The 57,671-nt window shown below is 45.3% G+C and carries 50 protein-coding genes, 1 tRNA gene and 3 rRNA genes (1 of these 54 only partly in view); 34 read left to right on the top strand and 20 right to left on the bottom strand.

All coding sequences use genetic code 11. From position 1 onward, the window contains the following. Window positions 1-214 precede the first annotated feature (214 nt). Window positions 215-1,309: an ATP-binding protein gene (locus JEZ96_RS19430; protein ID WP_061783391.1), complete on the bottom strand. Its 1,095-nt coding sequence runs from the start codon at window positions 1,307-1,309 to the stop codon at window positions 215-217. After that, the gene (locus tag JEZ96_RS19425) at window positions 1,306-2,034 is read right to left on the bottom strand and encodes a response regulator (protein WP_025008546.1); all 729 of its coding nucleotides are present in this window, start codon (window positions 2,032-2,034) and stop codon (window positions 1,306-1,308) included. Before JEZ96_RS19425 ends, JEZ96_RS19430 begins: the two co-directional genes overlap by 4 nt. A gap of 165 nt (window positions 2,035-2,199) precedes the next feature. On the opposite strand from JEZ96_RS19425, the gene JEZ96_RS19420 reads away from it, so the two are divergent. Continuing rightward, window positions 2,200-3,357 carry an efflux RND transporter periplasmic adaptor subunit gene (locus JEZ96_RS19420; RefSeq protein ID WP_128090210.1) on the top strand — a complete coding sequence of 386 codons (1,158 nt, stop codon included), beginning with the start codon at window positions 2,200-2,202 and terminating at the stop codon, window positions 3,355-3,357. A 16-nt stretch (window positions 3,358-3,373) separates the two neighbouring features. Next, window positions 3,374-6,505, top strand: a complete 3,132-nt coding sequence (locus JEZ96_RS19415; RefSeq protein WP_061783393.1) for a multidrug efflux RND transporter permease subunit — start codon at window positions 3,374-3,376, stop codon at window positions 6,503-6,505. A 154-nt stretch (window positions 6,506-6,659) separates the two neighbouring features. On the opposite strand, the gene JEZ96_RS19410 is transcribed toward JEZ96_RS19415, so the two are convergent. Next, window positions 6,660-8,213: a POT family MFS transporter gene (locus JEZ96_RS19410; protein WP_011791289.1), complete on the bottom strand. Its 1,554-nt coding sequence runs from the start codon at window positions 8,211-8,213 to the stop codon at window positions 6,660-6,662. Window positions 8,214-8,394: 181 nt separating this feature from the next. Between JEZ96_RS19410 and mioC the strand changes: the two genes are divergently transcribed. From mioC to glmS, 18 genes are all read left to right on the top strand, one after another. Further along, on the top strand, window positions 8,395-8,835 hold the full coding sequence (mioC, locus tag JEZ96_RS19405) for an FMN-binding protein MioC (RefSeq protein ID WP_041408279.1): 441 nt from the start codon (window positions 8,395-8,397) through the stop codon (window positions 8,833-8,835). A gap of 439 nt (window positions 8,836-9,274) precedes the next feature. Further along, window positions 9,275-11,164: a tRNA uridine-5-carboxymethylaminomethyl(34) synthesis enzyme MnmG gene (mnmG, locus tag JEZ96_RS19400; RefSeq protein WP_014611876.1), complete on the top strand. Its 1,890-nt coding sequence runs from the start codon at window positions 9,275-9,277 to the stop codon at window positions 11,162-11,164. A 117-nt stretch (window positions 11,165-11,281) separates the two neighbouring features. Then, complete coding sequence (gene rsmG / locus JEZ96_RS19395; RefSeq protein WP_011791286.1) at window positions 11,282-11,902, top strand: 16S rRNA (guanine(527)-N(7))-methyltransferase RsmG; 621 nt, start codon at window positions 11,282-11,284, stop codon at window positions 11,900-11,902. A 74-nt stretch (window positions 11,903-11,976) separates the two neighbouring features. Beyond that, a complete protein-coding gene (locus tag JEZ96_RS19390) occupies window positions 11,977-12,765 on the top strand; it encodes a ParA family protein (RefSeq protein ID WP_011791285.1) in 789 nt (262 codons plus the stop codon). A 9-nt stretch (window positions 12,766-12,774) separates the two neighbouring features. Then, on the top strand, window positions 12,775-13,653 hold the full coding sequence (locus JEZ96_RS19385; RefSeq protein ID WP_025008544.1) for a ParB/RepB/Spo0J family partition protein: 879 nt from the start codon (window positions 12,775-12,777) through the stop codon (window positions 13,651-13,653). A 225-nt stretch (window positions 13,654-13,878) separates the two neighbouring features. After that, a complete protein-coding gene (locus JEZ96_RS19380) occupies window positions 13,879-14,262 on the top strand; it encodes an ATP synthase subunit I (RefSeq protein WP_014611875.1) in 384 nt (127 codons plus the stop codon). A 12-nt stretch (window positions 14,263-14,274) separates the two neighbouring features. Beyond that, window positions 14,275-15,096 (top strand): F0F1 ATP synthase subunit A, encoded by an 822-nt coding sequence (atpB, locus tag JEZ96_RS19375; protein ID WP_011791282.1) that lies wholly within the window; start codon window positions 14,275-14,277, stop codon window positions 15,094-15,096. Between the two features lie 35 nt (window positions 15,097-15,131). Then, window positions 15,132-15,386, top strand: a complete 255-nt coding sequence (gene atpE / locus JEZ96_RS19370) for a F0F1 ATP synthase subunit C (RefSeq protein WP_011791281.1) — start codon at window positions 15,132-15,134, stop codon at window positions 15,384-15,386. A gap of 27 nt (window positions 15,387-15,413) precedes the next feature. Further along, complete coding sequence (gene atpF, locus JEZ96_RS19365; protein WP_011791280.1) at window positions 15,414-15,884, top strand: F0F1 ATP synthase subunit B; 471 nt, start codon at window positions 15,414-15,416, stop codon at window positions 15,882-15,884. A 15-nt stretch (window positions 15,885-15,899) separates the two neighbouring features. Beyond that, on the top strand, window positions 15,900-16,433 hold the full coding sequence (atpH, locus tag JEZ96_RS19360; RefSeq protein WP_011791279.1) for a F0F1 ATP synthase subunit delta: 534 nt from the start codon (window positions 15,900-15,902) through the stop codon (window positions 16,431-16,433). A gap of 14 nt (window positions 16,434-16,447) precedes the next feature. Then, window positions 16,448-17,989: a F0F1 ATP synthase subunit alpha gene (gene atpA / locus JEZ96_RS19355; RefSeq protein ID WP_011791278.1), complete on the top strand. Its 1,542-nt coding sequence runs from the start codon at window positions 16,448-16,450 to the stop codon at window positions 17,987-17,989. 50 nt (window positions 17,990-18,039) lie between these two features. Beyond that, window positions 18,040-18,900 carry a F0F1 ATP synthase subunit gamma gene (atpG, locus tag JEZ96_RS19350; RefSeq protein ID WP_011791277.1) on the top strand — a complete coding sequence of 287 codons (861 nt, stop codon included), beginning with the start codon at window positions 18,040-18,042 and terminating at the stop codon, window positions 18,898-18,900. Window positions 18,901-18,935: 35 nt separating this feature from the next. After that, window positions 18,936-20,327, top strand: coding sequence for a F0F1 ATP synthase subunit beta (atpD, locus tag JEZ96_RS19345; RefSeq protein WP_025008543.1), 1,392 nt, complete (start codon window positions 18,936-18,938; stop codon window positions 20,325-20,327). Window positions 20,328-20,362: 35 nt separating this feature from the next. Further along, entirely contained in the window at window positions 20,363-20,791 is a 429-nt protein-coding gene (locus tag JEZ96_RS19340) for a F0F1 ATP synthase subunit epsilon (protein ID WP_198779831.1), read from the top strand. Window positions 20,792-20,988: 197 nt separating this feature from the next. Beyond that, window positions 20,989-22,353, top strand: a complete 1,365-nt coding sequence (glmU, locus tag JEZ96_RS19335) for a bifunctional UDP-N-acetylglucosamine diphosphorylase/glucosamine-1-phosphate N-acetyltransferase GlmU (protein ID WP_025008542.1) — start codon at window positions 20,989-20,991, stop codon at window positions 22,351-22,353. 276 nt (window positions 22,354-22,629) lie between these two features. Beyond that, on the top strand, window positions 22,630-24,735 hold the full coding sequence (locus JEZ96_RS19330) for a TonB-dependent receptor (RefSeq protein ID WP_011791273.1): 2,106 nt from the start codon (window positions 22,630-22,632) through the stop codon (window positions 24,733-24,735). A 202-nt stretch (window positions 24,736-24,937) separates the two neighbouring features. Next, a complete protein-coding gene (locus JEZ96_RS19325) occupies window positions 24,938-25,708 on the top strand; it encodes a DeoR/GlpR family DNA-binding transcription regulator (RefSeq protein WP_011791272.1) in 771 nt (256 codons plus the stop codon). A 44-nt stretch (window positions 25,709-25,752) separates the two neighbouring features. Then, on the top strand, window positions 25,753-27,582 hold the full coding sequence (gene glmS, locus JEZ96_RS19320; RefSeq protein WP_025008541.1) for a glutamine--fructose-6-phosphate transaminase (isomerizing): 1,830 nt from the start codon (window positions 25,753-25,755) through the stop codon (window positions 27,580-27,582). Between the two features lie 108 nt (window positions 27,583-27,690). On the opposite strand, the gene JEZ96_RS19315 is transcribed toward glmS, so the two are convergent. The 3 genes from JEZ96_RS19315 to JEZ96_RS19305 all read right to left on the bottom strand — a co-directional run bounded on the left by JEZ96_RS19315 (window position 27,691) and on the right by JEZ96_RS19305 (window position 29,449). Then, window positions 27,691-27,894: a DUF2061 domain-containing protein gene (locus tag JEZ96_RS19315; RefSeq protein ID WP_011791270.1), complete on the bottom strand. Its 204-nt coding sequence runs from the start codon at window positions 27,892-27,894 to the stop codon at window positions 27,691-27,693. A gap of 183 nt (window positions 27,895-28,077) precedes the next feature. Beyond that, window positions 28,078-28,980 carry a 1,4-dihydroxy-2-naphthoyl-CoA synthase gene (locus tag JEZ96_RS19310; protein WP_011791269.1) on the bottom strand — a complete coding sequence of 301 codons (903 nt, stop codon included), beginning with the start codon at window positions 28,978-28,980 and terminating at the stop codon, window positions 28,078-28,080. A 118-nt stretch (window positions 28,981-29,098) separates the two neighbouring features. Continuing rightward, window positions 29,099-29,449, bottom strand: a complete 351-nt coding sequence (locus JEZ96_RS19305) for a hypothetical protein (protein WP_011791268.1) — start codon at window positions 29,447-29,449, stop codon at window positions 29,099-29,101. A 91-nt stretch (window positions 29,450-29,540) separates the two neighbouring features. Here JEZ96_RS19305 and ccoG point away from each other — a divergent pair, with 91 nt between their 5' ends. The 7 genes from ccoG (at window position 29,541) to JEZ96_RS19270 (ending at window position 37,857) form a co-directional block, all read left to right on the top strand. Beyond that, entirely contained in the window at window positions 29,541-30,968 is a 1,428-nt protein-coding gene (gene ccoG, locus JEZ96_RS19300; RefSeq protein ID WP_061783396.1) for a cytochrome c oxidase accessory protein CcoG, read from the top strand. 608 nt (window positions 30,969-31,576) lie between these two features. After that, a 16S ribosomal RNA gene (locus JEZ96_RS19295) occupies window positions 31,577-33,119 on the top strand. A 477-nt stretch (window positions 33,120-33,596) separates the two neighbouring features. After that, window positions 33,597-36,489: ribosomal RNA gene (locus tag JEZ96_RS19290) — 23S ribosomal RNA — on the top strand. Window positions 36,490-36,666: 177 nt separating this feature from the next. Beyond that, window positions 36,667-36,782: ribosomal RNA gene (gene rrf, locus JEZ96_RS19285) — 5S ribosomal RNA — on the top strand. Together the 16S, 23S and 5S rRNA genes with 1 tRNA gene alongside form the textbook arrangement of a ribosomal RNA operon. Before the next feature lie 36 nt (window positions 36,783-36,818). Continuing rightward, window positions 36,819-36,895, top strand: a tRNA-Asp gene (locus JEZ96_RS19280). Between the two features lie 229 nt (window positions 36,896-37,124). Further along, complete coding sequence (locus JEZ96_RS19275) at window positions 37,125-37,379, top strand: YkgJ family cysteine cluster protein (RefSeq protein ID WP_011791266.1); 255 nt, start codon at window positions 37,125-37,127, stop codon at window positions 37,377-37,379. A gap of 22 nt (window positions 37,380-37,401) precedes the next feature. Beyond that, window positions 37,402-37,857 carry an Rrf2 family transcriptional regulator gene (locus JEZ96_RS19270; RefSeq protein ID WP_011791265.1) on the top strand — a complete coding sequence of 152 codons (456 nt, stop codon included), beginning with the start codon at window positions 37,402-37,404 and terminating at the stop codon, window positions 37,855-37,857. Here JEZ96_RS19270 and JEZ96_RS19265 read toward each other — a convergent pair. From JEZ96_RS19265 to gpmM, 4 genes are read right to left on the bottom strand one after another with little or no spacing between them, the layout of a single operon-like run. Further along, on the bottom strand, window positions 37,843-38,586 hold the full coding sequence (locus JEZ96_RS19265) for a divergent polysaccharide deacetylase family protein (RefSeq protein WP_061783419.1): 744 nt from the start codon (window positions 38,584-38,586) through the stop codon (window positions 37,843-37,845). The two genes, JEZ96_RS19270 and JEZ96_RS19265, sit on opposite strands and share 15 nt — an antisense overlap. A gap of 9 nt (window positions 38,587-38,595) precedes the next feature. Beyond that, window positions 38,596-39,804 (bottom strand): S41 family peptidase, encoded by a 1,209-nt coding sequence (locus tag JEZ96_RS19260; RefSeq protein WP_011791263.1) that lies wholly within the window; start codon window positions 39,802-39,804, stop codon window positions 38,596-38,598. A gap of 29 nt (window positions 39,805-39,833) precedes the next feature. Next, window positions 39,834-40,967 (bottom strand): murein hydrolase activator EnvC family protein, encoded by a 1,134-nt coding sequence (locus JEZ96_RS19255; protein ID WP_011791262.1) that lies wholly within the window; start codon window positions 40,965-40,967, stop codon window positions 39,834-39,836. A gap of 10 nt (window positions 40,968-40,977) precedes the next feature. Further along, window positions 40,978-42,522 carry a 2,3-bisphosphoglycerate-independent phosphoglycerate mutase gene (gene gpmM / locus JEZ96_RS19250; protein ID WP_061783420.1) on the bottom strand — a complete coding sequence of 515 codons (1,545 nt, stop codon included), beginning with the start codon at window positions 42,520-42,522 and terminating at the stop codon, window positions 40,978-40,980. Window positions 42,523-42,788: 266 nt separating this feature from the next. On the opposite strand from gpmM, the gene JEZ96_RS19245 reads away from it, so the two are divergent. The 4 genes from JEZ96_RS19245 (at window position 42,789) to JEZ96_RS19230 (ending at window position 46,447) form a co-directional block, all read left to right on the top strand. Continuing rightward, entirely contained in the window at window positions 42,789-43,223 is a 435-nt protein-coding gene (locus JEZ96_RS19245; RefSeq protein ID WP_011791260.1) for a rhodanese-like domain-containing protein, read from the top strand. 258 nt (window positions 43,224-43,481) lie between these two features. Continuing rightward, entirely contained in the window at window positions 43,482-43,967 is a 486-nt protein-coding gene (secB, locus tag JEZ96_RS19240; RefSeq protein WP_011791259.1) for a protein-export chaperone SecB, read from the top strand. A gap of 4 nt (window positions 43,968-43,971) precedes the next feature. Then, on the top strand, window positions 43,972-44,988 hold the full coding sequence (gene gpsA, locus JEZ96_RS19235) for an NAD(P)H-dependent glycerol-3-phosphate dehydrogenase (RefSeq protein ID WP_011791258.1): 1,017 nt from the start codon (window positions 43,972-43,974) through the stop codon (window positions 44,986-44,988). Between the two features lie 274 nt (window positions 44,989-45,262). After that, entirely contained in the window at window positions 45,263-46,447 is a 1,185-nt protein-coding gene (locus tag JEZ96_RS19230) for a BaiN/RdsA family NAD(P)/FAD-dependent oxidoreductase (protein WP_025007931.1), read from the top strand. Window positions 46,448-46,520: 73 nt separating this feature from the next. On the opposite strand, the gene JEZ96_RS19225 is transcribed toward JEZ96_RS19230, so the two are convergent. The 6 genes from JEZ96_RS19225 to JEZ96_RS19200 form a co-directional block, all read right to left on the bottom strand. After that, window positions 46,521-46,985 carry a hypothetical protein gene (locus JEZ96_RS19225; RefSeq protein WP_011791256.1) on the bottom strand — a complete coding sequence of 155 codons (465 nt, stop codon included), beginning with the start codon at window positions 46,983-46,985 and terminating at the stop codon, window positions 46,521-46,523. A gap of 300 nt (window positions 46,986-47,285) precedes the next feature. Beyond that, complete coding sequence (locus JEZ96_RS19220; RefSeq protein WP_025007932.1) at window positions 47,286-48,650, bottom strand: TrkH family potassium uptake protein; 1,365 nt, start codon at window positions 48,648-48,650, stop codon at window positions 47,286-47,288. A 1-nt stretch (window position 48,651) separates the two neighbouring features. Further along, window positions 48,652-49,350 carry a potassium channel family protein gene (locus JEZ96_RS19215; RefSeq protein WP_011791254.1) on the bottom strand — a complete coding sequence of 233 codons (699 nt, stop codon included), beginning with the start codon at window positions 49,348-49,350 and terminating at the stop codon, window positions 48,652-48,654. A 42-nt stretch (window positions 49,351-49,392) separates the two neighbouring features. Next, the gene (locus tag JEZ96_RS19210; protein ID WP_025007933.1) at window positions 49,393-50,082 is read right to left on the bottom strand and encodes a response regulator transcription factor; all 690 of its coding nucleotides are present in this window, start codon (window positions 50,080-50,082) and stop codon (window positions 49,393-49,395) included. Next, window positions 50,083-51,129, bottom strand: coding sequence for a sensor histidine kinase (locus JEZ96_RS19205; protein ID WP_025007934.1), 1,047 nt, complete (start codon window positions 51,127-51,129; stop codon window positions 50,083-50,085). A gap of 237 nt (window positions 51,130-51,366) precedes the next feature. Next, window positions 51,367-52,290, bottom strand: a complete 924-nt coding sequence (locus JEZ96_RS19200) for a pirin family protein (RefSeq protein WP_011791251.1) — start codon at window positions 52,288-52,290, stop codon at window positions 51,367-51,369. Window positions 52,291-52,577: 287 nt separating this feature from the next. Here JEZ96_RS19200 and JEZ96_RS19195 point away from each other — a divergent pair, with 287 nt between their 5' ends. From JEZ96_RS19195 to mog, 3 genes are all read left to right on the top strand, one after another. Continuing rightward, window positions 52,578-53,768: a conjugal transfer protein TraF gene (locus tag JEZ96_RS19195; RefSeq protein ID WP_011918277.1), complete on the top strand. Its 1,191-nt coding sequence runs from the start codon at window positions 52,578-52,580 to the stop codon at window positions 53,766-53,768. A gap of 186 nt (window positions 53,769-53,954) precedes the next feature. Further along, entirely contained in the window at window positions 53,955-54,419 is a 465-nt protein-coding gene (locus JEZ96_RS19190) for an NlpC/P60 family protein (RefSeq protein WP_011791249.1), read from the top strand. A 289-nt stretch (window positions 54,420-54,708) separates the two neighbouring features. Continuing rightward, window positions 54,709-55,242, top strand: coding sequence for a molybdopterin adenylyltransferase (gene mog, locus JEZ96_RS19185; protein ID WP_006083754.1), 534 nt, complete (start codon window positions 54,709-54,711; stop codon window positions 55,240-55,242). 72 nt (window positions 55,243-55,314) lie between these two features. Here the strand turns inward: mog and JEZ96_RS19180 are convergent, their stop codons facing one another. From JEZ96_RS19180 to JEZ96_RS19165, 4 genes are all read right to left on the bottom strand, one after another. Beyond that, on the bottom strand, window positions 55,315-55,563 hold the full coding sequence (locus JEZ96_RS19180) for a hypothetical protein (protein ID WP_011791248.1): 249 nt from the start codon (window positions 55,561-55,563) through the stop codon (window positions 55,315-55,317). A gap of 79 nt (window positions 55,564-55,642) precedes the next feature. Continuing rightward, window positions 55,643-56,782: an ABC transporter permease gene (locus JEZ96_RS19175; protein ID WP_011791247.1), complete on the bottom strand. Its 1,140-nt coding sequence runs from the start codon at window positions 56,780-56,782 to the stop codon at window positions 55,643-55,645. An 82-nt stretch (window positions 56,783-56,864) separates the two neighbouring features. After that, entirely contained in the window at window positions 56,865-57,599 is a 735-nt protein-coding gene (locus JEZ96_RS19170; RefSeq protein ID WP_011791246.1) for an ABC transporter ATP-binding protein, read from the bottom strand. 3 nt (window positions 57,600-57,602) lie between these two features. Then, window positions 57,603-57,671, bottom strand: the final stretch of a protein-coding gene (locus tag JEZ96_RS19165) for an alpha/beta hydrolase (protein WP_025007938.1). 1,572 nt of this gene lie beyond the right edge of the window; 69 of the gene's 1,641 nt are visible here — the last part of the coding sequence; the start codon falls outside the window, past its right edge — the gene reads right to left on this strand; the stop codon is at window positions 57,603-57,605.

The following is a 57,671-nucleotide window of genomic DNA, read 5'->3' as shown; positions in this document are numbered from 1 at the left end:
ACACAAACTTCAAAATAGTTAATGAACGGAAACAGAAACTATTTATCCCACTGACTTAATAGATAATGGCCTGTAATATCTGAATTTTCTAGATTAAACAGAGCACATTATCAACTTGAAGGACAGAGCTAGCCTTAAAGAAAGATTATTTAACACAGTTACACAATGTAGCCCTTGCTAACGTGAATCATACGTAGATAAATAACTAAGCACGCTACCTTATTGTAGATTTAATGGTTTTTAAACTTGCCTTAACAGGCCAAGACAGAACGAATATTGTTCCTCCATGGCCCGATGGATGGCAGACCACGTGGCCGCAGTGAGCTTCAGCAATTGTCTTAACCACTGCGAGACCGAGTCCACTGCCACCACTTTTTCGAGAGCGAGACGGATCAACTCGGCGAAATGCCTCGAATATGTAGCTTGCTGCTTCATCAGGGATACCGGGGCCTTCATCTTCTACGGTTAGATAACAACTTGCTCCCACGCTGTAAAGTCTTACAGTCAAAGTGCCAGGATCAGCATGCTGGCGTGCATTTTCCAGCAGCGCCATCAGCGCCTGACGTATTCGTATAGCATCACAGTAAACTTTAAGTCTTGTATCGAGTTCCTGCTTCAGTATAAGTCCCTTAGCGTCTAACACCGCAGCGAAAGTCTCAATCACCGCACTAAGTTCCTCGGCTAAACAGACCTCATCCCGCTGTAACTCTAGATGACCACTGTCATTAAGGCTCAGCACTCGTAAATCTTCGATCAGGTGATTAAGGCCTTCAACCTGGCGTAACAGTCCCTCGAAGAGCTCACTGCTAGGGCTAAAAACACCTTCCGCTAATCCCTGCAACCGACCACGCAGAATGGTGACAGGGGTACGAAGTTCGTGAGCGATTGCCGCGTTCCAAAACTCCCGTTCGCGGGTCATATACTCTAGGCGCTCGGCCATAGCATTAAAGTCACTCACCAGTTGCGCCGTCTCCCCCATCGCATGTTGGTCCATTCGCGCACGCGCGTTGAGCTTGCCTTGGGCGACTTCGCGTAGGCTATATGCCACAGAGTTCAGTGGTGTAAGAATGCGCCGTGACAGGCGAATGGCAACAAATAACGCTATCCCCAACGCGGCTATGATAGTGCAAACTATCCATAGCATCTCCATCTGAGAAGGCATCCAGGTTTCAGATATACTGCCTGGCAGGTAGGCCACCGCAATGGCATAGAATACATAGGAGCCAAACACTGACAGGAAAATGATGCCTAACGTCATTACCGCTAGGGACTGGATAATTTGCCTGCGCAAACCCGGTGTTTGCCTCATACTTCACCACCAAAGCGATAGCCAACCCCCCAGACACTGAGCGGCACTCCTTGAATATCGAGGGCTTCAAGCTTTTTACGCAGCTTACTGATATGGCTGTCTACAGTGCGTTCCTGAGTATCGCCCTCAGGCAAGCAATTAATTAACAGCTCCTCACGGCTAAAAGCACGTTTCGGTGTACGCATCAAGCAAGCGAGCAGTTTGAACTCGGTCAAGGTCAGATCCAGTGCCTGCTGCTGACCGTTACAGATTACGCTAGCCTCGTGGCTGTCTAAGTCGATTTGGAACTGGCCGACGCGCAACATTTGGGTATTTATAGGCGTGTTAGTGCGGGCGCGTCGCAGTACCGCCTGCACCCTAGCCACCACCTCGGCGGGATTGAATGGTTTAACCACGTAGTCGTCAGCACCGAGGCGTAACCCCATTAATTTATCGATATCCTGATCAAGCGCGGTGAGCATGATCACTGGCGTGTCACCACGGGAGCGAATTTCATTCAGTACATTCCAGCCATCGAGATTCGGCATCTGTACATCGAGCAATAATAGATCTGGCTTAAATGTTTGGTGCATAGCTAGCGCTTGGTGACCATCGATAGCATGTTGAGTTCGCAGCCCACTGCGCTGCAAATAAGCAATAAGGATATCGGCAATCTCTGCTTCATCCTCTGCAATTAATACCAGTGCCGAAGTCATAGAACTTACGGACGCATTGAGATTAGACATGGATTGCCCCAACGTTAAAATGGTTGAACTTTATCACCCCCTCCATACATTCTCCACAATGTCTCGAATAATTCGCAATAGTGACTCGTCATAATTCAGCATTAGTTCTCTAGCGTTTGATAAAACGCCATTAGTGAGATCGCTGTACATTGAGGAGAGTAGATTATGTACATCAAACAGCGGCACTTAAGCTTTGTGTTAGTAGTAGCAATTGCCGTGTTGGGATTGGTAGGTTGTGATTCAGCGGTACAGGATGAAGAGACAACTGCTCCGGTTCAAGTGTCAGTGATGACACTAAAGAACGAAGAACTATTGGTGACTAAAGATCTGCCCGGTCGTGTCGCTGCGGTTCGCAGCGCTGAGATCCGCGCGCAAATTAGCGGCATAGTGCAAGGTCGTCTCTTCGAACAGGGCGCCGAGATAACATCTGGCACTGTGCTGTTCCAAATAAATCCAGCACCATTTAAAGCGGATGTCGATATTGCTGCGGCAGCGTTACTGCGTGCCGAAGCGGTATGGGTTCGGGCTCGTCAAGAAGCCGATCGCTTGGCCTCTTTGATACAAACCGAGGCCGTCAGCCAACAAATGTATGACGATGCTATTTCCCAGCGCGATCAGGCTGCCGCGGATGTAGCCCAAACCAAAGCGACGCTGGCACGGCGTCAGTTAGATCTACAGTTTGCCAGCGTCGAGGCACCAATCTCCGGACGTATAGATGAAGCATTAGTGAGTGAAGGTGCATTGGTCTCACCGACCGATACCACACCCATGGCGAGGATCCAACAAATCGACCAAGTGTACGTTGATGTACGTTTGCCAGCATCAATGTTGAAGGCGATGCGTCAGCAGGCCAACTCTGGAGCCCCGGAGTTGGCTGTTGAGATCCTTAGCAGTAGTGGCGAGCCTCTTGGCATGCAAGGGCATATCTTATTTTCCGGCATTCAAGTAGATGCAGGTACTGGCGATGTACTGCTGCGCGTACTGGTAGATAACCCGCAGCATCGTCTGTTGCCCGGTCTCTTTGTAAAAGCTCGCATTCCACAAGCTTACTATCCTACGACGCTGAACGTGCCTCAGCAGGCAGCGACTCGCAAGGCTGGTCAATCACAAGTGTGGGTGCTTGATGGGCAAGCTAAAGTGCAACCAGTGGCCGTTAAGGTCGATGAATTGGTGGCAGGTCGCTATCACGTAATATCCGGCCTAACCGCTGGTCAGAAGATAGTTGTTGAAGGCATAGAACGCCTAAGCCCTGCGGCGCAGGTCGTCGCGCGCCCTTGGCAACCTACTACTGCTAATCAGCAACTTAGCGCCGTCGTGCGCTAAATTTGGAGAAGTCGCCATGCCGCAGTTTTTCATCAATCGCCCAGTATTTGCTTGGGTGATAGCCTTATTTATCGTACTGATTGGCGTCATCGCCATTCCACAATTACCCATATCCCGCTACCCATCAGTGGCACCTGTGTCGGTGAGCATTTATGCCGCTTATCCAGGAGCCACGCCACAGACACTTAATGACTCTGTAGTAAGCCTAGTCGAGCGCGAATTGTCGGGAGTGAAGAATTTACTGTACTTCGAATCATCAGTTGACAGCTCGGGCAGTGCACAAATAACCGCCACCTTTAAACCGGGCACGAATGCTGAAATGGCCCAAGTGGACGTGCAAAACCGCATTAAGGCTGTCGAACCACGCCTACCTCAAGTTGTACGGCAGAGCGGTCTGCAGGTTGAATCGGCCGCTTCAAGCTTTTTGATGATGATTGGTATGACCTCACCTAACGGCCAATTCGACGAAATCGCGCTAAACGACTATTTGGCGCGCAATATTGTCGAGGAGCTGCGTCGAATCGACGGTGTTGGTCGCGTGCAATTATTCGGTGCCGAGCAAGCCATGCGCGTCTGGGTCGACCCGAATAAACTCACCGCCTATGGCCTGACAATGAACGACCTTGCTACAGCTATCGAGCAGCAGAACGCACAAATAGCCCCAGGGCGACTCGGTGATGAACCTGTCTTACAGGGACAACGACTGACGGTCCCCCTAACAGTGCAAGGACAACTCAGCATACCCGAGGAGTTCGCTGCTATCGTCCTACGTGCCGGTGCCGATGGCGCAAAATTGGTTCTCGGTGATGTGGCTCGGGTCGAGCTTGGCGCTCAGTCCTATGGATTTTCTAACCGTGAAAATGGTGTGGCGGCGACCAGTGCTGCTATCCAACTCTCGCCAGGAGCCAACGCTGTACGCACAGCTTCTGCAGTACGTGAACGTCTAGCCGAACTGGCGCTGAGTATGCCTGCTGGCATGAACTACTCAGTGCCATTCGATACCGCCCCCTTCGTCAAAGTGTCTATCGAAAAAGTAATCTATACCCTGTTTGAAGCTATGGCGCTGGTATTTATGGTGATGTTCCTGTTCCTGCAGAACCTGCGCTACACACTTATACCAGCTATCGTCGCGCCCATAGCACTACTCGGTACCTTCGCGGTGATGTTACTGGCAGGCTTCTCAATCAACTCGCTGACCATGTTCGGCATGGTGCTGGCCATTGGCATTATTGTTGACGATGCTATTGTGGTGGTGGAAAACGTTGAGCGACTGATGGCTACCCAAGGACTGTCGCCGCGAGAGGCAACCTCACAGGCGATGAAGGAAATTACCGGCGCGGTGATCGGTATCACGCTAGTGCTGACCGCAGTATTCATCCCCATGGCCTTCGGTAGCGGCTCGGTGGGAGTGATCTACCAACAATTCACATTGTCGATGGCGGTGTCTATTCTGTTTTCGGCCTTCCTCGCCCTGACCCTAACGCCAGCACTATGCGCCACGCTACTGCGCCCAGTTAGTGCTAATCACCATCAAAAAGGCGGTTTCTTCGGTGCATTCAACCGGAGGTTCGAGCGCCTCACCGCAGGCTACAGTGAACGCGTAGCACGATTGGTTGGACGCAGTGGACGTATGATGGCGGCATTTGCCGTACTCTGCATGGTGCTGATCCTCGCTGCTGGGCAATTGCCGTCGTCCTTTCTACCAGAAGAGGATCAAGGCTATTTCATGACCTCCATCCAATTACCCACAGGCGCTACTAGCGAGCGCACGCTGGATGTGGTCAAAGCCTACGAGGCGCACGTCGCATCGCGCCCAACGCTGGATGCAAATATGGTAGTGCTGGGCTTTAGCTTTGCAGGCTCCGGCCCCAATGCAGCCATGGCCTTCACTATGCTCAAAGATTGGGATCAGCGTAATGGTGCTACGGCTGCCGAAGAAGCGGCACTGGCGCAGCAAGCTATGGCTGATAACGTTGAAGGCACAGTGATGAGCCTGATGCCACCAGCCATCGACGAGCTGGGCACATCCTCCGGTTTCACTCTGTTCCTGCAGGATAGAGCTAACCGGGGCGAGGCTGCATTGATAGCTGCACAGACACAATTGCTGGCACTGGCTGCGCAGAGCGAGGTGGTCAGCGATGTCTACCCAGATGGCCTACCGCCCGGTGAGAGCATTAGCCTGAATATCAATAGGTCAAAAGCCGAGGCTATGGGTCTGTCCTTCGCCGCGGTCAGCAGCACACTTTCGGCGGCCATGGGATCACTGTATGTCAATGATTTCCCAAATAATGGACGTATGCAGCAGGTCATACTGCAGGCCGACGCTACGGCACGAATGCAATTGGACGACGTGCTCAGCCTGCGCGTGCGTAATTCAAGTGGTGGCATGGTGCCTCTACGGGAAGTAGTGACGGCTGAATGGAAAGAGTCACCACAGCAAATGATGCGCTTTCAGGGCTTCCCTGCTATGCGTATTTCCGGCGGCGCGGCAGCAGGCGTTTCCAGCGGCGCAGCGATGGCAGAGATGGAACGCTTAGTGGCGCAGTTGCCACAAGGGTTCGCGATAGCTTGGACGGGGGCATCATTGCAAGAGCGCCAATCGACGGCGCAGGCACCGTTGCTAATGTTGCTGTCCGCTCTAGTAGTATTTCTGGTACTCGCTGCGTTGTACGAAAGCTGGTCGATCCCACTTTCGGTGATGTTGGTCGTGCCGCTGGGTCTGCTGGGCGCGGTAACGGCAGTAATATTGCGTGATATGCCTAACGATGTGTTCTTCAAGGTGGGAATGATCACCATCATCGGCCTATCGGCAAAAAACGCTATCCTCATCGTCGAATTCGCCCGCCAACTGCACGCCGAGGGCCATACGCTGATAGACGCTGCAGTGACCGCTGCACGCCTGCGTCTGCGTCCAATTTTGATGACGTCACTGGCATTTACTCTCGGAGTGGTGCCCTTAATGCTTGCGAGCGGCGCCAGCGCCGAAACTCAGCATGCTATAGGTACTGGCGTATTCGGTGGCATGCTCAGTGGCACCTTGCTGGCAATATTCTTCGTACCGGCATTTTTTGTCTTTGTCATCGGCAGACAAGAGCGTTTGAGTGCCTGGCTAGGAAGACGTAATCATTCCAAAACGGCCAAAGGATAAACACCTATACTGAGTGAAGACTCCTACGATCCCCACTGAACAGTAATAAGCTAGCCCTAACAACGGCTGGCTTACTACTATCATGTAGTGGCGCAACCAAACAATAATAAATATTTTTATATCTAGAACTGAATATTGCCACTTATTAGCTAAATTAAGATTCAACTTGGCGATAGTGATCTTGCATCTGGTAGGATCTGGCATAAAGCGCAAATATCAATGCCGCCAAGATGGCAAAACCTGCGAAGAAAAACATCTGAAAAGCAGTAATGCTGATCCCTGTTTGAGCTATTTGTTCAGTGACCGCCGGACTTTTTACACTAACATTAGCAAGTAATACCCATAAGTTACCGACAGTAACCGACAAAGTCCAAAAACTCATAATAGTACCTTTCATAGCCTTTGGGGCTTGGCTATAGGCAAATTCTAATCCAGTAGCAGAAACTAATACCTCGCCAAATGTTAGAAGAGCATAAGGTAAAATTTGCCAAAAAATAGAGAGCACCGATCCTCCATCCATGACTAATTGAATGCTCCCTACCACAATCCAACTTAAACCAGTGATCGCGATACCCGCCCCCATTTTACGCAGTGCAGTTAACTTTATCCCCATACGCTCAATAGCTGGATATAGCACAAAATTATTAAATGGGATCAGTAACATGACTAATAATGGATTCAATGCTTGCATCATCGCAGGTTCAAACCATTGCGGTTTAGACATATCATTGGCCTGCAAAATCCAAGTTGAAGCCTTTTGATCAAACAAAGACCAAAATGGCGTAACTAAAGCAAATAGCACTAAAATACGTAACACCGAGCGCACACCATCAACCGCAATATCAGGATGTATCCCTCTGGCACGCTCAAGTTGCAACGAAGCACCAACACCCGTGAATCCCATCAGTAGTACAAGCGCACTACATAAACCTGCAACAATCCCCAGTGTTGGAATATTCACTAAAGCATAGGCAGCAGAAATACACCCAATTAACGCTAAAACTAGCCCCACATTCGCTTGGCCAGCCACTTTAGTCAGTAATGCAGTGCGAATAACAGGTAAGAAACCATGGGGATTTTTAGGTTCGGGTGGCATATGCACATAACGCTTGCGACCTAACCAGAAGAATACTGTAGCGATGAACATCAATATTCCTGGGATCCCAAATGCAACAGCAGCCCCATAGTTTTTTAATAGAAGCGGCATAGATAATGAGGCAAAAAAGGATCCAAAATTAATCGTAAAATAAAACATATCAAACGCTTTTTGTGCTAATGATTTGTTCGTTTGATCAAACTGATCACCCATAAAGGAAGAAACTAAGGGTTTAATACCACCCGACCCTAATGCGATCAAAAATAATCCCGTATAAAACCCTTGAATACTGTGTTCAAAGATGGCCAAAAAAGCATGACCAACACAATAAAGTAAACTCAACCACAGAATCGTGTTGTACTTACCGAAAAAACGATCCGCAATCCAGCCTCCTAGTAGCGGAAAAAAATAGACCCCTATAACAAATGAATGGAATACATCCTTAGCGACTGCCCCACGAAGATCTTCAGGGATAGACAGCAACAGCGCAGTCATCAGGAATGGTGTTAGAATATTTCTCATACCGTAAAAGCTAAAACGCTCGCAAGCTTCACTGGCAATAATGTAAGGGATTTGACGTGGCCACTGTGGCGCATGAACAGGAGTTGTCATCGATTGTCCTATTATAATTGTTATAAAAACTGTCAGGTTATGAATTTAAAGCGAGAATATGCAGCAAAGAATACTAACAGACCAGATGTTAGCTGTGCCAAATTTATCCAAAAAACGGAAAAAATCCTAAGCAAGTACAGTATCAAATACTAGATATTTAATGATCAAGAGAGTTGTAATAATGACAAACATAGCAATATTAGTAGGAACAACATTAGGTGGCAGTGAATATATTGCCGATGAAATGATGTCTCAATTAGAAGCATTAGGGCATCAAGTTAGCCTTTATCTCTCCCCTAATTTGAGTGAATTAGATTCTAAACATCTTTGGATCATCGTTTGTTCGACCCATGGAGCAGGCGATCTACCTGACAATATTCAACCATTTTGCTCTGAAATAATGCTCCACACCCCTGATCTTAGCCATATACAATTTGCTTTATGTGCTATTGGTGACTCAAGTTATGACACCTTCTGCCAAGGCCCAGAAAAACTGATCTACGCTATAGAAAGCTGTGGTGGAAAAGCATTTGTGGATAAGATCCAGATCGATGTACAGCAAGATCCCGTTCCAGAAGACCCAGCCCTCGCATGGTTAAGCCAATGGCAAGATATAATTTAAGATCAAATTTTGATTATATTCAGAATAACACACAGTTTAGATCATATTTATCCACATATTAATCATTTAATGTATAAATATGTGGATAAGCTATTATTTAGATCTGATCAACCTCTGTGCTATTCACAAAGGGATCAGCTTAAAGATCCTCCTTGTGGATAAGTAGTCGATCTATCCCCATGTTATATGAGGTTAGATCGCTAGCAGATCACAGGATCGCGATCTCGTTATATTATGATTTATATAGCTAATTAGGCTTATGCACAGAAAACTGCGATCCTAATAGTAAACATAATAAGAAGATCTATATAAAGATCTTAAGATCTATTAGTCCGGATCAATTCGATCTTTCAACGTAAAATGATCATTCACCTAGCTCAAAGCAAATGCTAAAATACTCGGCTCGTGTTTAGTCTCTTAAGTTATTAAAGGTTGTGTCATGCATTTTCATGAACGGTTTGATGTTATTGTTGTTGGTGGTGGTCATGCCGGAACTGAAGCCGCATTAGCAGCTGCAAGAATGGGCTCAAAAACATTATTGCTAACGCATAATATTGATACGTTAGGACAAATGTCATGTAACCCAGCAATTGGTGGTATCGGTAAAGGTCATTTAGTAAAAGAAATAGATGCTTTAGGCGGTGCAATGGCGATCGCAACCGACTATGCTGGGATCCAATTTCGTACCTTAAACTCAAGCAAAGGCCCCGCCGTTAGAGCGACACGAGCTCAAGCTGACCGTGCTTTATATCGTCAAAAAATCCAAAATATACTGCAAAATCAAGCTAATTTACGGATATTTCAACAAGCTGTAGATGATTTGATTGTCGAAAACGATCGTGTTGTTGGTGTTGTTACTCAAATGGGTTTAGCCTTTGAATCACCAGCAATAGTGTTGACAACTGGTACCTTTTTAAGCGGAAAAATCCACATAGGTCTAGAAAACTACAGTGGAGGTCGTGCAGGCGATCCACCTGCGATAGCCTTAGCAAATCGTTTACGTGAATTACCTATTCGTGTTGGTCGTTTAAAAACCGGCACTCCACCACGTATTGATGCAAATACTATTGATTTTTCGCAAATGGCAGAACAAAAAGGTGATTCTCCATTACCCGTAATGTCATTTATGGGGGATGTAAGCCATCACCCTAAACAAATTTCTTGCTGGATCACTCATACCAATGAAAAAACCCATGAAATTATTCGTGGTGGTTTAGACAGAAGTCCTATGTATTCAGGTGTTATTGAAGGTATTGGTCCACGTTATTGCCCTTCAATTGAAGATAAAATTCATCGTTTTTCAGATAAATCTTCACATCAGATCTTTATCGAACCAGAAGGGCTAAATACGACAGAAATCTACCCTAACGGGATTTCGACCAGCCTCCCCTTTGATGTACAGTTGAATTTAGTTCGCTCAATCAAAGGGATGGAAAATGCAGAAATTGTCCGTCCAGGATATGCAATCGAATATGATTATTTTGATCCACGAGATCTTAAAAACTCATTAGAAACAAAAACGATCAATGGTTTATTTTTCGCTGGTCAAATTAATGGCACAACGGGATATGAAGAAGCCGCTGCTCAAGGCCTATTAGCAGGGATGAACGCTTCATTGCAGGTTCAGGGCAAAGATGCTTGGTGCCCACGCCGTGACGAAGCGTATCTTGGGGTGCTAGTTGATGATCTATCGACTCTAGGGACCAAAGAACCGTACCGCATGTTTACTAGCCGTGCGGAATACCGTTTGTTACTCCGTGAAGATAACGCTGATATTCGCTTAACGGCAAAAGGTCGTGAATTAGGTTTAGTGGATGACACTCGCTGGGCGGCATTTAGTGAAAAATTAGAGTCGATTGAACTTGAATTACAACGTTTACGTGCTCAATGGGTGCATCCAAATTCACCTTTGATCCATGCATTAAACCCACACTTGAATACGCCGATCTCTCGCGAAGCGTCATTTGAAGAATTACTGCGTCGTCCAGAAATGGATTACAGCAAGTTGATGCAGATCGAAGGTTTTGGTCCAGGACTTGAAGATCCACTGGCCGCTGAACAAGTACAAATCCAAGTAAAATACTCTGGTTATATTCAGCGTCAGCAAGAAGAGATCAATAAAGCCGTACGTAATGAAAACACAGGTTTACCATTACACCTTGATTATAAAGAAGTTCCTGGTTTATCAAATGAAGTTATCGCTAAATTGAATAGCCATAAACCTGAAACGATAGGTCAAGCATCAAGGATCTCTGGAGTCACTCCAGCAGCAATTTCAATTTTACTTGTGCATCTTAAAAAGCGTGGCTTATTACGTAAGAGCGCGTAAAAGCTAGCTTAATCGATAGTTTGGTCGCAGAAGGGAAGCATTCAGGCTTCCCTTCGACGTTTCAGGGCTTCATAATAGCCTTCGAATTTATAATCGTATTTTTGTTGAGGTTGCTTAGTGTTATCAGCCCAGTTAGAGGCTTATTTAGCCGAAATTAATCTGTCCGCTACAGCGGAGCAGAAAAAACAACTAATTGATTTTGTTGGCATGCTCAACAAGTGGAATAAAGCCTACAATCTGACATCTGTGAGAGATCCTGAGGCTATGCTTGTCCGTCATATTATGGATAGCTTAGTCGTATCAAAGCATTTACAGGGGGAACGCTTTATCGATGTTGGTACTGGCCCTGGTTTACCTGGTATTCCTTTAGCGATTATGAATCCAAATAAAACCTTTGTGTTGCTCGATAGCTTAGGAAAACGTATTCGTTTTCAAAAACAAGTGGCCTTTGAATTAGGGATCCGCAATATCAGTTCAGTTGAAAGCCGTGTCGAAGCCTATCAAGCTGAACAACAATTTGATGGTGTACTGAGCCGCGCTTTTGCATCCATTCAAGATATGCTGAGTTGGTGTCATCATTTACCTGCTGAGAATGGGCTGTTTTATGCGTTAAAAGGCCAATTGAACGACGAAGAATTGCAACAAATGCCCAGCGGATTTGTTATTAAAGAAATCATCGAACTTAAAGTACCAAAACTCGATGAACAGCGTCATTTATTAAAGATTATCAAAGAATAACAGGCTTAAAGTTCCTCCTATTGTGTGGATTTTTAAGTAGGCAATAAACCAGAATTTACATACAGGGTGATATTGTGGGTAAAGTAATTGCCGTGGCTAACCAGAAAGGTGGCGTAGGAAAAACAACTACTTGCGTTAACTTGGCTGCTTCATTAGCTGCAACAAAACGCAAAGTGCTACTGATAGATCTCGATCCACAAGGTAATGCCACAATGGGCAGTGGTGTCGATAAGTACGATGTCGAAAATACAGCTTATGAACTCTTGGTTGAAGATAAGCCATTTGATGAGATCGTAGTCAAAAATACCGCGGGTAAATATGATCTTATTGCCAGTAATGGCGATGTGACGGCTGCTGAAATTAAACTAATGGAGTTTTTTGCCCGTGAGATCCGTTTACGTAATGCTTTGGCACCGATAAAAGATCAATATGATTATATCTTCATCGATTGTCCCCCTTCATTGAATATGCTGACTGTTAATGCGATGTCTGCCGCAGATTCAGTGCTAGTGCCAATGCAGTGTGAATATTTTGCGCTCGAAGGCTTAACTGCACTTATCGATACCATAACCAAATTAGCCGCTTTTGTTAATCCAGGTTTGGGTATAGAAGGGATTTTGCGCACTATGTACGATCCCCGTAATCGATTATCTAATGATGTGTCAGATCAGCTAAAACAACATTTTGGGGATAAAGTATATCGCACCGTGATCCCTCGTAATGTGAGGCTGGCAGAAGCACCAAGTTTTGGCGCGCCAGCGATGTATTACGATAAATCCAGCGCAGGTGCTAAGGCATATCTTGCACTCGCAGGTGAGATGATCCGCCGCTCAGAACAGAAAAATCAGGCTAAGCAAGCGTAAAGGATAACCATGACGTTAAAGAAAAGAGGGTTAGGTAAAGGGTTAGATGCCCTGCTGAGTAACAGTCATGCTGCCAGTAAAAAGCACACAGATGAAATGGCTGTTATTGATAAAAATGAAGAACTTATACATCTTGATCTCGACCTGTTGCAGCCTGGGAAGTATCAGCCGCGTAAGGATATGTCCCCTGAGGCATTAGAAGAGTTAGCTCATTCCATACGTAATCAAGGTATTATCCAGCCTATTGTTGTACGTCAAGTGAATGATACCCAATATGAGATCATTGCAGGTGAACGCCGCTGGCGCGCATCACAACTTGCTGGTATTGATAAAATTCCTTGTATTGTTAAGCAAGTGCTTGATGAAGCTGCAATTGCTATCGCTCTTATTGAAAATATTCAACGAGAAGATCTTAATGCCATGGAAGAAGCCATTGCATTACAACGTTTAATGCAAGAATTTGAACTGACTCACCAACAGGTTGCCGATGTTGTGGGAAAATCCAGAGCGAGTGTATCTAATTTGTTGCGTTTAAATGGCTTAAATGAGCCAGTAAAGCGTTTACTCGAGTATGGCGATATCGATATGGGTCATGCTCGCGCCTTGTTAGCAATTGAGGGTGAAGAACAAACAAATTTAGCAAGATTAGTAGCAGCTAAGGAATTAACCGTTCGCGAAACTGAACGATTGATTAACCAAACCTTAAATCCGCCTAAACAAGCCGAAACTACGACTAAAGATCAAGATGTTTGTCGTTTAGAGCAGCAGTTAATTGAAAGATTAGGTGCCAAAGTTTCTATTGCTCACAGCAGTAAGGGCAAAGGTAAAATTGTAATTAACTATCAGAATCTGGCTGAATTAGACGGAATTCTTAGCAAAATTCATTAAGGTCTGTAGATTAACAGTTTTTAATGTAAATTTGTGACAAATGTTAATTTTACATTTTGGCTGTTTAGACGCTATATCACGTTAAAAGTGTTGTTTTTCCTTATCTCAAAGTTGCAATGAAGGCGTGAAAAGGTATACTTTCGCAAGCTTTTTGTGCATCGACAAAAATACGGATATTTGTCATCCGGTCATCGAAACAAAAAGTATAAATGCGGAGAGGATGAATTGAGTAAGGTTTTAGCGCGTCGTGGCCAGTGGTCAGCCTATAAATTGGTGTTGATGCAGGCGGCGGTCGCTGGGGGTGCTTCAATTCTCTTTTTCGCTGTGTGGGGAGTTCAGTTTGGCTATTCTGCATTAGCAGGTGGTTCAATCGCTGTACTCCCTAATTTTGTATTCGCAACCTTTGCTTTCTCTCATATGGGGGCAAGTTCATCGGGAAAAGTTGTTAAATCATTTTTCCTGGGGGAAGCGGTAAAGTTGCTGTTAACTATAGTATTGTTTGGACTTGTATTCAGTACGTTAGATGTAGATTTTACATCTTTGTTTGTCTGTTATGCATTAAGCCTCATAGTACCTTTTACAGCCTCTTTATATTTCAAGCAAAATTAAGTGAGATTAATCATGGCGACAACTGGTGAAGCCTTAAATGCTTCTGAGTACATCCAGCATCACCTGACTAATGCGAAAATGTGCTCTACTGATGGTGGAGTTGCTTTTAATCATGCATGTCAAGATGCTGGATTTTGGACTTGGCACATTGACTCACTTTTATTTTCAGTAGGCCTTGGGGTTCTGTTTTTATGGTTGTTTTATAAAACAGGACAAAAAGCAACGGCTGGTGTTCCAGGTAAACTTCAATGTTTTGTTGAAATGTGCGTGGAAGGTGTTGATAAGATAGCAAAAGAATCATTTCATGGTAAAAATGTTGTCATCGCACCATTAGCTCTTACGATTTTCATTTGGGTTTTCCTGATGAATTTCATGGATCTAATACCTGTTGATTTTATTCCCGAAGCTGCAAACAGATTTTTAGGTGTTCCTTATCTAAAAGTTGTGCCAACAACTGACCTCAATGTCACTCTCGGTTTATCTTTGAGTGTATTTGTGTTGATTGTTTTCTACAGCATTAAAGCTAAGGGAATTGGTGGCTTCACTAAGGAGCTAACCTTGCAACCTTTCAATCATTGGTCATTGATTCCTGTAAACTTTATTTTGGAATCAGTAACCTTGATTGCGAAGCCTATTTCTTTAGCGCTTCGTCTGTTTGGTAACCTGTATGCGGGTGAGTTGATCTTTATTCTGATAGCACTAATGCCTTGGTGGGCTCAGTTCGCACTTTCTGTGCCTTGGGCAATTTTCCACATTTTGATCATTGTGTTACAGGCCTTTATTTTCATGATGCTTACGATTGTTTACCTAAGCATGGCGCATGAAGAACATTAATTTTATTAAAAAATTTGATATAAATTGGAGATAACATGGAAACGGTAATTAGTTTTACGGCAATCGCTGTTGCTATCATGATTGGTTTAGCTGCACTAGGTACTGCTATTGGTTTTGCTATCTTAGGTGGTAAATTCTTAGAAGCTTCAGCTCGTCAACCTGAATTGGCTCCAGCTTTACAAATTAAAATGTTTATCGTTGCTGGTCTGCTCGATGCGATTTCTATGATCGCAGTGGGTGTTGCACTATTCTTCGTATTTGCTAACCCATTCTTAGCTCAACTTGGCTAATTTTGCACCCTGTAAGGAGTTGTCGTTATGAGTATTAACGCTACCCTGCTAGGCCAGGCAATTTCTTTTGCGCTGTTCGTGTGGTTCTGCATTAAATTTGTGTGGCCACCGTTGATGAATGCAATCGAAGAGCGCCAGAAGAAAATTGCTGATGGTCTAGCTGATGCTGGTCGTGCAGCAAAAGATCTTGAATTGGCACAAGCGAAAGCAACCGAGCAACTAAAAGAAGCCAAGGTAACTGCTAACGAAATTATTGAGCAAGCGAATAAACGCAAAGCTCAAATAGTCGAAGAAGCAAAAGCTGAAGCCGATGCTGAGCGTGCAAAAATTATCGCTCAGGGTAAAGCTGAAATTGAGAATGAACGTAGTCGCGTAAAAGATGACTTGCGTAAGCAAGTAGCTGCTCTGGCTGTTTTAGGTGCAGAAAGAATTCTTGAGCGTTCGATTGATCAAGCCGCCCACAGTGACATAGTTGATAAACTAGTCGCTGAAATTTGATAAGGGAGTAGAGTCATGGCTGAATTAACTACCATCGCTCGCCCTTACGCAAAAGCAGCTTTTGACTTTGCTATTGAACACAATGCAGTGGATAACTGGGCTGAAATGCTCACGTTTGCCGCGCTGGTAAGTGAAAACGAAACCATGCAGCCCCTGCTTAATGGCGCTTTAGCCAATACAAAACTTGCTGCACTTTTTATTAATGTGTGTGGTGAGCAAATCAATAAGCAAGGTCAAAACTTGATAAAGGTAATGGCTGAAAACGGTCGCTTGAGTGTTCTACCTACGGTATCGAAATTATTTTCAGATTTCCGTAATGAGTGGGCAAAAGAAGTTGAAGCTAATGTGGTTTCGGCAACTGAGCTTAGCTTAGAACAACAGCAGCATATTAGTGTTTCTCTAGAGAAACGTCTCGCACGCAAAGTTAAGCTGAATTGCAGCACGGACACCGCGCTTATCGCCGGTGCAATTATTCAGGTGGGTGATCTGGTCATTGATGGCTCGGTCCGCGGTAAATTATCGCGCCTGTCTGATACGCTGCAGTCGTAATTGGGAGTTTGAGCATGCAACTGAATTCCACTGAAATCAGCGATCTGATTAAGCAGCGGATCGAGCAGTTCGAAGTCGTTAGCGAATCTCGTAACGAAGGTACTATCGTTGCGGTAAGTGACGGCATCATCCGCATCCACGGCCTAGCCGATGTGATGCAAGGTGAAATGATCGAACTGCCTGGTAACCGTTTTGCAATCGCGTTGAACCTTGAACGTGATTCTGTCGGTGCCGTAGTAATGGGTCCTTATGCTGATTTAGCAGAAGGCGTAAAAGTTAAAACGACTGGCCGTATTCTGGAAGTTCCAGTAGGCCGTGGTTTGCTAGGCCGTGTCGTTAACACTCTGGGTGAGCCAATTGACGGTAAAGGACCTATCGATAACGATGGTTTCTCTCCTGTTGAAGTGATTGCACCTGGTGTTATTGAGCGCCAATCAGTATCACAACCTGTTCAAACGGGTTATAAAGCCGTTGACGCTATGATCCCTATTGGTCGTGGTCAACGTGAATTGATCATCGGTGACCGTCAAACTGGTAAAACAGCGATGGCGATCGATGCAATTATCAACCAAAAAGATTCTGGCATTAAGTGTGTGTACGTTGCGATTGGCCAAAAAGCCTCTACTATCGCCAACGTAGTGCGCAAGCTAGAAGAACATGGTGCGTTAGCTAATACTATTGTTGTGGTTGCAACGGCTTCTGAAGCTGCAGCGCTGCAATTCTTAGCACCATATTCTGGTTGTTCTATGGGTGAATACTTCCGTGATCGTGGTGAAGATGCTTTGATCGTATACGATGACCTGTCTAAGCAAGCTGTTGCTTACCGTCAGATCTCGTTACTACTGAAGCGCCCACCTGGTCGTGAAGCTTACCCTGGTGACGTATTCTATCTACACTCTCGTTTACTTGAACGTGCTTCACGCGTAAACGAAATCTATGTAGAAAAGTTCACTAAAGGTGCAGTAACGGGCAAAACCGGTTCTTTAACCGCGTTGCCAATTATTGAAACTCAAGCGGGTGACGTATCTGCATTCGTACCGACCAACGTAATTTCTATTACAGACGGTCAGATCTTCCTTGAGACTGATCTGTTTAACTCAGGCCTACGTCCTGCAGTTAACCCAGGTATTTCTGTTTCTCGTGTTGGTGGTGCGGCTCAGACTAAGATCATCAAGAAACTGTCTGGTGGTATTCGTACCGCACTAGCACAGTATCGTGAACTTGCTGCGTTCTCACAGTTTGCATCTGATCTTGACGATGCAACTCGTGCTCAGCTAGAGCATGGTGTGCGTGTTACCGAACTGATGAAGCAAAAGCAATATGCTCCGATGAGTGTAGCCGCTCAGTCTGTGTCTATTTTCGCAGCTGAAAAAGGTTATCTGAAGAGTGTTGAGCTGAAGAAGGTCGGTGATTTCGAAGCCGCTCTGCTCTCGTTCATGAACAGCGAGCATGCTGCTTTAATGAAGCTTATTAACGAAACTGGCGATTATAACGCTGAGATCGAAGCTGAATTAAAAGCTGGCCTCGACAAGTTCGTAGCAACCCAAACCTGGTAACAATGATAGAGGTGTCTTAAGACACCTCAGGTCCAGATTGGAGAGTAGAGATGGCCGGCGCTAAAGAGATTAAAACCAAGATCGCGAGTGTTAAAAACACTCAAAAGATCACGTCCGCCATGGAAATGGTGGCAGCCAGCAAAATGCGCAGAGCGCAGGAACGTATGGCTGCGAGCCGTCCATATGCGGAAAGCATGCGTAAGGTGATCGGTCACGTTGCGCAAGGTTCTCTCGAATACAAACACCCCTATTTAGAGGTGCGAGAGGCTAAGCGGGTTGGTTACATTGTTGTCGCAACCGACCGTGGCCTTTGTGGTGGTCTAAACGTTAACCTATTTAAAAAGGTTCTTTTAGATCTGAAAAACTGGAAAGAGCAAGGTGCAGAAGTTGAATTTTGCCCAATTGGCGCTCGTAGTGTGCAGTTTTTCAAAAGCTTCGGTGGCACTATGCCTGCTCATGCATCAGGTTTAGGTGATGCTCCTAGCATCGCTGATCTGATCGGAACAGTGCGTGTGATGCTTAAAGCTTACAACGAAGGCAAACTGGATCGTCTGTTTATTGTGTTTAATAAATTTGTTAACACTATGACTCAGGCTCCTGTGATCGAGCAGCTGCTACCTTTGCCTAAATCAGAAGAAGTGGCTAATAAACATCCTTGGGATTACATCTACGAACCTGATCCAAAAGTACTTTTGGATACGCTGTTGGTTCGCTATATAGAATCACAAGTATATCAAGGTGTTGTTGAAAACATTGCCTCTGAACAAGCTGCCCGTATGGTGGCGATGAAAGCGGCAACGGACAACGCTGGTGAGCTGATCAACGACTTGCAATTGGTATATAACAAGGCTCGTCAGGCTGCTATTACGCAGGAACTGTCGGAAATTGTTTCAGGTGCCTCTGCGGTTTAGGTTAGGTAACGAATACAAGTTTTAGAGGATTTATCATGAGCACAGGTACTGTTGTCCAAGTAATTGGCGCGGTTGTGGACGTAGAGTTTCCGCAAGATGCCGTACCTCAGGTATATGACGCTCTGAAGATCACAGGTGAAGGCGCCTGTAATGGTTTGGTGCTGGAAGTTCAGCAACAGCTAGGCGGTGGTGTAGTTCGTACTATCGCTATGGGTTCTTCTGATGGTCTGCGTCGTGGTCTTGAGGTTGTTAACTCAGGTTCACCTATTTCTGTTCCTGTTGGTACCGCCACGCTTGGCCGTATCATGAACGTATTAGGTGAGCCTATTGATGAAGCGGGTCCAATCGGTGAAGAAGAGCGTTATGTTATTCACCGTGCAGCACCTTCATATGAAGATCAATCGAACACTACTGAACTGTTAGAGACAGGTATCAAGGTTATTGACCTTGTTTGTCCATTCGCTAAGGGTGGTAAAGTAGGTCTGTTCGGTGGTGCGGGTGTTGGTAAAACAGTTAACATGATGGAACTGATTAACAACATCGCTAAAGCTCACTCGGGTCTTTCGGTGTTCGCCGGTGTGGGTGAACGTACTCGTGAAGGTAACGACTTCTACTACGAGATGAAAGATTCTGGCGTTCTCGACAAAGTGGCCATGGTTTATGGTCAGATGAACGAGCCACCAGGAAACCGTTTACGCGTAGCACTGTCAGGTCTGACAATGGCTGAGAAGTTCCGTGACGAAGGTCGTGACGTATTGTTGTTCGTTGACAACATCTACCGTTATACCTTAGCCGGTACTGAAGTATCTGCACTGTTAGGCCGTATGCCTTCTGCGGTAGGTTATCAACCAACATTGGCTGAAGAAATGGGCGTTCTGCAAGAGCGTATTACTTCAACTAAGACGGGTTCTATTACCTCTGTACAAGCGGTATACGTACCAGCGGATGACTTGACTGACCCATCACCAGCAACAACCTTCGCTCACTTAGATGCGACTGTTGTACTGTCTCGTCAAATTGCTTCTCTGGGTATTTACCCAGCGGTTGACCCATTGGATTCGACTTCACGTCAATTAGATCCATTGGTTGTTGGCCAAGAGCATTATGATGTTGCTAACGGTGTACAAACGGTATTGCAACGTTACAAAGAGCTGAAAGACATTATTGCGATTTTGGGTATGGATGAATTGTCAGATGATGACAAGACCACTGTATTCCGTGCTCGTAAGATTGAGCGTTTCTTGTCTCAGCCTTTCTTCGTAGCAGAAGTCTTTACAGGTTCTCCTGGTAAGTACGTTTCTCTTAAAAACACTATCCGTGGCTTTAAGGGTATTCTGAATGGTGAGTTTGATCATCTGCCAGAACAAGCGTTCTATATGGTTGGTTCTATCGATGAAGTCATCGAAAAAGCCAACAAAAAGAAATAACTAAGTATTTTACTTAGTTTTTTAAGGAGAACCGGATGGCAGCCATGACAGTACATCTTGATATTGTAAGTGCAGAAAACAGCATTTTTAAAGGTCGAGTAGCATGTCTACAAGTGACTGGTGTTGAAGGGGAATTAGGTATTTTACCTGGTCACGCCCCTCTGCTGACCACTATCAAACCTGGCATGGCGCGCATCATCAAGCAAGATGGCAGTGAAGAGGTTATTTATCTTTCAGGCGGTTTTCTGGAAGTGCAGCCCAATTCTATTGCCGTTCTCGCGGATGTCGTAATGCGTGCCGATGAAATTGATGAGCAGGCAGCATTAGAAGCAAAACGCCGTGCAGAAGCCCATATGGCCGATGCAGGTGCTGATTTTGATTATGGTGCAGCTATGGTTGAGTTAGCGAAAGCAATGGCTCAATTACGTGTTGTTGAAACCATCAAGAAAAACATTGCCAGATAAGGTTATTGTTTATGAAAAAAGGCGACCATAGGGTCGCCTTTTTGTTTCTAAAATCGGGATAGATTGGCATTTGTGTATGTCTTTGATTGATTAGCATCGCTATCCGCTTCGCTTTTCGATGGGCTTTCCGCTAAAATTGCGCCACAAAATCGACGGTAATTTTTTCACCCTCTTGGAATTTGTTCAAGGATATGGCAATGGCATTAAATGTAGTGATCTTAGCGGCAGGTAAAGGAACTCGGATGCGCTCAGATCTTCCTAAAGTATTACATCCTATAGCCCATAAAAGCATGGTACAGCATGTGATTGATACAGCACATAGCATTGGCAGTGATGCGATTCAATTGGTGTACGGCTACGGTGCCGACAAACTACAAGCCAGCTTAGGTGAACAACAACTTAATTGGGTATTACAAGCTGAGCAATTGGGTACAGGTCATGCGGTTGCACAGGCTAGTCCATATATCGCCGACAACGATACTGTACTGATTCTTTACGGTGATGTGCCGTTGATCCAAGCATCGACTCTTGAAGCATTACTCGCCGCTCGTCCTGAAAATGGTGTTGCTATTTTGACAGTTAACCTTGCTAATCCAACAGGTTATGGTCGTATTGTTCGTGAGCAAGGAAAAGTGGTAGGTATTATTGAGCAAAAAGATGCTAACCCAGAGCAGTTGCTGATCAACGAAATCAATACTGGCATCATGGCAGTTCCAGGTAAACAACTTAAAACTTGGTTGAGCCGTTTATCGAACAATAATGCTCAAGGCGAATACTATCTAACGGATATTATTGCTATGGCGCACGCTGATGGCGTTGCTATTGATACTGCTCAGCCACAATCGGCCATTGAAGTGGAAGGCGCCAATAATCGCGTGCAATTAGCGCAACTTGAACGTGCTTACCAAGCTCGTGAAGCCGAAAAACTGATGTTGGCGGGGGCGAACCTTCGCGATCCACATCGCATTGATATCCGCGGTGAAGTCACCGTCGGTATGGATGTAATGATCGATATTAACGTGATATTCGAAGGCAAAGTTATTCTTGGTAGTAACGTCACTATTGGCGCTGGTGCAATATTGATTGATTGTGAGATTGCCGATGGCGCCGAGATTAAGCCTTACTCTATTATCGAAGGGGCTAAACTGGGTGTTGCTGCCAGTGCTGGCCCATTTGCCCGTTTACGCCCGGGAGCAGAACTTAAGCAAGATGCCCATATCGGCAACTTTGTTGAAGTCAAAAAAGCGATTATTGGTGTAGGTTCTAAAGCTGGGCACTTAGCCTATTTAGGTGATGCTATTATTGGTGATGGCGTTAATATTGGCGCTGGTACTATTACCTGTAACTATGATGGCGCTAATAAGCATTTAACCGTGATTGAAGATAATGTCTTTGTCGGCAGTGATACTCAGTTGGTGGCACCTGTGACTATCGGTAAAGGTGCTACTTTAGGGGCCGGTTCAACGATTACCCGTGATGTGGGTGAGAATGAGTTAGTGATCACTCGTGTAAAACAAAAGCATCTCTTGGATTGGAAGCGCCCCGTTAAAATAAAAAAGTGAATCTAACTTCGTAACATTAAAAACTAAAAGCGGCTCTGTGCCGCTTTTGTCTTTACAGATATTCAAGATTAAGCATTAAAAACCTTTTTATTAAGAAATGCTTAATAATTAAGGTTTAATTAACATTTGTATGCTATGTGCAACTTGTTGGTTTTTAAGCTAATTTGATCGGTATCACACTCAATTGTAAATTCATGTAAAGAAGATAAAATAAAAACACTTCTCATTTATATTGCCAGCAATTCTAAGACTAAAGATTTATTCGAGGTGTTGGCAATGGTATTTAAATATTCAATCGTAGGTCTTGCTGTTGGCGCAGCATTAATGGCTATGCCTGTTTTAGCTGATGATGCAACAGATGCCAATATTGAACGTATTAAAGTCACTGGCCGTACTTTTAACGACTATAAAGTGGGTTCTGCATCGGGTGCTATGCGTGGTGATATCAACTTAATGGATACTCCACAGTCCGTTAATGTTATCCCCGATTTTGTTACAGATGAACAGTTAGCCACTAACCTCGCTGAAGTCTTAGTCAACGACTCAAGCGTAACTGCTGGTACAACGCGTTGGAACCGCCAAGTCTTTAGTATCCGTGGTTTCGAGATTGATTCCGGTAATGGTTATCTTATCAATGGCCATCAGCAGTGGTCTCACTATGTACAACCTATTGAAACCCTACAGCAAGTTGAGGTGTTAAAAGGCCCTTCTAGCATGCTTTATGGTCAGTCTGGTCCTGGTGGTTTAGTGAATATGGTCACTAAAAAGCCTACCTATGACTCCATGTTGGATCTTGGTTTTGATACCGATGGCTACGGCTCAACCCGCGCACAATTAGACGCTGGTGGCAGCTTAAATGATGCTCAAAGTATTCGTTACCGTGGTGTGTTAGTGAAACAAGACACTAAATACTGGCGTGAGTATTCGACCACTGAAGAAAACCAAGAGCGTGACCGTTGGTTAGGTTACCTAAACCTAGAGTTTGATGTCAGCGACGATGTTACTCTGTCGGTTAAATACGATCATACCCAAGATAAAGCGGGTATTGATGCTGGTGGTTGGCTAGATGCTCAAGGTAATGTGATAGGTGGACGTAAAACCGTTTGGGATGCGCCATGGGCCTTTACTGATAATACGATTTCAAATTTAGGTGCCGATATTACTTGGCAAATGACTGACGATTGGAAAGTTAAAGTAGGTTATAACGATCAACAATTTGACCGTCAACGTTTCGATTCTGCGCCTGTTTATACGGCAGATCCTTTCACAAATGGTTATCGGATCAGCCCATTTGATCGTTACGATGATTGGCAACATAAAACGGCTTTTGTGGACTTTACAGGTGAGTTTTCTTTAGCAGGTATGGAGCATCAATTCCTTATTGGTGCTAACTACTTAGACTATTTCTACCAACAGCAAATTAAGCGTGGTACAGCACAAACCGTTATTCCTGGGCAAGTGGTGATTAAGCCAGAGCTTGATTACCATCAAGGAAACTTGAGTATTCCAAGTGAATACAAATATTACGGTTTCTATCTGCAGGATTTAATGACCTTAAATGAACAATGGAAATTGCTTGCTGGTGTGCGTTATGACGAGCAGAAGAAAGATGGTGTAGGCGGCAACAGTTATGCTGTATCGCCTAAGTTTGGGGTGATCTACTCACCAATGAGCAATGGTAGTATTTACGTTAACTATTCAAAAAGCTTCGCACCAAAAGGTTCTGTCACCAGTTCTGAAGATGTTAATGAAGGCGATAACCTTAAGCCTGAGTATGGAACTCAATATGAATTAGGGACTAAGTGGGAGTTATTTAATGATAGCTTACTATTAACTGCTGCTGTGTTTGATATTACGGTTTCAAACGTTGTCATTGAACTTGACAGCCCTATACCGAGTAAAAAAACAATGACAACCCAAGGTGGTGAGCAACATCACCGTGGCTTTGAAATTGGTGCCCAAGGTCAGTTAGGTGATAGCTGGTTTGTGACTTCATCTATGATGTATTTAGATGCGGAATATAATACTGGTGCAGGCAAAATCGGTGGCAAGAGCTTAGATGGTAAAACCCCTATTGATGCTCCTGAGTGGTCAGCCAATATTTGGACTCGCTATGAAGTGACAGACAACTTTGCGATGAACTTTGGTGCTATCTATGTCGGAGAGCGTTTTGCTGATGATGTAAATACTATCACCAAAGATGGCTATGTACGTTTTGATATCGGTGCGGCCTACACTATGGATATCATGGGTAAAGATGTGAGCCTTCGCGCCAACGTCAGAAACCTCTTTGATACTGAGTACCTAGACGGTGGCAGTGATAGAATGGTCACTATCGGCCAAGACCGTAACTTCAGTGTTGCTGTTGAAGCTAAGTTCTAATACTTATTAGGATTTTTAATCTATTTAAAGCAGTTTATCCCTAAAGGATAAACTGCTTTTTTATTGGTTGGTTTTTAAGTTCACAATTTTAAATTAATTAAAATGACTCGTGATCATGCGAAAGAGTGCTTCGTATGACTAGCAAAAAAGTTTCGTTTCACTATAATGCACCTTTCGAATCGAAACTTAACTGAAAGGTTTTATGAATAAACGAAACACACAGCAGCGTCGCCACAGCATAATCACCATATTGAACGAACAGGGTGAAGTGAGCGTTGATGAACTGTCGTTACGTTTTGAAACCTCAGAAGTGACGATTCGTAAGGATCTCGCCGCGCTTGAGAAAACGGGTTTATTATTGCGCCGTTACGGTGGCGCCGTGGCGATTCCAGACGAAGTCACTCAACAGTTCTCTGCCAAGATCGCGCCTAATAAACTTTCTATTGCGAAAACTGCCGCGCAGCTGATTAAAGATCACAATCGCATCATTATAGATAGTGGCACTACGACGTCAGGTTTGATTGAACAGTTGAACGATAAGCGTGGGCTGGTGGTCATGACGAATGCGCTGCACCTTGCCAATGCCATCCATGAACTCGAAAACGAGCCAACTTTATTGATGACCGGTGGGACTTGGGACCCGCATTCTGAATCCTTTCAAGGCCAAGTCGCCGAGCAAGTGCTGCGTTCCTATAACTTCGACCAACTGTTTATTGGTGCCGATGGTATCGATCTTGAACGCGGGACCACCACCTTTAACGAGTTAACAGGCCTAAGTAAAGTGATGGCCGAAGTTTCCCGCGAAGTGATCGTTATGGTCGATTCTGACAAAATCGGCAAGCGGATCCCTAACTTAGAGTTACCGTGGGCCAAGGTCAGTGTGTTGGTCACCGACTCACGTATCGACGAGAGTGCGTTAAAACAAATTTCAGATCAGGGCGTGCGAGTCATGCTAGCGCCCTACGCTCAATAGACAAAATAGCTTAACAACTTCATTTTAATTTATAGGTAAAGACTATGTGTGGAATCGTAGGCGCCGTGGCGCAAAGGGATGTGGCTGAAATTCTGGTAGAAGGCTTACGCCGTTTAGAATATCGTGGATATGACTCTGCAGGTGTTGCGGTTATTCACAATGGTGAACTGAGTCGCACGCGCCGCGTGGGTAAAGTACAAGAGTTGTCGGCTGCGCTTGAAACGGATCCATTAGTGGGCGGAACTGGTATTGCGCACACTCGCTGGGCGACCCATGGTGAGCCGAGTGAGCGTAATGCTCATCCGCATTTATCGGAAGGTGATATTGCCGTGGTGCACAACGGTATTATCGAAAACCACAATAAACTGCGCGAAATGCTTAAAGGTTTAGGTTACAACTTTAGCTCAGATACCGACACCGAAGTGATTTGTCACTTAGTGCACCATGAGCTGAAAACCCATAGTACTCTGCTTGGTGCCGTACAAGCCACAGTGAAACAACTTGAAGGCGCCTATGGCACAGTGGTAATCGATCGTCGTGACAGTGATCGTATGGTTGTGGCTCGCTCTGGTAGTCCATTGGTGATTGGTTTTGGTCTAGGTGAAAACTTTGTCGCCTCAGATCAACTCGCCTTATTACCTGTCACTCGTTCATTTGCTTTCCTAGAAGAAGGTGATGTGGCCGAAGTGACCCGTCGCAGCGTGAGTATTTTCGACCTAAACGGTAATGCCGTTGAGCGTGAAGTCAAAGAATCTGAAATTACCCACGATGCCGGTGACAAAGGCGAATATCGCCACTATATGCTTAAAGAAATTTACGAGCAGCCATTGGCACTGACGCGCACAATTGAAGGTCGTATTGCTAATAAGCAAGTGCTAGACACGGCTTTTGGTGACAACGCTGCTGAGTTTTTAAAAGATATCAAACATGTGCAAATCATCGCCTGTGGTACTAGTTACCATGCGGGCATGGCGGCTCGTTACTGGTTAGAAGATTGGGCTGGTGTGTCTTGTAACGTCGAAATTGCCTCTGAATTCCGTTATCGCAAGTCGCACTTATTCCCAAATAGCCTGTTGGTGACGATTTCACAATCGGGTGAAACCGCCGATACCTTAGCGGCCATGCGCTTAGCGAAAGAAATGGGTTACAAAGCCACATTGACGATTTGTAATGCGCCAGGTTCATCATTGGTTCGCGAATCTGACATGGCTTACATGATGAAAGCGGGCGCAGAGATTGGCGTGGCATCGACTAAAGCTTTCACTGTACAGCTTGCTGGCTTATTAATGTTGACTGCGGTGATCGGTCGTCACAATGGCATGTCTGATCAAATGCAGGCCCAAATTACTCAAAGCCTACAATCTATGCCAGCAAAAGTGGAACAAGCTTTAGGTTTAGATGCTGCGATTGCTGAACTGGCTGAAGATTTTGCCGATAAACACCATGCATTATTCCTTGGCCGTGGCGATCAATATCCGATTGCGATGGAAGGCGCGTTAAAGCTGAAAGAGATTTCTTATATTCATGCTGAAGCTTATGCCTCTGGCGAATTAAAACACGGCCCACTAGCGCTTATCGATGCCGATATGCCAGTGATTGTCGTTGCGCCAAACAATGAATTGCTCGAAAAACTGAAATCGAATGTTGAAGAAGTGCGTGCCCGTGGCGGCTTAATGTATGTGTTTGCCGATGTAGATGCCGAGTTCGAGTCGGATGACACGATGAAAGTGATCCCTGTGCCACACTGTGACATCTTTATGGCGCCACTGATCTACACTATTCCTTTACAGCTATTGTCGTACCATGTTGCATTAATCAAAGGTACCGACGTGGATCAACCACGTAACTTGGCAAAATCTGTAACAGTAGAATAAATAGAGATATTTAAATGAAAACCGCCTTTATTGGCGGTTTTTTTATATAGAGTTCACGACAAAATGACGATAACTTACAGTAATAGCAAATGCTGGTGACTTAGCTTGCTATGCTGGAATGGTTTCTAGCTCGTGCTGCTTTTTTGCCTCAATGCGTTTCCACACTTTGTCATGGAAGTAAAATACAACAGTGTTAACCGCGGGTTCTACTAAGGCCACTGCGCCACCGACGAGCACACTGCCAGTTAATAAATAGGTTACGGTAAAAGCGACGCTAAAATGCAGTACGGCAAACGTGAGTGTCTTAGTCATGATCTTGTCCTCTAAATAGGCTCCCAGCGGGAATATTTAGATGATAACAATTCTCATTAAAAATAAAAGCTGTGTTTTCAGATTAGTTTAAACGGTTTTATCTATTTATCCGTTGTAAAAAACATAAAGCCCTCACGATGGAGGGCTTTGAGCATTTAAACGTAAATTAATACGATTCTAAAATTAGTAGTGCCAAGGGAAGGCTGAAAAATCTTGATCGCGTTTTTCGAGGAAGGCATCACGCCCTTCCTGTGCTTCGGCGCTCGCATAGGCTAAACGCGTTGCTTCACCGGCAAATAATTGCTGACCAACCATACCATCATCGGTCATGTTAAAGCCGTATTTAAGCATACGCATAGCCGTAGGTGATTTAGAATTAATCTCTTTCGCCCACATCAATGCTTCGGTTTCTAGCTCGGCGTGGGGGACGGACTTATTGACCATCCCCATGGCAAAGGCTTCATCGGCACTGTAGTTAAAACCGCAGAAGAAGATTTCTCTGGCGCGTTTTTGGCCGATCATCTTGGCGAGATAAGCACTGCCATAACCTGAGTCGAAGCTCGCAACATCGGGATCGGTTTGTTTAAATATTGCGTGTTCTTTCGAGGCTAAGGTTAAGTCGCACACTACGTGTAAACTATGGCCGCCACCCACCGCCCAACCTGGCACAACGGCGATGACCACTTTAGGCATAAAGCGGATAAGGCGTTGCACTTCTAATATATGTAAGCGGCCCATTCTGGCTTGATCGGCTTTACCTTCTTCGGCGCCTTCATATTTATAGCCATCTTTGCCGCGAATACGTTGATCGCCACCGGAAGAAAAGGAATATTGACCTTTAGCTGAGGGACCATTGCCTGTGAGTAATACACAACCTACATCAGACCATTGACGTGCATGGTCGAGTGCAATGTAAAGCTCATCGACGGTTTTGGGCCTAAAGGCATTAAGGCATTCGGGACGATTGATAGCAATACGCACTGTGCCGTGTGCTTTGGCTCTGTGGTAGGTAATGTCGTCAAAATTAAATCCACTGACTTCATCCCATAAAGTGGGATCAAAAATGTCTGATACTTGTTGGGTCATGGTACTTGGCCTATGTCTGTCGGGTCTCAAAGGCTAGGTGGAATCATATAAGGTCAATCAACTAAGCATAAAGCTTAGTGTTATATGGCAAAATTCCCTTTTAACCCGAGGAAAGTGATTAGAGATGATCGCAAATATAAAGCAGATTGTCTCGGCTGAAAACAGGATGTTCTGGTGCTTTTGTACCACAGTAGGTTTTCTTAAAGTCTGCTATGGCGTCTGGGGTGAAGGGTATTTTGTTAAACTCTTCAAGTTCTGGCGCCGATAAGCGCTCTACGATTTCCTTTCTCGCTTTTGCTAATTGTTGATCGATTTTAATGATTTGTGTCCCAGAGATGGATTGCGCTTTATTCTTCACGTCTTTAATTATCGTTTGTACCTCTGCAATTGGTGCATCTAATTTGTCTGTTTCTGTGTAGAGGTAATATAATGCGCCTGCAAGTAATGCGAGTATGATCCAACCTTTCATCTTTTAGTCCAACATAAGTGAATAACCATTAATTATATGGGTATAATAAGCCCGTTTTCGTCCAATATTAAAGCAGTAAAAGGCTGTCAAGATGAGCACAGAATCTAATAACAAGGACTATTCGAAAACCAATCGAATTAAGATTCACCAGCCAGATGCGAGTAAAGCTGATCGCTTTAACCCTCGCAACCGGATTTATGTCCGAGCCATCGACGGATTGTGGACTTCTTTGCGCCGCCGTATGGGGTGGATTGCAATGTTATTCTTCCTGATACTCCCGTGGATCCCGTGGGGAAATCGCCAAGCCGTATGGTTTAACTTAGGTGAGCAAAAGTTCCACGTATTCGGCTTAACCATTTGGCCTCAGGATCTTACCTTACTCGCCGCCCTCTTTATGATAGCTGCTTTTGCTCTTTTCTTTGTGACAACTTACCTTGGCCGAGTTTGGTGTGGTTATACATGCCCCCAGACAGTATGGACTTTTATGTTCATTTGGTTTGAGGAAAAACTCGAGGGTGCGCGTAATAAGCGTATAAAGCTCGATCAAATGCCATGGAGTTTCGATAAAATTTGGCGAAAAGTGGCTAAACATACAGCTTGGATACTGCTTTCTTTCGTCACTGCGATGACCTTTGTGTCTTATTTTGTACCGAGCCGCGAGGTTTATCTCGACGTATTTACCCTTAATGCTTCTGGTGGCATCTATTTCTGGGTCGTGTTTTTTACACTTGCCACCTACGGGAATGCTGGCTGGATGCGTGAAATCATGTGTATTCACATGTGTCCATATGCTCGTTTCCAAGCCGCTATGTTTGATAAGAATACATTTATTGTTGGTTACGATACTAAACGTGGTGAAACTCGTGGCCCGCGTTCACGTAAAGCCGATCCGAAAGAAATAGGCTTAGGCGACTGTATTGATTGCGATCTCTGTGTGCAGGTGTGCCCAACAGGAATCGATATTCGTAATGGTTTACAGTATGAATGTATTAACTGTGGTGCTTGTATCGATGCTTGTGATCAAACGATGGAGCGTATGGGTTATCCATTAGGGCTTATTAGTTACACCACGGAAAACAAGCTTGAAGGTATAAAAGAGAAAGTGCTAAGGCCCAAGTTAATCGGATACGGTGTTGTGCTGGTGGTTATGATACTGGTATTCATCTACGCCAGTGCAACTATTGCGCCTGTGCGTATGGATATTATCCGTGATCGTAATCAGTTATATAGAGAAAATAACCAAGGGCTGATTGAAAATACATTCACCCTTAAGATCCTCAACAAAACGGAAGAAGCACACGAATACACTATGAGTGTCGAAGGCTTAAACAACTATAAATGGTATGGCCCAAACTCAGTTACCATTGCGGCGGGCGAGGTATTTACATTACCTATTAGCGTTGGAGTCGACCCAGTAGAGTTAGCTCGTTCAGTGACGAATATTGAAATTAAAGTGAAAACGCATATTAACGGTGAAGAAGTAGAAGTTAAGCAAGAATCTCGTTTCTTCAGCCCTTAGTATCCATTGTTCATTCTTGATGTATTAGATAGTTGAGTTTCGTTACATCAGGAAATAAACCTTAAAAAGGGACTTTATAGTCCCTTTTTTATTCGCTTCGTTCGATAAATAGCCGTCTAAATGCCTTGTTGCCATTTTATTTTAAAAAGCACTTGCAGAAAAAGTTTCGCTCCCTATAATGCGCATCCACTGACACGGCAGACAGCGTTAAGCAGCCTGATATGACGGTTCATCAATGAGTTTACTGATTGATGAGTGTTGAGAAAGTTTGCAAAAACTCCTTGACGCGAAACGGGAAATGCGTAGAATACGCAGCCCTAGCCAACTGGTAGCGTTCGGCGCTCAGTGTGGTACTCGCCTTCTCTTATGAGGTTGAGTTGCTCTTTAACAAGATAAAACAAGAAATCTGTGTGGACACTCACAGGTGTTGAGTTAATCGAAACTGCTTAACCTTAGGGTTGGCAGTCAAAAATTTAAATCAATGTAACAATGAGTGTTCATAGCAATATGTACAGTTTGTTTCAGTGCTTCTTTTATAAGGAGTGCGAGAAACAAAAAATCAGAATTCATTGAGCAGCTGAAGTCGTAAGACGGAAGCAACAAAACTTTAATTGAAGAGTTTGATCATGGCTCAGATTGAACGCTGGCGGCAGGCCTAACACATGCAAGTCGAGCGGCAGCACAAGGGAGTTTACTTCTGAGGTGGCGAGCGGCGGACGGGTGAGTAATGCCTAGGGATCTGCCCAGTCGAGGGGGATAACAGTTGGAAACGACTGCTAATACCGCATACGCCCTACGGGGGAAAGGAGGGGACCTTCGGGCCTTCCGCGATTGGATGAACCTAGGTGGGATTAGCTAGTTGGTGAGGTAATGGCTCACCAAGGCGACGATCCCTAGCTGTTCTGAGAGGATGATCAGCCACACTGGGACTGAGACACGGCCCAGACTCCTACGGGAGGCAGCAGTGGGGAATATTGCACAATGGGGGAAACCCTGATGCAGCCATGCCGCGTGTGTGAAGAAGGCCTTCGGGTTGTAAAGCACTTTCAGTAGGGAGGAAAGGGTGTAGTTTAATACGCTATATCTGTGACGTTACCTACAGAAGAAGGACCGGCTAACTCCGTGCCAGCAGCCGCGGTAATACGGAGGGTCCGAGCGTTAATCGGAATTACTGGGCGTAAAGCGTGCGCAGGCGGTTTGTTAAGCGAGATGTGAAAGCCCTGGGCTCAACCTAGGAATAGCATTTCGAACTGGCGAACTAGAGTCTTGTAGAGGGGGGTAGAATTCCAGGTGTAGCGGTGAAATGCGTAGAGATCTGGAGGAATACCGGTGGCGAAGGCGGCCCCCTGGACAAAGACTGACGCTCATGCACGAAAGCGTGGGGAGCAAACAGGATTAGATACCCTGGTAGTCCACGCCGTAAACGATGTCTACTCGGAGTTTGGTGTCTTGAACACTGGGCTCTCAAGCTAACGCATTAAGTAGACCGCCTGGGGAGTACGGCCGCAAGGTTAAAACTCAAATGAATTGACGGGGGCCCGCACAAGCGGTGGAGCATGTGGTTTAATTCGATGCAACGCGAAGAACCTTACCTACTCTTGACATCCACAGAACTTTCCAGAGATGGATTGGTGCCTTCGGGAACTGTGAGACAGGTGCTGCATGGCTGTCGTCAGCTCGTGTTGTGAAATGTTGGGTTAAGTCCCGCAACGAGCGCAACCCCTATCCTTATTTGCCAGCACGTAATGGTGGGAACTCTAGGGAGACTGCCGGTGATAAACCGGAGGAAGGTGGGGACGACGTCAAGTCATCATGGCCCTTACGAGTAGGGCTACACACGTGCTACAATGGCGAGTACAGAGGGTTGCAAAGCCGCGAGGTGGAGCTAATCTCACAAAGCTCGTCGTAGTCCGGATTGGAGTCTGCAACTCGACTCCATGAAGTCGGAATCGCTAGTAATCGTGGATCAGAATGCCACGGTGAATACGTTCCCGGGCCTTGTACACACCGCCCGTCACACCATGGGAGTGGGCTGCAAAAGAAGTGGGTAGCTTAACCTTCGGGGGGGCGCTCACCACTTTGTGGTTCATGACTGGGGTGAAGTCGTAACAAGGTAGCCCTAGGGGAACCTGGGGCTGGATCACCTCCTTACCTATACGACTAACTTAATGTTTGCTGAGTGTTCACACAGATTGCTTGTTTATCCTGTCTTAGGACGGGTAGAGCGAAACATCCCTCTAGCAGGTCGATGTAGTTCTTTAACAATTTGGAAAGCTGATAGTAATTAATGGCATGAGTCTGTCATGTGATTAATTACAAAAAGTTTAATGCGAAAGCATTGAACATTGAGTTCTCAAACACTTTATTAAGTGTCTTGAATATTCAAGTCTAAGGCGCGTCCACTTCTTTGGTCAGAAGTGAGACAAGTAAAACCAAGCTGGTCGCAATACAATTCGATATGTGTTTTTTCTTATTTCGATAAGATAAGCGCAGCCAATCGCTTGTTAGGCAAGGCCGTAAGTTGAATGACGAATGAGTGTAGCAGCGCTACATGATTGAGGAATGAGACTTGCAACGCCGCATAACAAGAGGAGTGGCAAGCGAAAAAGAAACCTATCTGGGTTGTATGGTTAAGCGACTAAGCGTATACGGTGGATGCCTTGGCAGTCAGAGGCGATGAAGGACGTAGTAACTTGCGAAAAGCGTTGGCGAGCTAGTAACAAGCATTTGAGCTAACGATGTCCGAATGGGGGAACCCGGCCGCATAAGCGGTCATCATGTAGTGAATACATAGCTACATGAGGCGAACGAGGGGAACTGAAACATCTAAGTACCCTTAGGAAAAGAAATCAACCGAGATTCCCCTAGTAGCGGCGAGCGAACGGGGATTAGCCCTTAAGTCTATGGGGTGTTAGTGGAATGGTCTGGAAAGTCCAGCGGCACAGGGTGATAGCCCCGTACACGAAAACTAACCGTAGATGAAAACGAGTAAGGCGGGACACGTGACATCCTGTTTGAATATGGGGGGACCATCCTCCAAGGCTAAATACTCCTGACTGACCGATAGTGAACCAGTACCGTGAGGGAAAGGCGAAAAGAACCCCTGTGAGGGGAGTGAAATAGAACCTGAAACCGTATACGTACAAGCAGTGGGAGCGGTTCTTGAGACCGTGACTGCGTACCTTTTGTATAATGGGTCAGCGACTTACATTTTGTAGCGAGGTTAAGCGAATAGCGGAGCCGTAGGGAAACCGAGTGTTAACTGCGCGTTTAGTTGCAAGGTGTAGACCCGAAACCCGGTGATCTAGCCATGGGCAGGTTGAAGGTTGAGTAACATCAACTGGAGGACCGAACCGACTAATGTTGAAAAATTAGCGGATGACTTGTGGCTGGGGGTGAAAGGCCAATCAAACCGGGAGATATCTGGTTCTCCTCGAAAGCTATTTAGGTAGCGCCTCGAGCGAATACCATTGGGGGTAGAGCACTGTTAAGGCTAGGGGGTCATCCCGACTTACCAACCCTTTGCAAACTCCGAATACCAATGAGTACTACTCGGGAGACAGACGGCGGGTGCTAACGTCCGTCGTCAAAAGGGAAACAACCCAGACCGTCAGCTAAGGTCCCAAAGTGTATGTTAAGTGGGAAACGATGTGGGAAGGCTTAGACAGCTAGGATGTTGGCTTAGAAGCAGCCATCATTTAAAGAAAGCGTAATAGCTCACTAGTCGAGTCGGCCTGCGCGGAAGATGTAACGGGGCTAAACATACCACCGAAGCTACGGGTGCAGCCCATTAGGGTTGCGCGGTAGAGGAGCGTTCTGTAAGCCGTTGAAGGTGAAGGGGTAACCCACGCTGGAGGTATCAGAAGTGCGAATGCTGACATGAGTAACGATAAAGGGGGTGAAAAACCCCCTCGCCGAAAGACCAAGGGTTCCTGTCCAACGTTAATCGGGGCAGGGTGAGTCGACCCCTAAGGTGAGGCCGAAAGGCGTAATCGATGGGAAACAGATTAATATTTCTGTACTTCCGCTAACTGCGATGGAGAGACGGAGAAGGCTAGGCTAGCGCGGCGTTGGTAGTCCGCGTTTAAGGTGGTAGGTGGGTGACTTAGGCAAATCCGGGTTGCTATACACTGAGAGCTGATGACGAGGTCCTAAGGGACTGAAGTAGTTGATGCCATGCTTCCAGGAAAATCTTCTAAGCTTCAGGTTAGCGGGAATCGTACCCCAAACCGACACAGGTGGTCGGGTAGAGAATACCAAGGCGCTTGAGAGAACTCGGCTGAAGGAACTAGGCAAAATGGTACCGTAACTTCGGGAGAAGGTACGCTCCTGTTGGTGATGAGACTTGCTCTCTAAGCTGACGGGAGTCGCAGATACCAGGTGGCTGCAACTGTTTATCAAAAACACAGCACTGTGCAAACTCGCAAGAGGAAGTATACGGTGTGACGCCTGCCCGGTGCCGGAAGGTTAATTGATTGGGTTATCGCAAGAGAAGCTCATGATCGAAGCCCCGGTAAACGGCGGCCGTAACTATAACGGTCCTAAGGTAGCGAAATTCCTTGTCGGGTAAGTTCCGACCTGCACGAATGGCGTAATGATGGCCACGCTGTCTCCAGCCGAGACTCAGTGAAGTTGAAATTGCGGTGAAGATGCCGTATACCCGCGGCTAGACGGAAAGACCCCGTGAACCTTTACTATAGCTTGGCACTGAACATTGAACCTACATGTGTAGGATAGGTGGGAGACTATGAAGTTGGGACGCTAGTCCTGATGGAGTCGTCCTTGAAATACCACCCTTGTAGTTTTGATGTTCTAACCTAGACCCCTAATCGGGGTTAGGGACAGTGCCTGGTGGGTAGTTTGACTGGGGCGGTCTCCTCCCAAAGAGTAACGGAGGAGCACGAAGGTTGGCTAAGTACGGTCGGACATCGTACGGTTAGTGCAATGGCATAAGCCAGCTTAACTGCGAGACATACACGTCGAGCAGGTACGAAAGTAGGTCATAGTGATCCGGTGGTTCTGAATGGAAGGGCCATCGCTCAACGGATAAAAGGTACTCCGGGGATAACAGGCTGATACCGCCCAAGAGTTCATATCGACGGCGGTGTTTGGCACCTCGATGTCGGCTCATCACATCCTGGGGCTGAAGTCGGTCCCAAGGGTATGGCTGTTCGCCATTTAAAGTGGTACGCGAGCTGGGTTCAGAACGTCGTGAGACAGTTCGGTCCCTATCTGCCGTGGGCGTTGGATGATTGAGGGGAGTTGCTCCTAGTACGAGAGGACCGGAGTGAACGAACCGCTGGTGTTCGGGTTGTCATGCCAATGGCATTGCCCGGTAGCTACGTTCGGAATCGATAACCGCTGAAAGCATCTAAGCGGGAAGCGAGCCCCAAGATGAGTCATCCCTTGGACTATAAGTCCACTAAAGAGCCGTTCGAGACTAGGACGTTGATAGGCATGGTGTGTAAGCGTTGTGAGGCGTTGAGCTAACATGTACTAATGACTCGAGAGGCTTAACCATACAACCCAGATGGGTTTTACTGCAAAGTGAGCTTAGACAGAATATAAACACTTAATGAAGTGTGGACTCAAAAAACAATCAGTTTTCCGAATTATTAAATAAGATAAGAGCAGGTTTTAGTTCCTAGAATCTAGCAGCACGCAGTGCGCTCTCGAGTCTTGTTTAAAACCAAATATGCTTGGTGACAATAGCATTGTGGAACCACCTGATCCCATCCCGAACTCAGAAGTGAAACGCAATCGCGCCGATGGTAGTGTGGGGTCTCCCCATGTGAGAGTAGGTCATCGCCAAGCGCCTAATTTAGCTTAACGTGCAAACGTTAGACTAAAGGAGCGGTAGTTCAGTTGGTTAGAATACCGGCCTGTCACGCCGGGGGTCGCGGGTTCGAGTCCCGTCCGCTCCGCCAACATTAAGAGATAAGCCTCATCGAAAGATGAGGCTTTTTTCGTTTTGCTAATATGACTCTACAATCTTTTTATCTAGGATTGTGTAGTCAGCCATTTGAGCCAATTATTAACATGGTTTCTTTCACTAATAGAATGGCTCTTGTGCGCGACTTGGCAGTATTGAGTTGTAACACTTATCTCGGACAAATTAAGCGGTATAATCCCTTATGTCTTTCATGAGTAACAAAAATGAATTGTCGTCTTGGTTGTGGTGCTTGCTGTATTGCACCTTCAATTAGCAGTGTTATTCCGGGTATGCCTAATGGCAAAGCTGCAGGAGAGCGCTGTGTTCAACTCAGTGATGATAATTTATGTTTGATTTTCGGCTCGCCAGCTCGTCCCGCCGTTTGTAGTGATTTTGATGCATCCCTGGATGCATGTGGTAATACAAATGAAGAGGCGTTTTGGTTGATCACTAACCTTGAATCTCAGACTTCTCATTAGGTTTATCGCTGACAGGTGAATTATGCAGTTAACACGCTATACCGATTTTGGCGTTCGTACACTTATGTATTTGGCTGTTCAGCCCGATAGGACGACGCTGTTTAGAATTGCTGAAATTACCCAGGTATTTGATTTATCACCTAATCATGTTTCTAAAATTGTGCATCATCTCGGTAAGCTAGGCTATTTAGAAACCATTCGAGGAAAAATGGGTGGCTTTCGTCTCGGCAAGCCAGCTTGCGAGATCAACTTAGGCCAATTAGTGCGAGTTCTTGAAAATTCATTAGCACCAATTGACTGTAGTAAACCTTACTGCCGGTTTACACCAGCCTGTAAGCTTAAAGGCGTCTTGGCGCATGCGGTTGATGCTTATTTAAATGTGCTCGATCAATATAGTTTGCAAGATATAGTCAGTAATCGTGATGAGCTGTTAGTTTTGCTGCCGGATTTGTCTATTTCTGTTTTACAGTTGGATTAGTCTATTTTCCTGAGCTATATCAATAGGCAATAAATCTGATACGGGTACCAGATCTATTCCTTCTGCTTCAAGTAGTGGTAAATTCGCTTGTAAGAAGCGAATGGTTTCAGGATACGGATGAGCTATTATCACTAGGCTTCCTTGCATGTGTGCATTGCTAATCATGAGATTAAATTGCTTTTCAAGGGCTTTTTTACTGACGTTGTTATCGAGAAAGAGTTGGCGTTTCAAACTTGGGATACCTAATTGATCTGCTTTCTCTCCCGCTTTAGAAAATGGTGTAGTCATACTATCCACAAAATACAGTTGATTCTGCTTTAGGCATTCCATAACCCAAAGCATGTGTGAATCGAGTTGTGTTAATAAACTCCCCATATGGTTATTTGCACCCTTAGCAAAAGGGATATTTGCAATCGCACTCGATACGTTAGCGCGGATCTCTGCTTCATCCATACCCTTGGTTAAGCCTCCGGGACCTAATGCTTTACCGTTAATAGCTTGCATAGGTAAATGCAGCATTATTTCATGCCCTTTACTGTGACCCACTTTTGCGAGATTTTCACCTAGAGGCGTATGAGGTAACACTGAAAGAGTTACTGTGTGAGGCAGTGACAATACTGCTTTATCTGTTTGACGATAGCCTATGTCATCGATGATCAGTGCAATTTTAGTCGCGTAAGATGGCGCAACATATAAGATGAAGACAATAAAGATATAAAATAAACGCACTGTTTCTGCTTATTCGTCATGGTGTTGTATCCAAGCTATAGCAGAGTTGACTATATAGTCATGGGCAACATCGCTTGGAGTTGAGTTGGCGTCGATTATAGCCATATTCTCTTTGTTTGAGCTAGTTTCGGGGTTGACTTTCACATCTGGTACTATGCCAATCTCGTGGATATTTCCACCTTTTGGCGTGTTGTATTGGGCTATTGTCAGTTTTACAGCGTTGCCATCGTTTAGTATTGGGATCAAACTTTGGACGGTTCCTTTACCAAAACTGGTTTCACCTAATAGCTTAGCGCGACCATTTTCTTGCAATGCGGCTGCAAGCACTTCGGCTGCAGAGGCTGAACCTTTGTTGATCAACACTAATATTGGCACTTTGTTGAACATTGTTTGAGGTGAAGCGTAGTAGTCTGAATTCGCATCAAAAAATCGCCCAGAAGTTGAGACGATACGGCCCTTAGCGAGGAAGATATCCGCAATTTTTATTGCTTGGTCGAGTAGCCCTCCGGGATTATTACGCAAATCGAGAATAAGCCCTGTCAACTCTGTGCTTTGCCATTGGCTTAGTGAATGCAACACATCTTTGGTGGAGTTTTCTTGAAAGCTACTGAGTCTAATGTAGCCAATATTGCCTTTTAGCAGTGTGCTACTCACAGATTGCATAGTGATCATGCTAGGTCTGAGTGAAACCTTAAACTCTGTACTATCGTTTAGATGTTTTAGTGTTAAATCAATCGGTTGATTACGTAGGCTGTGCTGTTTTATTTCTGCAAGAATATCGGAGAGATTCGCTTCAGTTGATAGAGTATTATTGAGTTTGATAATAGTGTCCCCAGCTCTTATCCCCGCTTTTTCTGCGGGGGAATTAGCGAAGGGCGCTATGATACTGATCTGATTTTTATTGCTGGCGACTTCAAACCCAAAACCAAAGTACTCACCTCGGTTGGCATCTTTTAAATCGAGGAATTCTTGGTGATTTAAAAAGCTAGAGTAAGGATCTAAATGTTCAAAAATTCCCTTGATGGCCGCTTGGACCAATTCTTCCTTTGAAACGGTTTTAACATAATAAGTTTCAACTGTTTCAATAACATCCTGTAGCAATGGATAGTCAAAATTATTTAAAGAAGATTTTGTATTCTCTTTACTGGATAGGCTAATAGACAGGCCTAGTACTAGGCCTAATCCAACACAACCAATGTCGCGGAACACATGTTTCATAGCCGCCCCCTATTGTTAGGGCAGCCATGTTAGCGACAGTATTTCGCTGGATCGACGGCTTGCCCTTTATGCCTTATTTCAAAGTATAGGCCAGGCTCGGTTTGTCCACCCGAACGTCCGACTAAAGCAATTGCGTCGCCACTTTTTACCATGTCACCAGGGCTTTTTAGTAGTGTTTGTGCATGGCCGTAAAGACTCATATAGCCCTTACCGTGGTCGATGACCATCACCATACCAAACCCCTTTAACCAATCGGCATAGATGACTTTTCCTCCTGAAATTGCATGTATATTTTGTCCTTCAGGTGCCGATAGCATAGTGCCTTTCCACACTACTTGCCCTGAACGTGGGCTGCCAAAGCTGGCACTGACTCGGCCTTTGGTCGGCCATTTCAGCTTACCTCCCTGTTTGCCAAAACCTTCCATTGATGGACTGTCTTTCATGGCACGTAGTGCTTGTTCTACCACGCGTTTTAAGCTGGCTTCCTCAATTTGTAGTTGTTCAAGTTCAGCGCCCTTAGTGTTGAGGGTACGTTGCAATTCATTGAGGGTGAGTTGGCGCTGACTTTGTTCCTGGCTTAAGCGCTTAGACTGAACTTGTTGCTCTGCTATCAACTTAGTGAGCTGCTGCTGTTTACTGATCTGTGAAGCCTTGATGTCATCAAGTTCGGTAAGAGTCTGTTTTAATTCGTTTATCGACTTCATTCGAGCTTTGTTCAGGTATTGATAATAAGCCAGCATTCGCTCAATAGTGGCAGGACTTTGTTGATTTAGCATCATCTTGGTGTAATCGTGATTGCCTGCTAAATAGGCGCTAGAAAGCTGTTTTGAAAGTGTTTTTTGCTGGCTAATTTTCAGTGTTTCTAACTCATCTTGGCGTTGTTTTAGCTCTGCGAGTTTATTGTCTATTTGTTTTAAACTATTTTTTGTGTTGTTTACTTTTTTTGCCGCGGCAGCAATGGCTTCTTCATCACTTCGCAGTAATGAAAGTAATTTTTCTCGTTGTTTACTGGTGCTTTTTAGTGCGCTTTGTTGTTGGTTTATTTGCGCTTGGATTGATTTCAACTCGGACTGACGCTTCTGTAAGTCAGAAGCGTTGGCCGAGAAAGATAACATCATAAAGCCAGCAATAATGCTGGCTTTCACAAGGAGTCGAGTACTCACTAGGTAACAATTACTCTTTAATGTGGATTAAGGGTTTGCCCGTCATCTCTGCAGGAATAGTTTCACCAATTAACTGCAAGATGGTCGGTGCGACATCGCTGAGTTTACCACCTTTATCTATAGTCGCATCGCGTCCAACAAAGATAAAAGGCACCAGTTCACTGGTGTGGGCAGTATGGGCTTGACCTGTGGTTTCGTCAGTCATTTGCTCTGCGTTACCGTGGTCGGCGGTAATAATACATTCACCACCCACTTTAGCCAGTGCTTCGACAACGCGGCCAATACAAGTATCAACCGCTTCACAGGCTTTGACTGCGGCATCGAAGTTACCCGTGTGGCCAACCATATCGCCATTGGGGTAGTTACAGATGATCACATCGTATTTTGTTGATTCAATTGCTGCAACTAACTTATCGGTCAGCTCGGTTGAACTCATCTCTGGTTGTAGATCGTAAGTTGCCACTTTAGGTGAATTGATTAGGATGCGATCTTCGCCCTCAAATGGTTCTTCTTTACCGCCGTTGAAGAAGAAAGTGACATGGGCATACTTTTCTGTTTCAGAGATCCGTAGCTGAGTACGACCACGATTTTGCAGTACTTCACCTAAAGTATTCACTAAGTTTTCGGATGGATAAGCGATAGGTGCCGTTATGTCGCCAGCGTACTCAGTGAGGGTGACAAAGTGCATTTTAGGCACAACTGCGCGTTCGAAACCATCGAAGTCTGGGTGAATAAAGCTACGGGTGATTTGGCGGGCGCGGTCAGCGCGGAAGTTCATAAATATTAGTGCGTCGCCATCCTGTAGTGTTGCTACTTTACCATGGACATCGGTAATGGCCGATGAAGACACAAACTCATCGTTTTCATCACGGGCATATGCGGCTTCTAACGCCGTCACAGCGTTATCGTATTGGAATTTAGCCTTACCTTGGGTGATTAACTCATAGGCTTGGGATACACGATCCCAACGGTTATCACGGTCCATTGCAAAGTAACGGCCTATGATTGATGCGACACGGCCATGGCCTAATGTAGTAAACAGATCATCAAAATGACTCAAGCTAGCTTTAGCGCTGCGGGGTGGTGTGTCACGGCCATCTAAGAACGCGTGTAAATAGACCTTGGTTGCACCGCGTGCAACGGCCATGCGGCACATGGCTTCGATATGCTCTTCATGGCTATGTACACCACCGGGAGAAAGTAAGCCCATAATGTGTACTGCGCCGCCAGCATTAATTGCCGAATCAACGGCATCGCACAGGGCTGGGTTTGTCTCAAACTCATGGTCGCTAATCGCTTTACTGATGCGAGTAAGCTCTTGATAGACAATGCGGCCAGAGCCTAAATTGATATGGCCTACTTCAGAGTTGCCCATTTGACCATCGGGCAAACCTACATCTAAGCCTGAGCCAGAAATCAAACCGTGGGGATATTGAGCGTTGAGTCGGTCGAGTACTGGTGTTTTGGCGTGAAAAATCGCGTTCATGTGCGTGTTTTCACGGTAGCCCCAGCCATCGAGGATCAACAGCGCGATCGGACGTTTAGTTATCGTCATGGTGATACCTTTAAGTTTTGAAGAAGCGGTAGAAATCTGAAATTGGTTAAATATTACTACGTAAGCAGGGTACGAAAAAGCGCTTTACCTAGATTAAGGTCATCGAATCGTTAATTAGGCAGAATATTGGCGAATGGTCGGATAATCGCTTTGCTACAAGGTTCAAACTGTGTTCTCTAACTGTGACTAAACTGCTGCAATCTGCCAAGGCAATGGGTATACTCTGTGCCCTTATTGAATTTTCGCCATTTATACGGGCTGTAATCATGCAAGAATATATCGAATTTTTTAAAGCTCACTCTATGTTAAGTCTTGCTTGGGTGGGATTATTTGTTGTACTCGTGATAAGTGTCATCAAATCGAGCTTTTCGAAAATCAAAAATATTAGTCATCAAGAGTTAACCATTATGGTGAACAGACAGGATGCCAAAGTGGTTGATGTGCGTTCAAGCGATGAGTTCCGTAAGGGCCATATTGTTGATGCACTTAACGTTACGCTCGCGGATATCAAAAATAATCAGACTTCGGCACTTGAAAAGTTTAAAGCCAGTCCCATTATACTTGTATGCAATGCTGGCATGACCTCGTCTCAAGCGGCTCAGCTTTTAAGTAAACAGGGTTTTGAAAATCTGTATAACTTAAAAGGTGGTATGGGTGAATGGCAGGCAGCTAATATGCCTGTTTCAAAAAGCAAAAGATAAGTTGTCGGCGGCAGTTATGATTTGTGCTACAAAGGCCATCTTGCCATGGTAGCAATAGGAGTCATCATTGTTTGGCATACTGATCCTGTGGTCGCTAAGGGCTTTAATTAAGTTTTGAAAGATGCACTTTAGGGTTAAATATTGGGATGGCACTGGGATCTAAGATTGGCCTTAAGTCGCAAAGCCCGAGCTAAATAGACATATAAGCCAGCCTTCAACGAAAAGCTGGCATAACATTGATAGGATAGGTAGGAAATTATGGCTGAAGTAGCAAACAACGAACAACAAGCCCCACAATTCAACATCCAACGTGTTTACACGAAAGATGTGTCTTTTGAAACACCTAACAGCCCAGCGGTATTCCAAAAAGAATGGAATCCAGAAGTGAAGTTAGATTTAGATACACGCAGTGCTAAATTAGCTGATGATGTGTATGAAGTGGTTCTGTCTTTGACTGTAACTGCACAAAATGGCGGCGAAACCGCATTCCTGTGTGAAGTACAACAGGCGGGTATCTTCTCTATTTCTGGTTTAACTGAGCCACAATTGGCGCACTCCTTAGGTGCATACTGCCCTAACATTCTATTCCCATATGCTCGCGAAGCGGTAGGCAGCTTAGTAGGTCGTGGTACTTTCCCACAACTGAATCTTGCACCTGTAAACTTTGATGCTTTGTTCGCGCAATATGTGCAACAACGTCAAGCCGCTGCGACTGCCCCCGCAGCCGAAGAAGCAAACGCTTAATTACATGAAAAACTCTGCCGATATCACGGTATTAGGGGCGGGCTCATATGGCACCGCCCTTGCCATTTCTTTAGCCAGCAATGGTCATAAGACCTTGTTGTGGGGACACGATCCTGTCCACATGCAAACGCTCGCACAAGACAAGTGCAACCAAGCTTTTTTGCCTGATATTGCGTTTCCAGACTGTTTACAGATCGAAGCCGATTTAGCCAAAGCCTTAGCCGCCAGTAACAATGTGTTAGTGGTCGTGCCAAGCCATGTGTTTGGTACTGTGCTTGAGCAAGCGAAACCGTTATTGCGTAGCGATGCGCGTATCGTGTGGGCAACTAAAGGACTTGAGCCTGAAACGGGACGTTTACTGCAAGATGTAGCCCGTGATGTATTGGGCGAACAATATCCGCTAGCGGTATTATCTGGGCCAACCTTTGCTAAAGAACTTGCTATGGGTTTACCTACGGCGATTTCGGTTGCAGGAACCTGTCCACAGTTTACTGAAGATTTAGTGGAATTGCTGCACAGCCCAAAACGCTTGCGGGTTTACGCCAATGATGACTTTACGGGGTTGCAACTTGGCGGCGCGGTAAAGAACGTGATCGCCATTGGTGCAGGTATGTCTGACGGCATTGGCTTTGGTGCTAATGCTAGAACGGCCTTAATCACCCGTGGTCTAGTCGAACTAACGCGCTTAGGCGAAGCCCTTGGCGCCAGTACAGCTACTTTTATGGGCATGGCTGGGTTAGGCGACTTAGTGTTGACCTGTACCGACAACCAATCCCGTAACCGCCGCTTTGGTTTAGCCTTAGGTAAAGGCTGTGATGTGATGACTGCACAGGCTGAGATCGGCCAAGTGGTTGAAGGTTATCGCAATACTAAAGAAGTGTTTACTCTGGCGAAACGCCTTGGTGTTGAAATGCCGATCACTGAGCAGATTTACCAAGTTTTGTATCAAGGTAAATCACCGGTTGATGCCGCAAAAGAACTGCTCGGCAGAGAGAAAAAATCAGAAACGCCAACCCAGTAAGTGTATTTATTACGAGGTAATAGCGGTTCGTCGAAAGGGTGCTAAAATAGCGCCCTTTTTTATGCACGGACTTCTGGTGTGCAAGATGTATCCCCGGTCACCAGGGTCCTTGATGTTCCTGACATCAGACGGGCATTTCCTCCATCCTTGGAGGTCAGATGGTGAAAGAGGGGATTTATGTCCGATCGCCATAGCCTTTATCCATAAAGGGTTGATGATGAAAGAGGGGTTGTGGCTTGCCAATTGCAATCAATTTATCGACTGGAGTACGAGTGTGAAACATCATGATGTGATTATTATCGGAGCCGGTGCCGCGGGATTGATGTGTGCAGCAACAGCGGGTTACCGAGGCCGTGATGTACTCGTACTCGATAACGCCAAGCAAGCGGGGCGTAAAATCCTCATTAGCGGTGGCGGCCGTTGTAACTTCACTAACCTTAAAGTTGAGCCCGCTAACTTTATCTGTAGCAATCCGCACTTTGTAAAATCGGCACTTGCGCGTTATCCCTCACTGCAGTTTATCGAACTGGTTGAGCGCCACGGCATTGAATACCACGAGCGCGATCATGGCCAGCTATTCTGTAATGACTCGGCCAAAGAAATTGTCACTATGCTGCTGACTGAATGCGAATGGGCAGGTGTGAGTATAAAGCTGCGCACCGATATTCTGGCCGTTAAAAAGACCGAAGTTGGGCGCTTTGAGCTTAACACTTCTAATGGCGAGTTAAGTTGCGATTCATTGGTGGTTGCTACTGGCGGCTTATCTATGCCCAAACTCGGCGCCACGCCTTATGGTTATCAACTGGCCGAGCAATTTGGCCTCAAAGTATTACCAACCCACGCAGGGCTAGTACCTTTTACCTGGCACAGTGAAGATAAAATTCGTTTCGAGCCCTTATCGGGCATAGCCGTACCTAGCCGCATTACCGCCAAAGACGGCACTAGCTTTAGTGAAGCTCTGCTATTCACCCATCGCGGCTTATCTGGCCCCGCGATTTTGCAGATTTCCAACTATTGGAAAGCGGGCGAAACCATAGAGATAAATCTATTACCCAATATGGATTTGGCGCAGACGCTAGAGCAACAATTGGCAGCACATCCAAAGCAGAGTCTACGTAATACCTTAAGCCAGTGGTTACCTAAGCGGCTGGTGGAAGTGTTATTCGATGAGGCGTTATTAAACAAAGCCTTAAATCAGCTTATGCATGCAGAGCGCGCTAAGCTGGTCGACGATCTGCACCGCTGGACAGTATTAATGAATGGCACCGAAGGCTACCGCACCGCCGAAGTGACGTTAGGCGGTGTGGATACCCATGAACTCTCCTCCAAAACCATGGAAGCTAGCAAAGTGCCTGGACTCTACTTTATCGGTGAAGTGATGGATGTAAGTGGTTGGTTAGGCGGGTTTAATTTCCAATGGTCTTGGGCCTCCGGCGTTGCAGCAGGGCAAGTAGTGTAAAAATCAGCTTTCTCGGCTTGTGACAAAAACAGAGCAATTTAGGGCTAATGGAAAAGTCTGGTATTTATGTGCGTTATTGACTCACAGGAATATGGTATGTTGTAAAATACCTACCAGCTAGCTCGGTTTTATGAACTTTCATCGCTATTTTGTTGAGTGTTTTATAAGCAGGCCTACTGTCAAGTAGATGAAATATGACTTCTTTATGTCCTAGTTCTCTCGCCCAACAAATCAGCGTTTTGAAAATAGATATACCAAACCCCCAAAATCTCTTAGCGATAACAATCGCTAATTCAAAGCCATTATCATCTGGTTGAATTCCGCACCAACCAGCTAACATCCCATCTATATAAACGGCACGTATACGACAACCATTTGTTGCATCGAGCTTAATTTTATCCTCCATCCATACTCTAACGCTGGTGGCATCAAAATATGGATGTTCTATCAGATGTATTCTTAGAGAGTCTTCATTGATAATAGATATGAAATCTTCAGGCTTTACTTGATCAAAAAATAGATATTCAATTTTACTCATGTTGTGATACTTCCTACCTACCTCGGTTTCACTTGATAGGTAAACTTAACCTATCAGCTTCTGGCATGATTTGATTTTGGCATATGGCGATATTGGCCCATTTTTCTTTTGTTATTCTACTATTGGGCCTGTGTAAAGGAGCTCACTATCAGTGCTTAAGCATATAGTGAGCACTCCTATTTTCACAATGTAATGGTTTGTTGATACATCAACATTATTGTTCTGTATTCTTTTACTCAGTCAAGAAGGTTTAGAGTTTGATGATATTGCTGACAACAGAGATAGCGTCTTCACCTTCAGTTACCCAATCGCCAATTTGGTTTCTGCATAGCGTAATTTTTTCACTCTTGGGTTGGCAAGGAAGTAGGCCAGCATCAGTGGGCCTAGACGTCCCATATACATCATAAAGATAATGATCCCTAGGCCCATATCTGAAAGACTCCCTGTTAAACCGCGTGATAAACCGACAGTGCCCAGTGCTGAAACCGCTTCAAATACAATATCGACTAGCGGCGCTTTTTCAGTTAACACTAAAGCAAAAATAGCGAGCCAAGTGACGCCAATGGAGATCATGGTAAGGGCTAAGGCCTTACTAATGGTGTCTTTGGGAATTTCCCGCTTAAACACGTAGACAGCTTCATCACGGCGCAAGTAGCCATAAGTTGCCAAAATCAACACCATAAAAGTGACTACCTTAATCCCGCTGGCGGTACTGAGAGAGCCACCGCCGATAAACATCAATACCAGCATAAGTAGTGTTGAGCCATCTTCGAGCTGGTCAATGGCTAAGGTATTAAAGCCAGCAGTGCGAGGGGTAACGGCTTGAAACCAAGAGGCTAACCATTTACCGAGTTCGCTTAAGGGCGCGAGAGTATTGGGGTTGTTGTACTCAATCAGGTAAATAGCAATCACTGCTACGGCATTGATCAGTATGGTGCCTGTAATCATCATTCGGCTGTAGACGGTCAATTTCGACCAACATTTATTGCGGCGAAGGTCAATCCAGACTGAAAACCCTAAACCGCCAATAATAAATAAACCTGTGATGGTGAGGTTAATTACAGGATCGGCCACATAGGGCATTAAGCTGTCGGCACTGAGGGCAAAACCTGCGTTATTAAAGGCGCTAATCGTATAGAAAAAACCGTGGAATAAGCTGGTTTGCCAACCGAGTTCATGGCTCCAATGCACTGATAAAATCAACATGCCTATGGCTTCTACCAAGAGCGAAAACAGTAATACGGCCTTAGCAGTCGAGACTAATGTTGAAGTATCGGTTTGATTAAAAGCCTCTTTTGCGACGGTTTGCTGTAAAAAGCCAATCTTACCGCCAAGGGCGATAAGGGTAACAATCGCAAAGGTCATCAGCCCCAGCCCGCCGCATTGGATTAATAGCGCGATGACGATTTGGCCAAATGGCGTAAATACTGTCCCTGTGTCGACAACGACTAGCCCAGTCACTGTGACCGCCGAGGTTGCAGTGAAAAGACTTTGTAACCAAGTAATAGGGACTTCGGTTGCTATTGGCAGTTTCAGTAAGCAAGTACCAAGGATGATCAGTAGTGCAAAGCTCACGCTTAAAATAAAGGGTGGCGCACCGAACAGTTTTCTATCCGACCTTGGATGATGTTCTATTGCCATGATGGAGGGATGCCATTGAACCACCTTACACCAACCTTGGTGCGAGATATTTAAGCTCGCTACGGCTACCACATAGCAACAATGCATCGTTAGCTTGCAACACAAAACTACCATCGATCTTGCTAAATACCGCTAAATCACGTTTAACCATAATGGCTGCAACTTTACCTTTAGGGTTGCGCTTTATATTGGTTAATTCATCACTAAAACCATCTTGAACTGAGCCAAGAAGTTGGGCAACGGTGGTTTTATCTAGGTGGGGTTTAATATGAATTTCAACAATATATAGTCCATCACCAATGGCGAGAAAGTTATTGACCATAGGATAATTGAGCGACTGAGCGACACGTATCCCCATTTCTTCTTCAGGGTGAATGATGCGTGCAACGCCGAGTTTTGACACGATAGTGTGATGCGCTTTAGTGCTAGCCTTGACCCAAATGGTTTGCACACCCAGATTCTTAAGCGCCAAGGTGCATAGTAGGCTGGATTGCATATCCTCACCGATAGCGACAAGTACGGCTTCGCTGTTGTTGAGGTCAAGCTCACGCAGCGATGCCTCATCGGAACAGTCGCAAATCACGGCTTCAGTTAGGTTCTCTACATATTTTTCAACCATTTTAGGGTCACTGTCGACTCCTGTGACCGTGTGGCCTAAGTGGATCAATTCAAGGCTGGCTGCAACGCCAAATCGCCCTAAACCAATAACGGTAAAATGCGCCATACAAATATCCTTTTATGTTTGCTTTTGTGATGATGAGAACGCTTACTGCTGATTGATGTCTGTTAAGCGGTAACCTAAACCCGCTTCTGTTTTAATCAGTTGCTGCTCGTTATTGTCATTGAGTTTTTTGCGTAACTGGCTGACTAAAATCCGCAGATAGTGACTGTCTTCTTGATGGGTTTCGCCCCAAATTTTTTGCAGTAATACAGTTTGCTTGACTAACTGACCAGGGTGAGACATTAAGGTCTCCATCAGGGCGAATTCCTTTTTGGTCAAAGCGATTTCTTGCTTATTGATCCAAAGCTGGTGGGTGCTTTTTTGTAGCTTAAGTGTGGCAAAGTGCAGCACATCACTTAAAGATGACTCGTCCACTAAATCGCGGACTAATACTTTGATACGGGCAATTAATTCTCTTATCCCAAAAGGCTTGCTGAGATAGTCATTGGCGCCAGCGTCTAATAGGCGAATTTTCTCTTCCTCTTGATCGCGGGCAGTTAACACCAATACGGGGATTTTGTCGTTTCGCCTTAGGGTTTGTAGTAGCTCAATACCATCACCATCCGGTAATCCAAGGTCGAGTATCAATATGTGTGGTTGCTGTCCCCGATATTGGGCAAGGGCTGTGGTTATGGATGATGCGCCAATATATTCAAAGCCTTCTGCTTCTAAGGATATTCGCATAAATGTGTGGATTTGCGCTTCATCATCCACCACTAACACTTTGTAGGCCATTTATTCACAGTCCTTTTTTATCGGCAAAGCAATACGAATAAGGCTGCCCTTAGTGACAGGTTCGGCGCTGATTTGGCCTTGGTGTGCGGTAATAATTCCTTTCGCAACAGCCAAACCTAGACCAGCACCACCATCCGTTGATGGATGTTGGCGATAAAAAAGTTCAAAAATGGCTTCCATATCTGCGGTGGCTATACCGCAGCCTTGATCTTGGATATCCAATCTCAACATATTTTCATACCGATAAACCTTAACGGTGACTTTTTCATCTTGTGGTGAGTAGCGCAATGCATTGTCCAGTACATTAAAAATAGCTTGCTCAATCAATGAACTGCATATCATCACTGTGGGTAGCTCGGATTCACTCTTGATAACAATGCGTGGTTGTGTGGCCGGAAAACGGGCAATAGCTTGGTGTAACACATGAGTAATAGAGTCTTCATTCAAACTAAACTTGAGTGCGCCATGCTGTAATTTAGTGGCCTGTAATAGATTTTCGATATATTGGTGCAGACGGTGGCTTTCTGCCGCAGCGCTGTCAATTAGCTCATCTTTTTGGGATGGGCTCAGCTTAGGCATATATTCTTTTAGCGTAGTTAAAGTGCCAATAATGGTGGCGAGTGGAGTACGTAAATCGTGGGAGACCGACAGCAAAATACTATTACGTAACTGGGCTTGTTCAAGCGCATCTTGCTGACGCCGATAAAGTTCCGCCAGTTTGCTGGTGGTGAGCGCTACTAAGAGAAATACGGCTAAGTTAAGAATATCCTCAAGATTAAACATCTGTAGCGAATAGCGCGGTGTGGTAAATAAAAAGTTATAACTTGCCGCTTCATACACTGCAGTAAAATAGGCGTAATGGGCATTACATTGTAGGGCGACAACCACCACAGCGAGTTGCAAAATCAGTAACACGGCGATGGTTGAGCCTGAGAGCAAATCAATAAAAAAACTGCTGAAAATGGCGATGACTAACACAACGAAGGTGAATGAAGATGGATGTGAACGCCAGTATTGAGTCATAGGTACGGCTATGGATGAAGTCATAAAAAAGAAAGAAGCATTAAAAATGTTGTCCGTACTCTAACAAAGGCATTTTAAGATAGCGCGTAAAAAATCCGTAAAATTTAGTCGATTGTTAGTGGCTTAGCTTGCGATTAACTCGAGGGGATTGAACTTACTCATATCAAGCTATAGGCGAATGATAAGGCTTACTGCGTAGACATCTGCTGTAAGCCTCACCTTAGGCGCTGGTTTAATGCTAAAGCGTCATTGATTCCTTGATTACCACGGAATGGGTGGTGGGACTAAACGCTCACCATTGTAGCCGGGAACGACGGCAAAGCGTGGGGAGTGTGCTTCCCACTCGGCTTGAGCTTTCGCTATTTCCTCTTTGCTATGGCCGACAAAGTTCCACCAAATACTAACAGGATCGGCCAGTGGTGCCCCGCCAATCAGCAGTATGCGACAACCTGCTTCGAGTTCAACTGTAATGGTCTCACGTAACATACCGAGATACGCGAGATCATTATTATCGAAGCTTTCATCCTCGATCTGGAAGCGGCCTTCGAGTGGCATTAGGGCATATTCGAAACTGGGATCAAGGCGCAGCGTGAGTTTAGTGCTATTAACAGCATAAATATCCATGGCGACAATGGGTGAAAAGTGTAATGTGGGTGCCTGTTTATGCTGCCAAGTGCCAATCAGTAAGGTGAAGTCAACGCCTGCCTCGTGCCAAGTCGGGAGTTCGGGATAGTGATCGAATCTTGGGGTTGTGTCTTTATGCTCAAGCGGCAGGGCAATCCATAACTGCGCTGCGTGCATAGTGCTTTTGCCTTTAACAGATTCCTCCGTGTGTGCGATACCATGTCCTGCCGTCATTAGGTTGACTTGCTTGGGGCGGATCACTTGGGCGCTGCCGAGACTATCTCTGTGCATAATTTCGCCTTCGAGCATCCAAGTAAATGTTTGCAGTCCAATATGTGGATGCTGGCCGACATTCAATAAGGGGCCGTCGGTGACTGGGCCAATATGGTCGAGGAAGCACCAAGGGCCGATAAGACGGCGGTCTTTTTGTGGAATCGCCCGCGCGACGGGAATACCGCCAACATCACTGATTTTTGCGGCGATTCGTTGGACTTGAATCCGACCATTTTCAATGGGACATTCCCTTGGACCACCAAAAAATTGCGCTTGTTGCTCATTCATATTGGTTCCTTACTCTTTTGCTATGGACACTGAGTGAGTGTTTGTCTGAAATGATGACTAGGTTTCAGATTCTATCTTGCATTCGAGCTGAAGGTTTTAGCTTCGGGCATTCTGGGTGATTTTGCAAATTACCGCCCAAATTGACGTTGATCACTTTATTATTTGAACTATCACGCCAATCATTTGCACTTTTACGCCAAACCTGCTTTTCCCCTTGTAACTTCAAATGTTAATGCGTTAAATTGCGCCGCAAATAACCCTAACCATTGGTTAACAAAGGAATCATGATGAAAAAGAGTGTAATAGCATTATCGGTATTGGCTTCTATTTCCAACGCTACTTGGGCAAATAGTTTTGATGCTCGCAAAGATGCGATGGGTGGAGTAGGTGTCGCGAGTGCCCACTATAGTGCCGCCACCCCCGTCAATCCTGCACTAGTCGCTAAATATAATGAGAGTGATGATTTCTCATTCGTATTGCCTTCTATTGGTGCTCAAGGTACGGATAAGGACAAGTTGATCGACAATATAGATAATATCAAAGATGCCTATGATGCATTTCGTATTGGGGCGAATAGTGCCACAGCGAATAAATTAGCCAGTGAATTGGCTGCGGTAGATGGCAAGCTCGCTATGGTGAATGTTGGTGTAAATGTCCAAGTTGCTGTACCTAATAAATTGGTTAGTTTAGGTTTTATGGCAAATGGTTATGCGTCAGCTATGGTTGGTGCTGATGTTGCTCAAAGCGATCTTGACTATCTGCAAGATGTGATTGATGGCACCAGCGCCGCAGATCCTTCCCGTTCATTGAACTCCCAAGCCCTAGGTGTTGTTGCACTGGTTCAGGACTATGGCGTGGCGTTGGCACATCAATTTGAACTCATGGATATGCCCTTATATGTAGGGGTAACAACTAAAGTGCAAAAAGTTGAAACCTACAACTACAGTGCCACTATCACTGACTATGATGATTCTGACCTCAGTGATGACCAATATCGTTCTAGCGACTCAGGCTTTAATGCTGACCTCGGTTTGGCGCTTGATGCTGGCAATATGACCTACGGTTTAGCGGTACGAAATCTGGTGAGCAGGGATGTTGATACTGCAACGGTGAATGGCGTTACATACACTTACCAAATTTCACCTGTGGCAACCCTTGCTGCGGCCTATCGTACGGATTGGTTAACGGCGGTCATCGAGTTAGATGTTAATAAAAGCAAAGCATGGCTTGGGAAGGATGAATCCATGTTCGCTGCTGTAGAAGAATCTCAATTTGCAGCAGTAGGCGTAGAGTTTAATGCCTTTGATTGGGCACAGCTTCGCGCAGGATTCCGCTCTGACATTGCCGGTGAACAACCCGATCTTTTCACCGCAGGTTTTGGATTATCGCCATGGAGTGTATTCCACCTCGATTTAGCAGGACAAGTCGGTTCAGATAAAGCCGTTGGTGCCGCTTTGACTATGAGCTACACCTTCTAATCTAGCGAAAACTTGAAGGCCATCAAAAAGATGGCCTTCATCAAAAAGTCTGCTCTGTGAGTTATTGGGTGCTTCAAACTCAGATAGGCTGAGGTTATAGTATTTAAGCCTTTGATATCTAGAATTGACCTGATAAAAACGTCAAATTAGGTTAAGGTAAAACCCGCCTGTAATGAGTAGCGTTTTATGAAGATATTATTGATCGTTATCTTAGCCTTAGGTCTTGGCGCTTGTGCTAGCGCGCCAGAACCTAAGCCTGTGGTAAAGCAAGTTGAGCCTGTTTCTGTTTGGGATGATAGTAATATTGCAGAGCTACACTCCGAGTGGCGCGGTGTTCCCTATCGTTTAGGTGGTGGCACTAAAAAAGGGATTGATTGCTCCGCCTTTGTGTCTGTCGCATACCAAAAAATGTTAGGGATGGTGTTACCACGCACAGTTGAAGAGCAACAAACACTGGGTAGGCCTGTACCTAGGGATCAACTTCGTCGGGGTGACTTAGTTTTTTTCAAAACAGGTTGGAGCACCCATCATGTTGGCATTTATGTGGGGGATGATAATTTCCTCCATGTTTCCACTAGCCAAGGGGTGAAAATTTCCAGCTTACTTAATAGCTATTGGGCCTCTAAATATTGGAATGCGCGGCGGATTTAACCACAATGCTGCCTGTCACTACCATAGTGGCCTTTTTAATGAGATGAATTAAAAGCATTAATTACGCTATTTTTCATCGACTAAGCATATTTACAAGCTCGGTTTTATATAAACTTTTTGCCCAGATACTGCCTGCGCGAGACAAGTCACGTTTTAGCCCCACTTTTATTGCGCATTTATGCTATTTTAGCTGCGACTTATGGTCTAGAGATTTAGCCTTCAACTGTGCTTAGCTCTAGCGTCTATGCTTTTTCAATCTTGTTTATTTCAACACCATTGGGGATATCCTATGAGTAAAGCAAAAATCGGTATAGTGACGGTAAGCGATCGCGCCAGCGCGGGAATTTATGAGGATATTTCTGGCAAGGCGATTATCGACACGCTTAACGATTACCTGACTAGCGAGTGGGAGCCGATTTATCAAGTGATCCCCGATGAGCAGGATGTGATTGAAGCCACGCTCATCAAGATGGCCGATGAGCAAGATTGCTGTTTGATTGTGACCACGGGTGGCACAGGCCCTGCTAAACGCGACGTTACGCCAGAAGCCACAGAAGCTGTATGCGATCGCATGATGCCAGGCTTTGGCGAGTTGATGCGTGCTGAGTCATTAAAATTTGTGCCCACTGCCATTTTATCCCGCCAAACCGCAGGCTTACGGGGTGATTCTTTGATCGTGAACTTGCCCGGCAAACCCAAATCGATTCGTGAATGTTTAGATGCCGTGTTCCCAGCTATTCCTTACTGCATCGACTTGATGGAAGGCCCGTATTTAGAGTGCAACGAAGCCGTGATCAAGCCGTTCAGGCCTAAGGCTAAGTAATCTTGCTATTGAGCCTGTAAAAACAAAAGCCACCGCATATTGAGTGGCTTTATTGTTTTTGGAGCTTAGGATTTATAACTGACTAATCTGCTGCTTTAGCTCGTATTCAGATTCAGTGACTATTTTTTCCAGTACTTGTACTCGCTCAATAAGCACTTGGTTTTGCAGACTTAACTGAGTCACTTTATCTTCTAGTTGCTTGTCGCCAGTGGGATTGACGCCAAGTTGGCGCGCCTTCAAATAGTGCTTAAACATTTCTGTAGCACTGAAGCCTATAATGAAGGTGACCATAATCACCATTAAGATATATTCTTTTTCCATAATAACCTCCAGTTTTTATTGAGATTTTTAATTTTTGAACGAGAGATAACCCGTTCCAAAGTTTATCGAGAAAAGCACCTTACAAACCGAAGATGACCTTTTCACTCTTGAGCGATCTTTCCATACCAAAGGCGAGTAATATCGCAATGGCGAGGGTGCCTAAGGTCGACACCAGTAATTGCAGCATGGGCAAGTCTTTACCTTTGATAAAGTCCATCAATGCTTGTTGCTGGCCAGAGACGGGCAACCATTGCAGCATATCTGGCGCTATGTTGTAGCTGGCGGCCATTGATAATGCTAAGGGCACAAATAGCACTATAGTGAGATAGGACTGGGCTTCTTTAAAGGTTTTTGCCATAAAAGACACGAACAATTGCAGGCATGCGGCCATCAAAGCGACGGGGATGCCGACGATTAACATTAAGGCGATAAATTCGCTGGTGATATTGACGCTAAAGCCTAATTCCTGCCATGGCACAAAGGTGTAGGCGATTTTAGACACCAGCAAGATCAGCACTAAACCGAGCAGGGCAAATAGGCCAACAGCGATGATCTTAGAGAGCACTAATTGGCGCGTGGTCAGTGGATGGCTAAGTAACAAAGCCAGAGAGTTACGCTCACGCTCGCCGGCGCTGGTATCTATGGCAAGGTTCATCCCCGAGATAAATACCGAGTAAATCATAGTAAAAATAGCGATACCTAAGATCATCCCGCCTTTAGAATCAGGTGTGGCTTGATCTTGCACATTCACTTTTAGTGGCTGTACCACACGCGGGTCGATACCGCGAGCGATTAAACGTAGGCTACCCATTTCGGCGCTGTAGGCTTGTAATTGTTTCTCTAAGCGGCGAATGGAGTTCTGTAATTTTTCCTCCGAATTATCGGCCACGATAGTAATTTCGGCGGCTTTGCCTTGATTCATTTGCTCGGCATAGTCGGTGCTGATGATAAGCTCTATGGCTTTCAGATCCTTAGCGCCAACGTCACCTTGAGTAATGCCCTTGTTGGATAAAAACCTCACTAGATCAGGTGCGTTATCTGGGTTGGTGATAGTGATTTTAAGATCATCAGGGCTGGTTAATTGGCCAATTAACACCATAAACAGGCCACACATGATCAGCGGTGTGCCAATGGCGTAATAAAGTCCCGCCATCACAGAACGCTTATCGCGAGCGGCATCGATAAGTTCCTTACGAACCATAGCGATTATTTTATTCATGCTGTTATTCCTTTATCCATGAGCATATCTATCTGAGTTTGTACATCATTGATACTGCTTACATTGTTGTAAGTTTGAGTCATCATGCTGCGATTCCTTCATCCGTGCCGATAAGTTGAATAAAGGCTTCTTCGAGCGAGTCTTTGCCTGTTTGGATGCAAAGTTCAGTTGGGCTGCCAATGGCAACAACTCTACCTTGGGCCATGACGATGACTTGGTCGCATAATGCAGCTACCTCTTGCATCACATGGCTAGAGAACAGCACGCAATGTCCTTGATTTTTTAGGTCGATAAGAATATCGCGCAGTAAGCGAGTGCTCATTACATCTAATCCACGGGTCGGTTCGTCGAGGATAATATTGCTGGGGCAGTGGACAATTGCCTGTGCAAGTGCTGTTTTCATCCTTTGCCCTTGGGAGAAGCCTTTGCAACGGCGATCGCTAATATCTTCGAGGCGTAATTTTGCAATCACTTGGCTGGTGGCCTCTTTAGCTTCGCGGGCTGATAAGCCGCTCAACTCGGCAAAATAGCGAATGTATTCCCGTGGTGTTAAGCGCTCATACAGACCAAAAGGATCGGGAAATAACCCGAGCTGTTGTTTCGCGCCGATAGGATCGATGGTGACATCGATGCCTTCAATTTCAGCTTTACCGTTATCGGGTTTTAGTAAGCCAAAGATAGTGCGTAAACAGGTGGTTTTGCCTGCACCATTGGGGCCGAGTAATCCTGTGATTTGGCCATTTTGTGCGACAAAACTTAAGTCATTAAGCGCCTGCACTTCTCCTATGCGCTTGGAAAGATTGGATACTTTAATCATGGCTTACTCCTTGGCCCCAGTGCTGGCGTTATTATTTGTTGTGGTGGTTTTTGTGCTGGTCGCATTAAGCGG

Origin of the sequence: Shewanella putrefaciens (assembly GCF_016406325.1) — a bacterium.
Taxonomy (GTDB): domain Bacteria; phylum Pseudomonadota; class Gammaproteobacteria; order Enterobacterales; family Shewanellaceae; genus Shewanella; species Shewanella putrefaciens.
The sequence above is the reverse complement of the archived record's forward strand: the minus strand, read 5'-3'. Positions and strand labels throughout refer to the sequence as shown.

Excerpts from the sequence above, each read along its gene's own strand:
- JEZ96_RS19385 (WP_025008544.1), top strand. The coding sequence starts at position 12,775 with ATGACGTTAAAGAAAAGAGGGTTAGGTAAAGGGTTAGATGCCCTGCTG.
- JEZ96_RS19190 (WP_011791249.1), top strand. The coding sequence starts at position 53,955 with ATGAAGATATTATTGATCGTTATCTTAGCCTTAGGTCTTGGCGCTTGT.
- atpH (WP_011791279.1), top strand. The coding sequence starts at position 15,900 with ATGGCTGAATTAACTACCATCGCTCGCCCTTACGCAAAAGCAGCTTTT.
- JEZ96_RS19315 (WP_011791270.1), bottom strand. The coding sequence starts at position 27,894 with ATGACTAAGACACTCACGTTTGCCGTACTGCATTTTAGCGTCGCTTTT.
- JEZ96_RS19425 (WP_025008546.1), bottom strand. The coding sequence starts at position 2,034 with ATGTCTAATCTCAATGCGTCCGTAAGTTCTATGACTTCGGCACTGGTA.
- JEZ96_RS19260 (WP_011791263.1), bottom strand. The coding sequence starts at position 39,804 with ATGAAACATGTGTTCCGCGACATTGGTTGTGTTGGATTAGGCCTAGTA.
- atpE (WP_011791281.1), top strand. The coding sequence starts at position 15,132 with ATGGAAACGGTAATTAGTTTTACGGCAATCGCTGTTGCTATCATGATT.
- JEZ96_RS19175 (WP_011791247.1), bottom strand. The coding sequence starts at position 56,782 with ATGAATAAAATAATCGCTATGGTTCGTAAGGAACTTATCGATGCCGCT.
- glmS (WP_025008541.1), top strand. The coding sequence starts at position 25,753 with ATGTGTGGAATCGTAGGCGCCGTGGCGCAAAGGGATGTGGCTGAAATT.
- atpF (WP_011791280.1), top strand. The coding sequence starts at position 15,414 with ATGAGTATTAACGCTACCCTGCTAGGCCAGGCAATTTCTTTTGCGCTG.
- JEZ96_RS19210 (WP_025007933.1), bottom strand. The coding sequence starts at position 50,082 with ATGGCCTACAAAGTGTTAGTGGTGGATGATGAAGCGCAAATCCACACA.
- JEZ96_RS19410 (WP_011791289.1), bottom strand. The coding sequence starts at position 8,213 with ATGACAACTCCTGTTCATGCGCCACAGTGGCCACGTCAAATCCCTTAC.
- JEZ96_RS19245 (WP_011791260.1), top strand. The coding sequence starts at position 42,789 with ATGCAAGAATATATCGAATTTTTTAAAGCTCACTCTATGTTAAGTCTT.
- mioC (WP_041408279.1), top strand. The coding sequence starts at position 8,395 with ATGACAAACATAGCAATATTAGTAGGAACAACATTAGGTGGCAGTGAA.
- glmU (WP_025008542.1), top strand. The coding sequence starts at position 20,989 with ATGGCATTAAATGTAGTGATCTTAGCGGCAGGTAAAGGAACTCGGATG.
- gpmM (WP_061783420.1), bottom strand. The coding sequence starts at position 42,522 with ATGACGATAACTAAACGTCCGATCGCGCTGTTGATCCTCGATGGCTGG.
- JEZ96_RS19200 (WP_011791251.1), bottom strand. The coding sequence starts at position 52,290 with ATGAATGAGCAACAAGCGCAATTTTTTGGTGGTCCAAGGGAATGTCCC.
- mnmG (WP_014611876.1), top strand. The coding sequence starts at position 9,275 with ATGCATTTTCATGAACGGTTTGATGTTATTGTTGTTGGTGGTGGTCAT.
- JEZ96_RS19305 (WP_011791268.1), bottom strand. The coding sequence starts at position 29,449 with ATGAAAGGTTGGATCATACTCGCATTACTTGCAGGCGCATTATATTAC.
- JEZ96_RS19420 (WP_128090210.1), top strand. The coding sequence starts at position 2,200 with ATGTACATCAAACAGCGGCACTTAAGCTTTGTGTTAGTAGTAGCAATT.
- atpB (WP_011791282.1), top strand. The coding sequence starts at position 14,275 with ATGGCGACAACTGGTGAAGCCTTAAATGCTTCTGAGTACATCCAGCAT.
- ccoG (WP_061783396.1), top strand. The coding sequence starts at position 29,541 with ATGAGCACAGAATCTAATAACAAGGACTATTCGAAAACCAATCGAATT.
- JEZ96_RS19340 (WP_198779831.1), top strand. The coding sequence starts at position 20,363 with ATGGCAGCCATGACAGTACATCTTGATATTGTAAGTGCAGAAAACAGC.
- atpA (WP_011791278.1), top strand. The coding sequence starts at position 16,448 with ATGCAACTGAATTCCACTGAAATCAGCGATCTGATTAAGCAGCGGATC.
- JEZ96_RS19215 (WP_011791254.1), bottom strand. The coding sequence starts at position 49,350 with ATGGCGCATTTTACCGTTATTGGTTTAGGGCGATTTGGCGTTGCAGCC.
- JEZ96_RS19325 (WP_011791272.1), top strand. The coding sequence starts at position 24,938 with ATGAATAAACGAAACACACAGCAGCGTCGCCACAGCATAATCACCATA.
- JEZ96_RS19310 (WP_011791269.1), bottom strand. The coding sequence starts at position 28,980 with ATGACCCAACAAGTATCAGACATTTTTGATCCCACTTTATGGGATGAA.
- gpsA (WP_011791258.1), top strand. The coding sequence starts at position 43,972 with ATGAAAAACTCTGCCGATATCACGGTATTAGGGGCGGGCTCATATGGC.
- JEZ96_RS19415 (WP_061783393.1), top strand. The coding sequence starts at position 3,374 with ATGCCGCAGTTTTTCATCAATCGCCCAGTATTTGCTTGGGTGATAGCC.
- JEZ96_RS19195 (WP_011918277.1), top strand. The coding sequence starts at position 52,578 with ATGAAAAAGAGTGTAATAGCATTATCGGTATTGGCTTCTATTTCCAAC.
- JEZ96_RS19205 (WP_025007934.1), bottom strand. The coding sequence starts at position 51,129 with ATGACTTCATCCATAGCCGTACCTATGACTCAATACTGGCGTTCACAT.
- secB (WP_011791259.1), top strand. The coding sequence starts at position 43,482 with ATGGCTGAAGTAGCAAACAACGAACAACAAGCCCCACAATTCAACATC.
- JEZ96_RS19430 (WP_061783391.1), bottom strand. The coding sequence starts at position 1,309 with ATGAGGCAAACACCGGGTTTGCGCAGGCAAATTATCCAGTCCCTAGCG.
- JEZ96_RS19330 (WP_011791273.1), top strand. The coding sequence starts at position 22,630 with ATGGTATTTAAATATTCAATCGTAGGTCTTGCTGTTGGCGCAGCATTA.
- mog (WP_006083754.1), top strand. The coding sequence starts at position 54,709 with ATGAGTAAAGCAAAAATCGGTATAGTGACGGTAAGCGATCGCGCCAGC.
- atpG (WP_011791277.1), top strand. The coding sequence starts at position 18,040 with ATGGCCGGCGCTAAAGAGATTAAAACCAAGATCGCGAGTGTTAAAAAC.
- JEZ96_RS19275 (WP_011791266.1), top strand. The coding sequence starts at position 37,125 with ATGAATTGTCGTCTTGGTTGTGGTGCTTGCTGTATTGCACCTTCAATT.
- JEZ96_RS19270 (WP_011791265.1), top strand. The coding sequence starts at position 37,402 with ATGCAGTTAACACGCTATACCGATTTTGGCGTTCGTACACTTATGTAT.
- atpD (WP_025008543.1), top strand. The coding sequence starts at position 18,936 with ATGAGCACAGGTACTGTTGTCCAAGTAATTGGCGCGGTTGTGGACGTA.
- JEZ96_RS19170 (WP_011791246.1), bottom strand. The coding sequence starts at position 57,599 with ATGATTAAAGTATCCAATCTTTCCAAGCGCATAGGAGAAGTGCAGGCG.
- JEZ96_RS19180 (WP_011791248.1), bottom strand. The coding sequence starts at position 55,563 with ATGGAAAAAGAATATATCTTAATGGTGATTATGGTCACCTTCATTATA.
- JEZ96_RS19225 (WP_011791256.1), bottom strand. The coding sequence starts at position 46,985 with ATGAGTAAAATTGAATATCTATTTTTTGATCAAGTAAAGCCTGAAGAT.